The sequence below is a fragment of the Caenimonas soli genome, assembly GCF_013155545.1.
GTDB classification, from domain to species: Bacteria; Pseudomonadota; Gammaproteobacteria; order Burkholderiales; family Burkholderiaceae_C; genus Ramlibacter; species Ramlibacter soli.
This window is the reverse complement of the sequence record NZ_JABJVV010000004.1, coordinates 276,940-332,686: the sequence shown is the minus strand read 5'-3', so window position 1 is coordinate 332,686 and position 55,747 is coordinate 276,940. Positions and strand designations below refer to the sequence as shown.

Annotated in this window: 55 protein-coding genes and 1 pseudogene (2 of these 56 running past the window's edge); 26 read left to right on the top strand and 30 right to left on the bottom strand. The window is 65.3% G+C overall.

Annotated features, from left to right (window positions below; translation table 11 throughout):
• The 3 genes in view from HNE04_RS08615 to mltB are tightly spaced (each overlapping or abutting the next) and all read left to right on the top strand, a layout consistent with a single transcriptional unit that may run on beyond the window.
• Positions 1-138, top strand: the end of a protein-coding gene (locus tag HNE04_RS08615) for a DUF58 domain-containing protein (RefSeq protein WP_172218141.1). It extends 840 nt beyond the left edge of the window; 138 of the gene's 978 nt are visible here — the last part of the coding sequence; its start codon lies beyond the left edge, outside the window; its stop codon occupies positions 136-138.
• Complete coding sequence (locus HNE04_RS08610) at positions 132-2,135, top strand: transglutaminase family protein (protein ID WP_172218114.1); 2,004 nt, start codon at positions 132-134, stop codon at positions 2,133-2,135. Before HNE04_RS08615 ends, HNE04_RS08610 begins: the two co-directional genes overlap by 7 nt.
• Positions 2,132-3,235: a lytic murein transglycosylase B gene (gene mltB, locus HNE04_RS08605; protein WP_407926592.1), complete on the top strand. Its 1,104-nt coding sequence runs from the start codon at positions 2,132-2,134 to the stop codon at positions 3,233-3,235. The genes HNE04_RS08610 and mltB overlap by 4 nt, the downstream gene beginning before the upstream one ends.
• On the opposite strand, the gene HNE04_RS08600 is transcribed toward mltB, so the two are convergent.
• Both HNE04_RS08600 and HNE04_RS08595 read right to left on the bottom strand, forming a co-directional pair.
• Positions 3,232-4,581, bottom strand: coding sequence for a YncE family protein (locus HNE04_RS08600; protein ID WP_172218113.1), 1,350 nt, complete (start codon positions 4,579-4,581; stop codon positions 3,232-3,234). The genes mltB and HNE04_RS08600 overlap by 4 nt on opposite strands.
• Positions 4,582-4,603: 22 nt before the next feature.
• Entirely contained in the window at positions 4,604-4,978 is a 375-nt protein-coding gene (locus HNE04_RS08595) for a bleomycin resistance protein (protein ID WP_207717486.1), read from the bottom strand.
• Between the two features lie 127 nt (positions 4,979-5,105).
• Between HNE04_RS08595 and HNE04_RS08590 the strand changes: the two genes are divergently transcribed.
• Positions 5,106-5,507, top strand: a complete 402-nt coding sequence (locus HNE04_RS08590) for a nuclear transport factor 2 family protein (RefSeq protein WP_172218112.1) — start codon at positions 5,106-5,108, stop codon at positions 5,505-5,507.
• 11 nt (positions 5,508-5,518) lie between these two features.
• Here the strand turns inward: HNE04_RS08590 and HNE04_RS08585 are convergent, their stop codons facing one another.
• The 5 genes from HNE04_RS08585 to HNE04_RS08565 all read right to left on the bottom strand — a co-directional run bounded on the left by HNE04_RS08585 (position 5,519) and on the right by HNE04_RS08565 (position 12,936).
• Positions 5,519-6,313: an SRPBCC family protein gene (locus HNE04_RS08585; RefSeq protein ID WP_328700292.1), complete on the bottom strand. Its 795-nt coding sequence runs from the start codon at positions 6,311-6,313 to the stop codon at positions 5,519-5,521.
• Positions 6,314-6,316: 3 nt separating this feature from the next.
• Entirely contained in the window at positions 6,317-7,984 is a 1,668-nt protein-coding gene (locus HNE04_RS08580; protein WP_172218111.1) for a tetratricopeptide repeat protein, read from the bottom strand.
• An 8-nt stretch (positions 7,985-7,992) separates the two neighbouring features.
• On the bottom strand, positions 7,993-8,952 hold the full coding sequence (locus HNE04_RS08575) for an alpha-E domain-containing protein (protein ID WP_172218110.1): 960 nt from the start codon (positions 8,950-8,952) through the stop codon (positions 7,993-7,995).
• 2 nt (positions 8,953-8,954) lie between these two features.
• Positions 8,955-10,451 (bottom strand): circularly permuted type 2 ATP-grasp protein, encoded by a 1,497-nt coding sequence (locus HNE04_RS08570; protein WP_172218109.1) that lies wholly within the window; start codon positions 10,449-10,451, stop codon positions 8,955-8,957.
• Positions 10,452-10,518: 67 nt separating this feature from the next.
• Entirely contained in the window at positions 10,519-12,936 is a 2,418-nt protein-coding gene (locus HNE04_RS08565; RefSeq protein ID WP_172218108.1) for a DNA internalization-related competence protein ComEC/Rec2, read from the bottom strand.
• Positions 12,937-13,046: 110 nt separating this feature from the next.
• Between HNE04_RS08565 and HNE04_RS08560 the strand changes: the two genes are divergently transcribed.
• Positions 13,047-16,553 carry a transglutaminase family protein gene (locus HNE04_RS08560; protein WP_172218107.1) on the top strand — a complete coding sequence of 1,169 codons (3,507 nt, stop codon included), beginning with the start codon at positions 13,047-13,049 and terminating at the stop codon, positions 16,551-16,553.
• 119 nt (positions 16,554-16,672) lie between these two features.
• On the opposite strand, the gene HNE04_RS08555 is transcribed toward HNE04_RS08560, so the two are convergent.
• The 4 genes from HNE04_RS08555 to HNE04_RS08540 all read right to left on the bottom strand — a co-directional run bounded on the left by HNE04_RS08555 (position 16,673) and on the right by HNE04_RS08540 (position 18,794).
• Positions 16,673-16,951: a hypothetical protein gene (locus HNE04_RS08555; RefSeq protein ID WP_172218106.1), complete on the bottom strand. Its 279-nt coding sequence runs from the start codon at positions 16,949-16,951 to the stop codon at positions 16,673-16,675.
• 106 nt (positions 16,952-17,057) lie between these two features.
• Positions 17,058-17,606, bottom strand: coding sequence for a DUF1439 domain-containing protein (locus HNE04_RS08550; protein WP_172218105.1), 549 nt, complete (start codon positions 17,604-17,606; stop codon positions 17,058-17,060).
• 9 nt (positions 17,607-17,615) lie between these two features.
• Positions 17,616-17,900 carry a hypothetical protein gene (locus tag HNE04_RS08545; RefSeq protein ID WP_172218104.1) on the bottom strand — a complete coding sequence of 95 codons (285 nt, stop codon included), beginning with the start codon at positions 17,898-17,900 and terminating at the stop codon, positions 17,616-17,618.
• Between the two features lie 126 nt (positions 17,901-18,026).
• On the bottom strand, positions 18,027-18,794 hold the full coding sequence (locus HNE04_RS08540; RefSeq protein WP_172218103.1) for a S1 family peptidase: 768 nt from the start codon (positions 18,792-18,794) through the stop codon (positions 18,027-18,029).
• A gap of 120 nt (positions 18,795-18,914) precedes the next feature.
• Here HNE04_RS08540 and HNE04_RS08535 point away from each other — a divergent pair, with 120 nt between their 5' ends.
• Genes HNE04_RS08535 through HNE04_RS08525 form a run of 3 tightly spaced genes read left to right on the top strand, consistent with a single transcriptional unit; the run spans position 18,915 to position 22,812 of the window.
• A complete protein-coding gene (locus tag HNE04_RS08535; RefSeq protein ID WP_172218137.1) occupies positions 18,915-21,422 on the top strand; it encodes a circularly permuted type 2 ATP-grasp protein in 2,508 nt (835 codons plus the stop codon).
• 9 nt (positions 21,423-21,431) lie between these two features.
• On the top strand, positions 21,432-22,343 hold the full coding sequence (locus HNE04_RS08530) for a transglutaminase family protein (protein ID WP_172218102.1): 912 nt from the start codon (positions 21,432-21,434) through the stop codon (positions 22,341-22,343).
• A gap of 13 nt (positions 22,344-22,356) precedes the next feature.
• Positions 22,357-22,812 carry a RidA family protein gene (locus tag HNE04_RS08525; RefSeq protein ID WP_172218101.1) on the top strand — a complete coding sequence of 152 codons (456 nt, stop codon included), beginning with the start codon at positions 22,357-22,359 and terminating at the stop codon, positions 22,810-22,812.
• A gap of 3 nt (positions 22,813-22,815) precedes the next feature.
• Here the strand turns inward: HNE04_RS08525 and HNE04_RS08520 are convergent, their stop codons facing one another.
• The 7 genes from HNE04_RS08520 to HNE04_RS08490 all read right to left on the bottom strand — a co-directional run bounded on the left by HNE04_RS08520 (position 22,816) and on the right by HNE04_RS08490 (position 31,357).
• The gene (locus HNE04_RS08520; RefSeq protein ID WP_172218100.1) at positions 22,816-23,697 is read right to left on the bottom strand and encodes an EamA family transporter; all 882 of its coding nucleotides are present in this window, start codon (positions 23,695-23,697) and stop codon (positions 22,816-22,818) included.
• 110 nt (positions 23,698-23,807) lie between these two features.
• Complete coding sequence (locus tag HNE04_RS08515; protein WP_172218099.1) at positions 23,808-24,344, bottom strand: YegJ family protein; 537 nt, start codon at positions 24,342-24,344, stop codon at positions 23,808-23,810.
• A gap of 133 nt (positions 24,345-24,477) precedes the next feature.
• On the bottom strand, positions 24,478-26,811 hold the full coding sequence (gene parC, locus HNE04_RS08510; RefSeq protein WP_172218098.1) for a DNA topoisomerase IV subunit A: 2,334 nt from the start codon (positions 26,809-26,811) through the stop codon (positions 24,478-24,480).
• Positions 26,812-26,840: 29 nt separating this feature from the next.
• The gene (locus HNE04_RS08505) at positions 26,841-27,983 is read right to left on the bottom strand and encodes a diguanylate cyclase domain-containing protein (protein ID WP_172218097.1); all 1,143 of its coding nucleotides are present in this window, start codon (positions 27,981-27,983) and stop codon (positions 26,841-26,843) included.
• A 54-nt stretch (positions 27,984-28,037) separates the two neighbouring features.
• Positions 28,038-28,811 carry a lytic transglycosylase domain-containing protein gene (locus HNE04_RS08500; protein WP_172218136.1) on the bottom strand — a complete coding sequence of 258 codons (774 nt, stop codon included), beginning with the start codon at positions 28,809-28,811 and terminating at the stop codon, positions 28,038-28,040.
• A gap of 2 nt (positions 28,812-28,813) precedes the next feature.
• The gene (locus tag HNE04_RS08495; protein WP_172218096.1) at positions 28,814-29,374 is read right to left on the bottom strand and encodes a GNAT family N-acetyltransferase; all 561 of its coding nucleotides are present in this window, start codon (positions 29,372-29,374) and stop codon (positions 28,814-28,816) included.
• A gap of 15 nt (positions 29,375-29,389) precedes the next feature.
• A complete protein-coding gene (locus HNE04_RS08490; RefSeq protein WP_172218095.1) occupies positions 29,390-31,357 on the bottom strand; it encodes a DNA topoisomerase IV subunit B in 1,968 nt (655 codons plus the stop codon).
• Positions 31,358-31,515: 158 nt separating this feature from the next.
• On the opposite strand from HNE04_RS08490, the gene HNE04_RS08485 reads away from it, so the two are divergent.
• The 7 genes from HNE04_RS08485 to HNE04_RS08460 are packed head-to-tail and all read left to right on the top strand — an operon-like array spanning position 31,516 to position 37,113.
• Complete coding sequence (locus HNE04_RS08485) at positions 31,516-32,736, top strand: MFS transporter (RefSeq protein ID WP_207717485.1); 1,221 nt, start codon at positions 31,516-31,518, stop codon at positions 32,734-32,736.
• A gap of 2 nt (positions 32,737-32,738) precedes the next feature.
• On the top strand, positions 32,739-32,870 hold the full coding sequence (locus tag HNE04_RS28290) for a hypothetical protein (protein ID WP_268904879.1): 132 nt from the start codon (positions 32,739-32,741) through the stop codon (positions 32,868-32,870).
• A 3-nt stretch (positions 32,871-32,873) separates the two neighbouring features.
• Complete coding sequence (locus HNE04_RS08480; protein WP_172218094.1) at positions 32,874-33,686, top strand: SDR family oxidoreductase; 813 nt, start codon at positions 32,874-32,876, stop codon at positions 33,684-33,686.
• On the top strand, positions 33,686-34,273 hold the full coding sequence (locus HNE04_RS08475) for a class I SAM-dependent methyltransferase (RefSeq protein ID WP_172218093.1): 588 nt from the start codon (positions 33,686-33,688) through the stop codon (positions 34,271-34,273). Before HNE04_RS08480 ends, HNE04_RS08475 begins: the two co-directional genes overlap by 1 nt.
• A gap of 51 nt (positions 34,274-34,324) precedes the next feature.
• Entirely contained in the window at positions 34,325-35,212 is an 888-nt protein-coding gene (dapA, locus tag HNE04_RS08470; RefSeq protein WP_172218092.1) for a 4-hydroxy-tetrahydrodipicolinate synthase, read from the top strand.
• 34 nt (positions 35,213-35,246) lie between these two features.
• The gene (gene bamC / locus HNE04_RS08465) at positions 35,247-36,329 is read left to right on the top strand and encodes an outer membrane protein assembly factor BamC (protein ID WP_172218091.1); all 1,083 of its coding nucleotides are present in this window, start codon (positions 35,247-35,249) and stop codon (positions 36,327-36,329) included.
• A gap of 7 nt (positions 36,330-36,336) precedes the next feature.
• Positions 36,337-37,113: an MBL fold metallo-hydrolase gene (locus HNE04_RS08460; protein WP_172218090.1), complete on the top strand. Its 777-nt coding sequence runs from the start codon at positions 36,337-36,339 to the stop codon at positions 37,111-37,113.
• Positions 37,114-37,596: 483 nt separating this feature from the next.
• On the opposite strand, the gene HNE04_RS08455 is transcribed toward HNE04_RS08460, so the two are convergent.
• Positions 37,597-38,112: a hypothetical protein gene (locus HNE04_RS08455; RefSeq protein ID WP_172218089.1), complete on the bottom strand. Its 516-nt coding sequence runs from the start codon at positions 38,110-38,112 to the stop codon at positions 37,597-37,599.
• Positions 38,109-39,239, bottom strand: a complete 1,131-nt coding sequence (locus tag HNE04_RS08450; RefSeq protein ID WP_172218088.1) for a cupin domain-containing protein — start codon at positions 39,237-39,239, stop codon at positions 38,109-38,111. Before HNE04_RS08450 ends, HNE04_RS08455 begins: the two co-directional genes overlap by 4 nt.
• A gap of 18 nt (positions 39,240-39,257) precedes the next feature.
• Between HNE04_RS08450 and HNE04_RS08445 the strand changes: the two genes are divergently transcribed.
• Positions 39,258-39,776, top strand: coding sequence for an FKBP-type peptidyl-prolyl cis-trans isomerase (locus HNE04_RS08445; protein ID WP_172218087.1), 519 nt, complete (start codon positions 39,258-39,260; stop codon positions 39,774-39,776).
• A gap of 6 nt (positions 39,777-39,782) precedes the next feature.
• Here the strand turns inward: HNE04_RS08445 and HNE04_RS08440 are convergent, their stop codons facing one another.
• The 4 genes from HNE04_RS08440 to coaBC all read right to left on the bottom strand — a co-directional run bounded on the left by HNE04_RS08440 (position 39,783) and on the right by coaBC (position 42,635).
• Positions 39,783-40,310 carry an outer membrane lipoprotein gene (locus HNE04_RS08440; protein WP_172218086.1) on the bottom strand — a complete coding sequence of 176 codons (528 nt, stop codon included), beginning with the start codon at positions 40,308-40,310 and terminating at the stop codon, positions 39,783-39,785.
• A gap of 14 nt (positions 40,311-40,324) precedes the next feature.
• On the bottom strand, positions 40,325-40,819 hold the full coding sequence (locus tag HNE04_RS08435) for a glycine zipper 2TM domain-containing protein (protein ID WP_172218085.1): 495 nt from the start codon (positions 40,817-40,819) through the stop codon (positions 40,325-40,327).
• 164 nt (positions 40,820-40,983) lie between these two features.
• A complete protein-coding gene (gene dut / locus HNE04_RS08430) occupies positions 40,984-41,430 on the bottom strand; it encodes a dUTP diphosphatase (RefSeq protein ID WP_172218084.1) in 447 nt (148 codons plus the stop codon).
• Positions 41,427-42,635, bottom strand: a complete 1,209-nt coding sequence (coaBC, locus tag HNE04_RS08425; protein ID WP_172218083.1) for a bifunctional phosphopantothenoylcysteine decarboxylase/phosphopantothenate--cysteine ligase CoaBC — start codon at positions 42,633-42,635, stop codon at positions 41,427-41,429. Before coaBC ends, dut begins: the two co-directional genes overlap by 4 nt.
• Before the next feature lie 90 nt (positions 42,636-42,725).
• Here coaBC and HNE04_RS08420 point away from each other — a divergent pair, with 90 nt between their 5' ends.
• The 7 genes from HNE04_RS08420 to HNE04_RS08390 all read left to right on the top strand — a co-directional run bounded on the left by HNE04_RS08420 (position 42,726) and on the right by HNE04_RS08390 (position 48,421).
• Positions 42,726-44,396, top strand: a complete 1,671-nt coding sequence (locus HNE04_RS08420; protein WP_172218082.1) for a CTP synthase — start codon at positions 42,726-42,728, stop codon at positions 44,394-44,396.
• Positions 44,393-45,247 carry a 3-deoxy-8-phosphooctulonate synthase gene (gene kdsA / locus HNE04_RS08415; protein WP_172218081.1) on the top strand — a complete coding sequence of 285 codons (855 nt, stop codon included), beginning with the start codon at positions 44,393-44,395 and terminating at the stop codon, positions 45,245-45,247. The genes HNE04_RS08420 and kdsA overlap by 4 nt, the downstream gene beginning before the upstream one ends.
• On the top strand, positions 45,240-45,533 hold the full coding sequence (locus HNE04_RS08410; RefSeq protein ID WP_172218080.1) for a DUF1330 domain-containing protein: 294 nt from the start codon (positions 45,240-45,242) through the stop codon (positions 45,531-45,533). The genes kdsA and HNE04_RS08410 overlap by 8 nt, the downstream gene beginning before the upstream one ends.
• A gap of 95 nt (positions 45,534-45,628) precedes the next feature.
• Positions 45,629-46,912 (top strand): phosphopyruvate hydratase, encoded by a 1,284-nt coding sequence (gene eno, locus HNE04_RS08405; RefSeq protein ID WP_172218079.1) that lies wholly within the window; start codon positions 45,629-45,631, stop codon positions 46,910-46,912.
• Between the two features lie 11 nt (positions 46,913-46,923).
• On the top strand, positions 46,924-47,199 hold the full coding sequence (locus HNE04_RS08400; protein ID WP_172218078.1) for a septum formation initiator family protein: 276 nt from the start codon (positions 46,924-46,926) through the stop codon (positions 47,197-47,199).
• Positions 47,196-47,798, top strand: a complete 603-nt coding sequence (pnuC, locus tag HNE04_RS08395; RefSeq protein ID WP_172218077.1) for a nicotinamide riboside transporter PnuC — start codon at positions 47,196-47,198, stop codon at positions 47,796-47,798. Before HNE04_RS08400 ends, pnuC begins: the two co-directional genes overlap by 4 nt.
• The gene (locus HNE04_RS08390; protein ID WP_328700290.1) at positions 47,795-48,421 is read left to right on the top strand and encodes an ATP-binding protein; all 627 of its coding nucleotides are present in this window, start codon (positions 47,795-47,797) and stop codon (positions 48,419-48,421) included. Before pnuC ends, HNE04_RS08390 begins: the two co-directional genes overlap by 4 nt.
• Positions 48,422-48,790: 369 nt before the next feature.
• On the opposite strand, the pseudogene HNE04_RS08385 reads toward HNE04_RS08390, so the two are convergent.
• The 6 genes and pseudogenes from HNE04_RS08385 to HNE04_RS08360 form a co-directional block, all read right to left on the bottom strand.
• Positions 48,791-48,946 (bottom strand): annotated as a pseudogene (locus HNE04_RS08385) (IS21 family transposase); the annotation flags it as partial.
• A gap of 17 nt (positions 48,947-48,963) precedes the next feature.
• Positions 48,964-49,962, bottom strand: coding sequence for a Bug family tripartite tricarboxylate transporter substrate binding protein (locus HNE04_RS08380; RefSeq protein WP_172218075.1), 999 nt, complete (start codon positions 49,960-49,962; stop codon positions 48,964-48,966).
• A gap of 156 nt (positions 49,963-50,118) precedes the next feature.
• Positions 50,119-50,550 (bottom strand): MaoC family dehydratase, encoded by a 432-nt coding sequence (locus HNE04_RS08375; protein ID WP_172218074.1) that lies wholly within the window; start codon positions 50,548-50,550, stop codon positions 50,119-50,121.
• Positions 50,551-50,568: 18 nt separating this feature from the next.
• Complete coding sequence (locus HNE04_RS08370; RefSeq protein ID WP_172218073.1) at positions 50,569-52,104, bottom strand: acyl-CoA synthetase; 1,536 nt, start codon at positions 52,102-52,104, stop codon at positions 50,569-50,571.
• 102 nt (positions 52,105-52,206) lie between these two features.
• Positions 52,207-53,433 (bottom strand): cystathionine beta-lyase, encoded by a 1,227-nt coding sequence (gene metC, locus HNE04_RS08365; protein WP_172218072.1) that lies wholly within the window; start codon positions 53,431-53,433, stop codon positions 52,207-52,209.
• Complete coding sequence (locus HNE04_RS08360) at positions 53,430-54,059, bottom strand: VOC family protein (protein WP_172218071.1); 630 nt, start codon at positions 54,057-54,059, stop codon at positions 53,430-53,432. Before HNE04_RS08360 ends, metC begins: the two co-directional genes overlap by 4 nt.
• 79 nt (positions 54,060-54,138) lie before the next feature.
• Between HNE04_RS08360 and HNE04_RS08355 the strand changes: the two genes are divergently transcribed.
• The 3 genes from HNE04_RS08355 to HNE04_RS08345 all read left to right on the top strand — a co-directional run.
• Positions 54,139-54,921: a GntR family transcriptional regulator gene (locus tag HNE04_RS08355; RefSeq protein WP_172218070.1), complete on the top strand. Its 783-nt coding sequence runs from the start codon at positions 54,139-54,141 to the stop codon at positions 54,919-54,921.
• A gap of 158 nt (positions 54,922-55,079) precedes the next feature.
• Entirely contained in the window at positions 55,080-55,565 is a 486-nt protein-coding gene (locus HNE04_RS08350; protein WP_235964864.1) for a PaaI family thioesterase, read from the top strand.
• Between the two features lie 49 nt (positions 55,566-55,614).
• Positions 55,615-55,747, top strand: the start of a protein-coding gene (locus HNE04_RS08345; RefSeq protein WP_172218069.1) for a zinc-binding dehydrogenase. 872 nt of this gene lie beyond the right edge of the window; the window shows 133 of its 1,005 coding nt (coding positions 1-133); it begins with the start codon at positions 55,615-55,617; its stop codon lies beyond the right edge, outside the window.

Here is a 55,747-nt window from a genome sequence, read left to right as displayed (position 1 = left end):
TCGCGCCTGGCGGCGTGGGTGTTGCAAGCCGACCGGCTGGGGCTGGACTATGGGTTGCGGGTGCCCGGACAGGAGATCAGCCCTGCAAGCGGCGAGGCACATAAGCGGCGCTGCCTGGAGGCCCTGGCCTTATGCTGAACCGCCTCAACGCCCTGCCCCGCGACAGCCGCGACACGCTGTTCCTGTTGGCGGTCGTGGGCTGGATCGTCCTGCCCCAGGTGGGCAACCTGCCGCTGTGGTGCACGGCGCTTACGGCATGCGTGCTGGTGTGGCGGGGCTGGCTGGCGGTGACCTCCAGACCGCTGCCGGGTGGGTGGTGGGTCTTCGGCCTGCTGGCTCTGAGCCTGGTCGCTACCGTGGCAACCCATCGCACGGTCCTCGGGCGCGATGCGGGCGTCACGCTCATCGTCCTGCTGCTGGCGCTCAAGACGCTGGAGCTGCGTGCCCGCCGCGACATCTTCGTCATCTTCTTCCTGGGCTTCTTCACGATGCTCACGAACTTCTTTTTCTCGCAGTCTCTACTCACGGCCGCAGCCATGCTGGTGGCCCTGTTGGGCCTGCTCACCGCCCTGGTCAATGCCCACATGCCCGTTGGCAAGCCCCCCTTGCTGCAGGCGGCGCGCACCGCCGGCTGGATGGCGCTCCTGGGCGCGCCGATCATGATGGTGCTTTTCGTGCTGTTTCCGCGCTTTTCGCCGCTGTGGGGCATCCCCAGCGATGCGATGAGCGGGCGCAGCGGCCTGTCGGCCAACATGCAGGTGGGCAACATCGCCAGCCTGGTGCTGGACGAAGGCATCGCCATGCGGGTGAAGTTCGAAGGCCCCGTCCCGCCGCAGAGCGATCTCTATTTTCGAGGGCCGGTCCTATCCACTTTCGACGGCCGCGAGTGGCGCGCGCTCCGGCTCCGGTCGGGCTCACGGTCCACTGCCGTCGGCGCACAACTGCAGGTGATGGGCCAGCCGATGCGTTACGAAGTAACGCTGGAGCCCAACAACCGGCCTTGGCTGCTGGTCCTGGACGCTGCGGCGCAAGCGCCTGCAATCCCCGGCGTCGAAGCCGTGATGACCAGCGAGCTGCTCTGGGTGGCCAACCGTCCCGTGACGGACCTGCTGCGTTACAGCGCCGAGAGCTATCCCATCTTCCGCCACGGGCCGCGCAGCGCCTTGGCGGCGGTGCCGCCCGAATACCTCGAGCTGCCGCCCGGCTTCAATCCTCGCACCTTCGCGCTGGCAGCCGAGTTGCGGCGCGATCCGCGGCTGGCCGCCGGCGGGCCGCCGCTGCTGATACAGGCCGCGATGGACCGGCTGCGCACGGGCAACTACCAGTACACGCTGGAGCCCGGCGTCTATGGCCAGCACACCGCGGACGAATTCTGGTTCGATCGCAGGGAAGGCTTTTGCGAGCACATTGCGTCGGCATTCGTGATCCTGATGCGCGCCATGAACATTCCCGCCCGCATCGTCACGGGCTATCAGGGCGGCGAGCGAAATTCCGTTGATGGGTTCTGGGTGGTGCGGCAGAGCGATGCCCACGCCTGGGCCGAAGTGTGGCTGGCCGGCCAGGGCTGGGTGCGGGTGGACCCCACCTCGGCCGTGGCGCCCGGGCGCACCGGTGCTTTCCAGCGCTTGCAAGCCCCGCGCGGCGTGATCGAAACGGCCTTGTTCGGCAGTGTCTCGCCCGACATGGCCGTGCGCCTGCGCTCGGCCTGGGAAGCGCTGAACAACAGCTGGAACCAGTGGGTGCTGAACTACAGCCAGAGCAAGCAACTCGATCTGCTGCGCAGCCTCGGCTTCGAAACGCCCGGCTGGGAAGACCTGAGCTTCGTCCTTCTGATGCTGCTTGTAACAGTCGCCATGTGTGGTGCCGCCTGGACTTTGTGGGAGCAAAGCCAGCACGATCCGTGGCTGAGGTTGCTCAACCGTGTGCGCAAGCGCCTGGACGGGGCCGGAATCGAGCTGCCACCGGCGGCTCCCCCACGTCAAATCGCGACGGCTGTCACAACACGTTTCGGGGAACGCGCTTCCGGGCTGGCAGACTGGCTGCTGAAGCTGGAAACTCAGCGCTACGCCCGCAACCCGGCGGTGAGCCTGAAAACTCTGCAGCGCGAATTCAAACAACTTGCCTGGCCCCTGTGACTTCCCGACTCCTCCTCATCGCCATCCTGTTCCTCGCGGCCGGCGCCGCTTCCCTGCCCGCAGCTGCGCAAAAAACCAGGAAAGTCAGCTCAGCCGAGCGCAACGGCCAACGGGGCACCCCTTACGCCGGCAATGAGGACGCCATGCGTTGGGCCGATGAGGTCGCCCAGAAACGCGGCCTGGACCGCGATTGGGTGCGCGAGGCGGTCGGCCGGGCGCAGCTCCTGCCGACCGTGGTCCGGCTGATGCAGCCTGCACCCCCCGGAACGCCCAAGAACTGGCGCGTGTACCGCAGCCGCTTCATCGATCCCATACGCATCGGTGCCGGCCTCAAGTTCTGGCAGGACAACCAGGCCACACTGGAACGCGCCGAGAAGGAGTACGGCGTGCCGGCCGAGATGATCGTGGGCATCATCGGTGTGGAAACCATCTACGGCCAGCAGACGGGAACCTTTCGAGTCATCGATGCGCTGGCGACGCTGTCTTTCAATTTTCCTCAAGTGCATCCGCGAGCAGCCGAGCGCAGCGAATACTTTCGCGGCGAGCTGGAGAATTTCCTGGTGATGCAAAGCCAGCTGGGCGGCGATCCGCTCTCACCGCTGGGCAGCTATGCAGGGGCCATGGGCATGCCCCAATTCATGCCCAGCAGCTGGATGAAATGGGCGGTGGATTTCGACGGCGATGGCCGGGTGGACCTCACCCGCAGCCCCGCCGATGCGATCGGCTCCGTGGCCAACTACTTCAAGAGCTATGGCTGGCAGCCAGGTATGCCGACCCACTACCCCGTGAGTTTCGACAGCACCAAGCTCGACAAGGAGGGGTTGCTCGTCCCGGACATCCTGCCTACCTTCAGCGTGGAAAGCTTCACTGCCAAGGGCGCCGTGCTGGAGGGTGCGGCTTTGGAGCACAAGGGCCCGCTGGCACTCGTCGAGCTGCAGAATGGCGATGCCGAACCCCAATACCTCGCGGGCACGGAGAACTTCTACGTGATTACGCGCTACAACTGGTCCAGCTACTACGCGATGGCCGTGATCGAACTCGGCCGAGAAGTGAAGCAGGCGATGGCCGCGAGCCAATCTGCAGTTAGCGCCGGGCGCTAACGCTGCGTGGCAGGGATGAAGATCCCATGAAAGTCCCCTGCAGCCTGGTCGCCCAACTTGACCACCGTCAACAACTTGCGGCTGGCCACGTCGATGATGCCGACCCCGGGGGTTTCGCCCACGGTAGCGTGGGGCATCGTCGGAGCCGGCTTGGGCCCGCGCAGAGTGACATAGGCCCGGCGGTTATCCGGTGACAGCACGATGAGATCCGGAGTCTTTCCGACAAAACCAATCGCAGCCGGCGGCTGCTGAATCGGCTGGCGAATCGTATTGAGCGGGTGCAAGGTTACGTTGCTGCTCACGCGGTGGACAACCCACAGTGTGTTGCGGGCTGGATCGACCACGGCCCCGTGGGCGTCCTGCCCCCACTTCGTCAGGTCATGGCTGGCAAGCAACTGCGGTTCGCTTTTCACATTGAACACATAGAGCCAGGACGAGTGCATGCCACCGGCGGTGACGTACATCTCCTCGCCCGAGGGCGACAGGGCGAAGCCACACCCGTGCTCGGCGATGGCGTTCTTCCCCCAGCTCTTGCTCACGCTCCATGTCTGCAGGTCAACCACCGCCAGGCCACCATTGAAGAGCGTGGTCAGCATGTACCGGCCATCCTGCGAAAAACCGAAACAGACCGGGCGGCGGCTGGGATAGAGGGCCGAGTCGGCCAGACCCGGCACCGCTTTCAGATCGAGGAAGCGGCCAATCTCCCACTTGGGCCCGGCGCTGCGCACCAGCTCCGTGATGGTTTCACCGCGGTCAGGCCGGCCATCCTTGACCTCCTGGGGGCCAATATTGGCGACGTAGATACGCTCGGGCTGCTTCGGATTCGGCTGGGCGGCGTGCGGCGATTTCCCGATCGTGTTGATGACCGTTTTCACCGTGCCGTCCTTGCTGCCCAACACCGTGATCGAATTGGATACGGTGTTGGCGCTGTACACGTACTCGTCTTTAGGCACACCCCATAGCATGTGGGGCCGCTTGACCGCACCCAGCGTGGCCCCGTCGATGGTGCGCAGGGTCTTGCCCTCGGGGTCCAGGACATACAGGGTATCGGCGTTCTGATCGACCGCCCAGACTTCGTACGCTGGAGCTGCTCGCGCCCCCGGCCTCACGTCGCCGCTCGGAGCGCTGGTACACGCGGCCAGGGCCAACACCACTGCAAGCAAGATCACGAACCCGGTTTTCTTGGTCATCTTCGCTCTCCCACCACGGAAAGTGTCCGGATTCGTTGGAGTCCTGGCGCAAGCGAAGGTTCGTGGCGGGACGCCACAGCCGGACCACGGGGTCAGGTCGAGCACCGGAACGACGTTGTCGAGCAGGATATTGGCCTTCTTGTTCAGCGCGATCACGTCGCTCGCATTGTCCGGTCAGTTAGGCGGCAACATGGGTAGCGAACCGCAACCGGTTCCCATCAGGATCGACGATGACCATTTCCCGTGACCCCCAGGACGTATCCGCGGGTGGCGCCGTTTTCGCAAAGCCGCGAGCAGTGAAGTCGCGGTAGCAATCGTCGACATCCGGGACGATGAAATATACAGCGCCGCCCACTTGGCAGTCCCCGGTGTGTTCGGTGAGAAAGATGGTTTGACAAGCACGCGTGAGTTGCAGGAACAAGGGGGAACCTGGCTCGAACTGGTGCTGCCAATCGATCACGAAGCCCAGGCCTTGCAGGTAGAACGGCAGGCTGTCACGCGCGCTCGTGATCCTGAGCTGCGGAATAACTGTTTGGCTCAAAGTGCTGCTCACGTTTTTGACATTGAATGGTTCGGTCTCATTTACCGCGTAGGAGCAGCCCTACCGCCAAAAAAAACCTCGTCCGATGACATGTGAATCAATAGGTAGCACGATGACAACATGATCATAGGAGAGTCAAATGCCAACACCAAGCAAGACACTGATCGACCTTGAAACGAAGTTCTGGCAGTCAATGGTCGACCAGGATACCGATGCAGCCCTGGAGATGCTAAGCGAGCCCGCACTCATGGTCAGTTCGCACGGGGCAATGAAGTTCGACCACGCCGGCTACCGGAAGATGGCCGAGCAAGGTTCCATGGTTCTGAAATCTTTTGAACTCAGCGACATGGAGGTCGTCTTCCCCAACGAAACGACGGCAATCCTGACGTACCACGTCAAGCAGGGAGTCGCACCCCGGGGCAAAGGCGAGAGCACGGCGCAGGAAATGAATGACACGTCTACGTGGGTCCAGAACGGCGCGCGCTGGCAATGTGTCATGCACACCGAGACGCCTGCCGAAGCAAAGCACGCGGCGCACTGAACGCTTCCCGGCTACGTGACGTTGCGAACTTCGGCGGCGAGGCGATCGAGATTCTGCTCGTTCGCCTCCACTACGAACGCCGCAATACGCTCCCGATGAGCCGCGGTGTCGAAGACCTGCCGCCAGCCGACCAGGGTCTGGTTCCCTCGAGCTGCAAATGTGATGGTCATGACAAAGTGGTGCCCCTCGGAGAGGTGCTCGAACACGATGCGCTCCGGAGCGACTACTTCGCGAAACACGCTCTCGTTCGGGTAACTGGTTCCGTCGGGCCCATGCATCACGAAACGCCATTTTCCGTCCCGGCAAAACTCGAACACCTCGAAGGTGCTTGAGAAGCCGCTCGGTCCCCACCAGCGCGCCAGGTGAACAGGATCGGCGAACGCGCGAAAGACGCGCTCCCGAGGTGCGTCGATGAGCCGCGAATGGACGAACTCGCGGCCAGCTGTGGGACCGGAACCGGAGCCGCTGTCGCGCTCCCAGTGGAACTTGTGCAGAACCCGATGTGCAACCGGCGCGATGGCCAGACCGGCCATGACCAGGAATACCAATCCTGCGTAGAGCGCATACAGGCCGGCAAACAACTTGCCTCCATCTGTTCGTGGCGCGTCTACAGGTCCCATTCCGCCCAGGAGCATGGCGGCATTCAAGAAGGCGTCTCGCCACGGCAGGTGCTCGAAATAGATGTAGCCTGCGATTCCGAAGAGAAGCGAGGCGAGTAGCAAGGCGAATGCGACTGCGAAGTGGAGCAGCACCCGCCTGACGAACCGGGCGTGAGGGATTGGTGGATGGACTTTGGGCTCGTACACGTTTTAGCGACCCTTGCCCCATCGCGCCTGCAACGCCGCCGCCACCCGCCCGACCTGCGCGGCCCTCGCCTCCCCAAACCCCCGCCTGAACAACCGCATGCCGGGATACCAAGGGGAATCCGCGCGATCCAGCAGCCAGCGCCAGTCGGCATTCGGCGCCAGCATCACCCACACCGGCCTTCCCATGGCGCCCGCCAAATGCGCTACGGCCGTGTCGACGGTGATGACCAAGTCCAGGTTCTGCAACATCGCGGCGCTGTCGGTGAAGTCGTTCCAGTGAGCGGTCAGGTCTGCCAGTTGCTCCGGGCCGGGTTGCGCATCGGTCATGGGCCCACCGTCGCCCTTCTGCAGGCTGAAGCACTGCACGCCGGGCATATGCATCAGCGGCGCCAGCTCGCTCAAGTACACGGAGCGGTTGCCGTTGTTCACCTGCTGGCCGGACCCGGCCCAGGCAATTCCCACCTTCAGCTTGCCGTCCCATGCCGACAAACGTTCCCGCCATACGCTCGCCTTGTCTTCTTGCGCTCGCAAGTAGGGCAAATTCGCTGGAATATTCTCCAGCGTAGTGCCGTAGTGCATCGGCAAGTCGAGCAAGGCCACGTGGTAGTCAACCTCGAACCGGGTATCGGGCCTGAGGCACTGCAGTCCGGGGATGCTGTGCTCCAGCAGCGGCACCAGGTCGGGCGGAATGACGCCAAACACGCTCGCGCCGTCCGCCTGCATCAAGGGCACATAGCGGATGAACTGGATCACGTCGCCCAGGCCCTGTTCGGCGTAGACGCCGATTCGCTTGCCCTGGAGCGGCTGCACACGAGGGCCCTGCCATTCGAGCTGTGCGTCGAAAAACGAAGGCCGGCGCATGCGATCCGTGTCGCGCCAGCGGCGGGCATACATGGCCCAGCCTTCTTGCAGCCTTCCCTCGAGCAACAGCCCGAAGGCCAGATCTATCTCGGCGAGGGCAAAGCCTGGCTGCAGTTCCAGTGCGCGCCGCAACTGCTGTTTGGCCTCCTCCACCCGATTCAGATTCAGCAGGGCCATGCCGAGCACACGCACGGCGTAAGGGTGTTGCGGCCCCAGTTCGACGGCCCTCTTCGCATGGGCCAGCGCGCCGTCGAAGTCCCCCAGCCGCCACAGCACGCCCGCCAGATCGACATGGGCCTCGAGAAAATCCGCATGCTGCGCGAGCGCCTCGCGGTAGAGAACAGCGGCGTCGTGGGCTTCGCCCAGTTGCTCCAGGCAGAAGCCGCAATGCAACAGGGTCACCGGATCCTTCGGATGCAAACCGCGAAGCTGCGTATAGACCGGCAAGGCCTTTGCGTAGCGCTTGTTGCGCAGGTAAAGCTCGGCTTGCGCCTGAAGCAGTCCCGCGTGATCGGGGTGGAGTACGAGCGCGGCGCCCAGCAGCGTTTCGAGCTCCGGTTCGCGCTTCTGGATCGTCAACGCCTTGGCCAGTTCCCACCAGAGTTCGGGCCGCTGGGGCGCGACGCGGCAGGCGTCGCTCAACCAGGCCGTCGCGGTCCAACCGTCGCCTACGCCTTGGCAGGACTGCGCCAAGCCGAGGCGCGGCTCGATGGCCAGCGGCTGCTGGCGCAACCCTTGCGCAAACTGCTGCAGCGCCTCATGAAAGCGGCCCGCGCCCAACAGGGCGACGCCCTGCTCCATGAAACTCATGGACGCGGTCAAGCCTTGGCCGGCACCAGGAAGTCGCGGCTGATGCGCCCGCCCAGCTCATTGACGCGGTCCAGGAACTGGGTGAGGAAGGCATGCAACCCGGTCGCCAGTATCTCGTCGATGTCGCCGTACTGCAGGTCGGCTCGCAGCTTGCCGGCACGGCGCTGCGTTTCGGCCGATTGGTCGTTGGCCACCATCGCGAGATTGCTCACCACCTCGTTCAAGCTGGCGTGCAGCGATCGCGGCATGTCGGCGCGCAGGATCAGCAGGTCGGCCACGCGCTCGGGCTTGATCACGTCGCGGTACACCTTGCGGTAGATCTCGAAGCCGGAAACGCTGCGCAGGATGGCGCTCCAGTGATAGAAGTCGTACTCCTGGTCCTTCTCGCTGGCCGCGCCGAAGAAGTCGCTCTGCACCGCGTGGAACTTCACGTCCACCAGGCGCGCGGTATTGTCCGCGCGCTCCAGGAAGGTGCCCAGGCGCATGAAGTGCAGCGCCTCGTCCATCAGCATGGTGCCCACGGTGACCCCGCGCGAGAGGTGCGAGCGAAACTTCACCCATTCGAAGAACTGGCCCGGGTCGCGTTCGAACTCGCCCTTGCGCAGCATGCGGTTCACTTCCAGCCAGGTCTGGTTCTGCGTTTCCCAGGCCTCGGTGGTGAGCGAGCCGCGCACGGCGCGCGCGTTCTCGCGCGCTGCTTTCAGGCAGGAGACGATGGACGAGGGATTGCTCTCGTCCTTGACCATGAACTCCATCACGCTCCTGGGCGTGACGTCGCCGTGCTTGGCGGCATACGCGGGCAGCAGTTCGCTGATCGACAGCAGCCCCTGCCAGCCCACCTGGGCGACGGCGGCGGATTGCGGCAGCAGCGAAGTCTGGTAGTTGACGTCGAGCATGCGCGCGGTGTTCTCGGCCCGCTCGGTGTAGCGGGACATCCAGAACAAATGGTCTGCGGTACGCGAAAGCATGATCAGACCTCCAGGATCCAGGTGTCCTTGGTGCCACCACCCTGGGACGAATTCACCACCAACGAGCCGTCCTTCAGCGCCACACGCGTCAATCCGCCCGGCACCATCTGCACGTCCTTGCCGGACAGCACGAAGGGCCGCAGGTCGATGTGGCGTGGTGCGATGCCGCTGTCCACGAAAGTCGGACAACTCGAGAGCGACAGCGTGGGCTGGGCGATATAGCCGCTCGGGTTGGCTTCGATCGCCTTGCGGAAATCCTCGATCTCCTGTTTGGTGGCGGCGGGCCCGACCAGCATGCCGTAGCCGCCGGCGCCATGCACCTCCTTCACGACCAGGTCTTTCAGATTGGCCAGCACGTACTTCAGGTCGTCGGCTTCGCGGCACACATAGGTGGGCACGTTCTTCAGGATGGGCTTTTCGCCGAGGTAGAACTCGATCATCTTGGGCACGTACGGATAGATCGACTTGTCGTCGGCGACACCGGTGCCGATGGCATTGCAGATGCTCACATTGCCCGCGCGGTTGGCGTCGACCAGGCCCTCACAGCCCAGCGTCGAAGTGGGCCGGAACACGGAGGGGTCGAGGAAGTCGTCGTCCACGCGGCGGTAGATCACATCCACGCGCTTGGGGCCGCGGGTGGTGCGCATGTAGACGAAGCGGTCCTTCACGAACATGTCCTGCCCCTCGACCAGCTCGATGCCCATCTGCTGCGCCAGGAAGGCGTGCTCGAAGTAGGCGCTGTTGTACATGCCCGGGGTCAGCACCACCACCGTCGGATCGGCCGCTCCGGGCTGGGCGGAAGCGCGCAGGGTCTCCAGCAGCAAGTCGGGGTAGTGGGCGACCGGCGCTACCCGGTGCTGGGCGAACAGGTCCGGGAACAGCCGCATCATCATCTTGCGGTCTTCCAGCATGTAGCTCACGCCGCTGGGAACGCGCAGGTTGTCCTCGAGCACGTAGTACTCGCCCTCGCCTTGGGCATTGGGCGCGCGCACGATGTCCACGCCCGCGACGTGCGAGTAGATGTGATGCGGCACGTACACGCCCATCATTTCCTTGCGGAACTGGCTGTTGTTCAGTATCTGCTCGGCAGGGATGATGCCGGCCTTGATGATGTCCTGGTCGTGATAGACGTCGTGCAGGAACCTGTTCAGCGCGGTGACACGCTGGACCAGCCCCTTTTCCATGGTGGCCCACTCGCCGGCCGGGATGATGCGCGGAATCAGGTCGAACGGGATCAGGCGTTCGGTGCCCGCGCCCTCCTCGTCCTTGGCGCCGTACACCGCGAAAGTGATGCCCACGCGCCGGAAAATCATCTCCGCTTCTTCGCGGCGGGCGCGCATGGCTTCCTCGGGCTGGCGCGCCAGCCATTCGGCATAGGCCTTGTAGTGGTCGCGGACGCCCTGGGCCTGGAACTGGCTTTGCCCACCCTGAGACTGGCCTTGAAACTGGAACTGGCCGTTGCCGGGCAGTTGCGCATACATCTCATCGAATTTGTGCATAGGCGAATCTCCAGGCCACAGGATAGCAATTTCCGGGCCTTCCAACGCGGCGTATGGCCCGTTGGAGTCAGGGAAAGCGATGGTGCCAGTAGCGGGGAGCCAACTGGCGCTGGCAAGTGACCAGCGAGGCTTGCGTCGAGTCCCACCTCGCCGCGCCGCAATGCGGCGAATCGATCACCGGGATGGCCCTGAGGCGATAGCGCTCCAGGACCGGAGCGGCCGGATGCCCGAAGCGGTTGCGATAACCCGTCTGCACCACGGCCAGCGAGGGCCGCACGGCATCCAGGAAGGCATCGCTGGACGACGTCTTGCTGCCGTGATGGGGCACCAGCAAAAGGTCCGCTTTCAAAGCCGCCCCTTGCTGGGCCAGCCGTGCCTCCTGCGCCTGTTCGATGTCGCCGGCCAACAGGACCGTGTGCACGCCATTGGAGATGCGCAGCACGCAGCTCATGGCGTTGGATTTGTTGTTAGCCTGGTAGTCGCCGGCCGATGGATGCAGCACCTCGAAATCCACCCCATCCCATTGCCAGCGCTGCCCGGCAGCACAGCGCTGCGACGGCCGCAGGGCCTGCAACTCGTGGCCGTCCTCGATCGAACTTAGCAGCGCGGCCTGTGGCTGCATCGCCAGCACCGCCGCCGCGCCGCCCGTGTGATCGCTGTCGCGGTGGCTAAGCATCAAGGTGTCCACCCGCTCGTCCAGCGCCCGCAGCAAGGGCACCAGCACGCGGTGGCCGGCATCGCTTTCCGGGCTGTAGCGCGGGCCGCTGTCGTAGACGAGCGTATGGGCGGCCGTGCGGATGATCACGGCGTTTCCCTGCCCGATGTCGGCCGCCAATAGTTCGAATTGCGCGGCGCCCGGCCTGTCGGCCTGCCATAGCAGGACCGGCACCAGCAGCGGCAGGCCCAGTAGGCGGGCCGGCCAGGGCAGCCGCATCGCAATCAGCAAGCCGCCGAGCACACCCGCCGCTCCGGCCCATAGGGGCGGCGCGGGCATGGACACCGTCGCGAATGGGAGTGCGGCCAGCCAGTGCAGGTACATCTCCAGCGCCCGCATGGCCCAGGCCGCCAGTTCCCACAGGGGCGCGAGGACCACACCGGCCATCGCCAGCGGTGTGATCACCAGCGTCACCCAGGGAATGGCCAGGGCATTGGCCAGCAAGCCGACGACGGAAACCTGGCCAAACAGCAGCAGCGTGAGCGGCGTCAGCGCCACCGTGACGACCCACTGCTCGCGCAGCATCGCACCCACGCTTGCTGTGGCGCGCCTGACGCGGCTGGAAAGCTCAGCCGCCTTCGGCCCGACGTCGGTCGCAAACAGCACGCCCACTGCCACGAAGCTCAGCCAGAAGCCGGGTTGCAGCAGCGCCCAGGGATCGACGGCCACGACAACGGCACAGGCCAGCAGCCAGACCTGCGGCCAGGGCCATCGCCGGCCCGAAAGACGCAGCAGGCCGACCGCTGCCAGCATCCAGACGGTCCGCTGCGCCGGCACGCCCCACCCGCTGAAGAGCGCATAGCCCGTTGCCAGCAGCACACCGCCGATTAGTGCCGCATGCTGCGCGGGCCACGCCAGGCACAGGCGCTGGCTGCGCCGCCACAGCGCGCCCACCAGCAAGGCGGCGGCCCAGGCGAACATCGTCACATGCAGGCCGGAGATGCTCATCAGGTGGGCCACGCCGGTGGCCCGGAAAATGTCCCAGTCGGCGCGGTCGATGGCGTTCTGGTCACCGACAATCAGCGCCGCCAGCAGCCCGGCCGTGCGCCTGTCGGCCACCCGCTCGAACACGGCATCGCGCACGGCCTGGCGGGCCCGCTCCACCGGATGGCGCCAGGTGTCCACCAGCCGCTGGGGCGGCGGGTCGTTGGGGCCGGCGCGCACGTAGCCCGTGGCCTGCAGCCCTTGCTCCCACAGCCAAAGCTCGTAGTCGAAGCCATGCGGATTGCTGTTGCCGTGGGGTGCCTTCAGCCGCACGTTCATCTGCCAGCGTTCGCCGGCGCGCAGTTCCGGTGCCTGCCGCAACAGCTCCATCCGTCCGGCGGCATCGGGCACGGCGCCGCCGTACCAGCCCAGATAGAGTTGGGGCACCAGCCGCACCGGTGATCCGCCCACAGCTGCCGATTCGACCTTCAGCCGGAAGCGCAGGCCGGTTTCGCTACGCTGGGGCATCGCGGCGACGACACCGGTCACTGTGACATCGCGCCCTTCCAGCGCCGGGTCCAGGCCCTGGGCGGCAAAGCGCGAGGCGCGCAAGCCGGTCAGGCCGAAGCCGAGCAGCGCGAGGGCCATGAGAATGATGAGTGACCTCGCGCGCGCCTTCCGGGAGCGTGCCCATAGCAGCAAGCCGATCGCGGCCGCGGCCATCGCCGCGTACGCGACTCCCTCCCAAAGCGCCGGCTGCTGCAGCTGCAGGGCCGGCCCGAGCACGGCGCCCAGCGGGGCCGGCGTCGCCCATCCCCCCGCCCGCTGGTCGTTGTTGTTCGGCATGTTCGCCCGTTCAACGGGCCATAGGGCCCCGGTGCCGACAGGAGCGTGCGCCTTTGCGCACTACGGCGCAAAACCCGCAATCAGGCCCCAGTCTTGCTAGTATTGCCCGCATGTCTATCCATGCCGCACTGAACCACGTCACCCACTACAAATACGACAGGCCCGTGCAGCTGGGCCCCCAGGTGGTTCGATTGCGCCCCGCCCCGCATTCGCGCAGCAACATCATCTCGTATTCGCTCAGGGTCGAGCCGGCCCAGCACTTCATCAACTGGCAGCAGGACCCGTTCGCCAATTACCAGGCGCGACTGGTGTTCCCCGAGAAGACCACCGAGTTCAAGGTCACGGTGGACCTGGTTGTGCAGATGGCGGTCTACAACCCGTTCGACTTCTTCCTCGAACCCAGCGCCGAAAAATTCCCCTTCCAGTACGAGCCGCTGGTGGCGCAGGAATTGGCGCCCTATCTCGCCGTAGAACCGGCGACGCCCTTGCTCCAGACCTACCTGGAGAAAGTCGATCGCAAGCCGCAGGCGACCATCGATTTCCTGGTGGGAATCAACCAGAAGCTGCAGCACGACATCAAGTACCTGATCCGCATGGAGCCGGGCGTACAAACGCCCGAGCAGACGCTCAAGAACGCCAGCGGCTCCTGCCGCGACTCGGGCTGGCTGCTGGTGCAGATGCTGCGCCATTGCGGCCTGGCCGCGCGTTTCGTTTCCGGCTATCTGATCCAGCTCACCCCCGACGTGAAAGCCCTGGACGGGCCCAGCGGCACGACCGTCGATTTCACCGACCTGCACGCCTGGTGCGAGGTCTACCTACCCGGCGCCGGCTGGATCGGGCTGGACCCGACCTCCGGCCTGCTGGCGGGCGAGGGCCATATCCCCCTGGCCTGCACCCCGCAGCCCTCCGGCGCGGCGCCGATCGAAGGCGTGGTCGACGACGCCAAGGTGGAATTCGGCCATCACATGCAGGTGACGCGCATCCACGAGTCGCCGCGCGTCACCAAGCCCTACACCGAGGAGCAATGGGCAGAGGTGCTGGCGCTGGGTGAAGCGGTGGACCGCGAACTGCAAGCCGGCGATGTGCGGCTGACCATGGGCGGCGAGCCCACCTTCGTGGCCGTGGAAAACCGCGATGCACCGGAGTGGAACACCGACGCGATGGGCCCCACCAAGCGCCGCTTCGCGATCGACCTGGTGCACAAGCTGCGCGACGAATACGGCCAGGGCGGCTTCCTGCACTTCGGCCAGGGCAAGTGGTACCCCGGCGAACAGCTGCCGCGCTGGGCCTTGTCGATCTACTGGCGTGCCGATGGCCAGCCGGCCTGGAAGAATCCCGCGCTGTTCGCCGATGAACGCCAGCCGGCGAACTACACGAGCAAGGACGCCGAGCGTTTCATCACCACGCTGGCGGGCCGCCTCGGCCTCACTGGCCAGCACATCAAGCCGGGCTACGAAGACACCCTCTACTACCTGTGGCGCGAGCGCCGCCTGCCGGTGAACGTGGACCCGTTCGACTCGCGCCTGGACGACGAAATGGAGCGCATGCGCCTGCGCCGCGTGTTCGAGCAGAAGCTCGATGCCGTGGTCGGCTACGTGCTTCCGCTGCAGGCCCGCGACGAAGACGACGCCAGCGGGCCGGCCTGGGCCACCAATCCCTGGTTCCTGCGCGACGAGCGCATGTACCTGATCCCCGGCGATTCGCCCATGGGTCTGCGGCTGCCGCTGGATGCCTTACCGTGGGCCAGCACAGCGGACCAGGACTACCTCATCGAGAAAGATCCGATGGCGCCGCGCGGGGCCCTGCCCGCCAGCGCCGAACTGGAGGAACGCTACGCGGAGCGCGCTGCCGCCGACCAGCGGCGTACTTCCCTGCCCTATCTGGCCGGCGTCACTCGGCAAGGCGAAGCACCGCGCGTTGCGCAGGACGGCCTGGTACAGGTTGACATCGGGTACAAGCCCGCGGCCGCTGGCCAGGCCGTGCCGGGCGAGCCGGTCGCCGCGCCAGCGCCACCCGCCCGCCACAAGTCGGCCAAGGGCCTCACGCGCACGGCTCTGTGCGTGGAAGCGCGCGACCCGCGGCGGGCCAGTGGACCCAAGGCCGAGCAAACGGGCGCCAAGACCAGCCTGCTTTATGTCTTCATGCCGCCGCTGGCGCGCATGGAGGACTATCTCGACCTGCTCGCCGCGGTGGAAGCCACCGCCCAGGAACTGGGCGTGAAGATCGTGCTCGAGGGCTACGCTCCACCGCGCGACCATCGACTCAAACTATTGCAGGTCACGCCGGACCCGGGCGTGATCGAAGTCAACATCCATCCCGCCCACAGCTGGGGCGAACTGGTGCAGCACACCGAGTTCCTGTACCAGGCGGCGTTCGAGACGCGCTTGTCGGCCGAGAAGTTCATGACCGACGGGCGCCACACCGGCACGGGAGGCGGCAACCATTTCGTGATGGGTGGCGCAACGCCGGCGGATTCGCCGTTCCTGCGCAAGCCCGAGCTGCTGGCCAGCCTGCTGCTGTACTGGCACAACCATCCTTCCCTGAGCTACCTCTTCTCGGGCATGTTCATCGGGCCGACCAGCCAGGCACCGCGAGTCGACGAGGCGCGCAACGACCAGCTGTACGAACTGGAAATCGCGATGCGCGAAATCCAGGGCAACCGCGAAATCCACGGTGAGGACATGCCGCCCTGGATCGTGGACCGCACGCTGCGCAACATCCTGGTCGACGTCACGGGCAACACCCATCGCAGCGAGTTCTGCATCGACAAGCTCTACTCGCCCGACACCAGCACGGGGCGGCTGGGCCTGCTCGAACTGCGGTCCTTCGAGATGCCGCCGCACGCGCGCATGAGCATCGCGCAGCAGCTGTTGATTCGCGCGCTGGTCGCGCGCTTCTGGAAGCAGCCTTATCGCGCGCCCTTGACTCGCTGGGGTACGGAGCTGCACGACCGCTTCCTCTTGCCCACCTTCGTGCAGTTGGACCTGAACGACGTGCTGGCGGACATGCGCGAAGCCGGTTACGCGTTCGATGCCTCGTGGTTCGCTCCGCACTTCGAGTTCCGCTTCCCGCTGGTCGGGCAGGTGCAGTCCAGCGGCATCGAGCTGACGCTGCGCAACGCGCTCGAACCCTGGCACGTGATGGGCGAGGAAGGTTCGGCCGGCGGCACGGTGCGCTACGTCGACTCGTCGCTGGAACGCATCGAGGTGCGAGTGACCGGCATGAACCAGAGCCGATACGCGGTCACGGTGAATGGCAAGGCAATGCCGATGCAACCCAGCGGGACTACGGGCGAGTTCGTGTCGGGTGTGCGCTACAAGGCCTGGGCCCCGCCCTCGGCCTTGCATCCCACCATAGGCGTGCATGTGCCCCTGGTATTCGACATCGTCGATACCTGGATGGGCCGTTCGCTGGGCGGCTGCCAATACCACGTGGCGCATCCGGGCGGCCGCAACTACGACACCTTCCCGGTTAATTCGTACGAGGCCGAGAGCCGTCGCCTATCACGTTTTTTCAGGATGGGGCACACGCCGGGGTCAATTCACGTACCGCCTGCAACGATTAACGTCGCGGGCAGCCGTGAATTCCCGTTCACGCTGGATTTGCGCAAGGCCTGAGCACGCGGTGGTTATCCACCGCGGCTGTGGACAACCCTGTTGGTTAGTGGTGCAGGCCTTGGCGCGAGCTAGCGTTCATGCGCTCCGGATGGGGCATGCCCGCCAAACGGGCAATGCGCTTACTTCTTCTCCGCAGGCGTCACGGTGACGGTCGGTACTTCTATTTTTTTCTCTTCGGTCTTGACAGTGGGCACGGTCACCGTCTTTTCTGCGGTGCCGACCTTCACGTCGGGCGTGGTCACGTCGTACTTCGGCAGCGTCACGTCGCCGGATTGTTTTTTCTCGACATCGTACTTGGGCACGGTGACGTTGCCCTCTTGCGTCTTCTTCACGTCGCAACCGTAGAGGCCCGCCGCGCAGATGGAAACGATGGCCGCGGCAATAGTGGTCTTCAGCATTTGATGCTCCCTTTGATGTTCATCAGAGGTTGTAATTTTCGACGCCTGCCGCTCAGCGCAGGTGTAGGAACCCGACCCAAATCGCTGTGCGGCATGGCCGCAGCGGCTAGCGGGCTTGTTTCGTTTCGAAACCGACAACCAAGCCTTGTGACGTGACCGTGATCGTTGAAGGCTGAAGCCCCATGGTGTCGGCCAACGCCAGGTCTTTCGGACGCAGGCGATGCAAGACCACCTCGCGCAGGGATTGCTCTGCGAGCCTGGGGCCATAAGCCTCGAGCATCTCTGCGGTGCGCGGCGGCAGGCCCGACAGGCGCAACGAGTGCACCTGCAGGCGATAGGCTCGGATCGACTGGTCGGCGGGCTCGTAGCGCAATTCGAAATCGAGTTCCAATGCGCCCGTGTAGCTGCGCCGCAGAGCCGGGCCGGCGACGTCCACCAGCATTTCGCTCGCGATGCGGTTTTGTTCAGGCAACAAGCGCAGGCGCGGCTCCTGCACGTCGAAATTGAGCAAGCCCTCGACCTTGTGCCTCACCGGAAAGCGTTGGCCGATGGCCTGCTGCAGTTGTTCGGCCGAAACCTTGTACTGGGGTTGGCCGGCGGCATGCGACATGCCCAGCACCAGGCACAGACCAATCACGACGATTCGGCGTTTCATCGACGCAGTCTAGCGGCGGGAGAACACGCGAACGCAGTGTTCGCGCATGGTCTCCACCGCCTCGCGATGCTTCTCGCGCAACTCGTCCACCTCGGCAGCATCGCGTTCGGGCGGCGTAGTGTTGGCCAGCCACAGCGCTTTCATCAACTCGACGTGGCAGATCACCACCTCGACCATGTCCCCGGACAGGTCGGGCAGCGCGCCTTTGAGCATCCGGACTTCGTCGAAGACCTTGCCCACCAGGTCGTACTGCGCAGTCTGCGACCAGGGATTCACCAGGTCATCGACATGCATTTGATAATTCTCCAGTGCGGCCGAAAGCTGGAAGGCTACGGCCGTGAGAAGGGGAGCGTGGGCAACCGACATCGCGCTTCAAGAATAGCCCCACCAGGCCGCTCTGCGGCCCCCCGCGTCGATTTGTTACGGCCTTTTATCTGCGGTCAACGTAAGCAGGATGTCGGCATACCAGGCGCAGTTCAGGCCCAGCGCCTCATCAAGGGCCAGGTCGCGCGTTCCCACGTCGAGGCGGGACGAATGAACCCCCAGCAGCATCCAGGGGAGGTCGCCCAAAGCCGCCTGCCGGCTGCGCGCCCTCATGACCACGGGCGCGCCGCTGGTGCCCCGATGCGTACGCGCATCGGTGAGGAAGTAGCCCTTGCCCTGGAAGCGCAGGCCGAACGAAGAAGCGTTTACCGCATGGCGCACCACTGGCAGATGGTGCAGTGCGTCATGAAACCCCAGCGGAAAGCCCACCACCAGCATCGAGGCGGCGAGTTCCACCGGTTCGCGCGAATCATGCAGGTGCTCGGGCGTGAAAGCGCGGTACACCGCCGTCTTGGGCAATGCGTCTCGCTGGATCTCTAACACCGCCACGTCGATCTCGCCGCCGGTGTCGCTGCCCTGGCGCCATACGCTCTTGCCGTCCTGATAGAGCGGCATGGAAAATCCCGTGGACACAGCCATGTTGGTCGGGTCGATGTGCATTTCGATCTCGATGCGATCGGGGAAATGCTTGCTGGGCTCGTCGATCATCACGTGACGGCTGGTCACCAGGAACAGGCGTTCGCCGCGCTCGAAGAAAAAACCGCTGGCGTTGGTCAGCAGCCGTTGCCCCTCGAAGGTGATCACCCGCGCTGCTGCCAGCAGCAGTGGTTCAGTAGGCGGAATTGGAATTTCTTTCTCTGGCATGACCCATTGTGCGCCAGCGTCGAAGTGTGACAATACCGTCACGTGGACAAACACTCAGACACGGTTGATTCGCTTTTCGGGGCCGATGCCCAGGAAACGCCGACGGCGCTCGCGGCTGCGATGGCGCCGCCCGCTGCCGCCGGCCATTTCGACGAGCTGCGGGGCGGAAAGTCCGCAGCCCAGTCCGCGCCCGCCGGTCCCTGGGCGCAGTTCTTCGAGAATCTCGGGCACGAAGGCTTCAGCGATCTCCACCGCCGCACCGTGAACCTGCAACGGCAGGTGCGCGACAACGGCATCACCTACAACGTCTATGCCGATGCCAACGGCCCGCAGCGGCCCTGGTCGCTGGACCTGTTCCCGCTGATCATTACGCCCCAAAGCTGGCAGCAGATCGAGGCCGGCGTGCTGCAACGGGTGAAGCTGCTGGATCGCATCATGGCCGACGTGTATGGCCCGCAGCAGCTGCTGGCCAAGAATCTGCTGCCGCCCGCGCTGGTGCAAGGCCACCCCGGCTATCTGCGCCCCATGCATGGCGTCAAGCCCGCCGGCGGCAACCACCTGCACATCGCGGCTTTCGACATGGCACGCGATCCCGATGGCAACTGGTGGGTCGTGTCGCAGCGCACCCAGGCGCCTTCCGGCCTGGGTTACCTGCTCGAGAACCGGCTCATCATCTCGCGGCTGTTCCCCGAGGCCTTCCGTGACCTGAAGGTGCAGCGCCTGGCCGCCACCTACCGCGCCCTCGTCGAAGGAATGCGCGCGATGTGCCCGGCGAACGGCGAGCCGCGCATCGTCCTGCTCACGCCCGGGCCCTACAACGAAACCTATTTCGAGCACGCCTACCTGGCGCGTTACCTCGGCCTGGCGCTGGTCGAAGGCAGCGACCTCACGGTGCGCGACCAACGCCTGTACCTCAAGACCTTGCAAGGCCTGGAGCCGGTGCACGGCATCCTGAAGCGCCTGGACGACGAGTTCCTCGATCCGCTGGAACTGCGCTCGGATTCGCGGCTGGGTGTGCCGGGCCTGCTGCAGGCCATACGCGCCGGCAATGTGCTGGTCGCCAACGCGCCCGGGTCGGCATTCCTGGAATCCACCGCTCTCCTGGGCTTCCTGCCCGCGCTGTCGCGCCACCTGCTGGGCGAGGAGCTCAGGCTGCCGTCGCTCGCCACCTGGTGGTGCGGCGAGCGCGCCGCGCTGGAAGCAGTGCTGCCGCAATTGCCCACCAGCGTGATCAAGTCCACCTACGGCGGTGCGGGCGCCGGCGCCGTGCTCGGCAAATCGCTGTCGCGCCGCGAACTCGACGAATGGGCCGGCCGCATCGTGCGCGAAGCCGAGGAGCACACGGTGCAGGCCTATCTGCCGCTGTCGCAGATGCCCACCTGGAAGTCCGGGATGGAGGGCGACCGCATCATGCCGCGCTCGCTCATGTTGCGCGTGTTCGCGGTGTCCGACGGCGTGCAGTCGTGGCGGGTGCTGCCCGGTGGCCTGACACGCATTGCCGGCGCCGAACTGGAGATCGCCTCCATGCAGCGCGGCGGCAGCAGCGCCGACACCTGGGTGCTGACCGACGGCGAAGTCGATGCCACCAGCCTGCTGCACTATGACCAGCCGGCCGTGGCGATTTCCCATCGCAGCCGCAGCGCCACCAGCCGCGCGGCGGAAAACCTGTTCTGGCTGGGCCGCTACACCGAGCGCACCGAGAACACCACGCGGCTGGCCCGGCTGACCCTGGAAAGCCTCAATGGTGAGGACCAGTCCTCACAGCCGCTGCTGGCCTGGTTGAGCGAGATGGCTGCCGACAACGCCCTGGTGCTGCCGGCCGTGCCGCCCGCCACCCAGGCGCGTCGGGTGTTCGAGCGGTCGCTGATCGGCGGGCTAGCCGATACCGAGGACGCGACCAGCGTGGGCTACAACCTCGCCGCACTTCGCAGCTCCGCCTCGGCCGTGCGCGAACGCTTGTCGCAGGAGCAGTGGAACGTGATCGTGCGCGCCGAACAGGAATTCATGCGCGGCTGCCTCATCCTCACCGAGGACGGCGACTACTCATCGGTCGAGGCGTTGCGGGTGCTCGAGATCCTGTCCGGCCACACTGCCGCGATGACGGGCGCGCAGACCGATCGAATGACGCGCGACGACGGCTGGCGGCTGCTGTCCAGCGGCCGGCACCTGGAGCGGCTGGGCTTCCTGGCGTCGGCGCTGGGCTGGGCCGTTGAAACCGACGCCTGGCTGGACGAGGGCGGCTTCGAAGCCGTGGTGGCGCTCTTCGACAGCACCATCACCTTTCACGCCCAGTACCAGCAACGCCACGATATCCCCGCCCTGCTCGATCTCCTGGTCCTGGACCGCGACAACCCGCGTTCGCTGGGCTGGGTGGCGCAGACGCTGCGCGGGCGGCTGGCAAAACTTGCGGGCAGCGCGCCCGGCGAAGTGCCCGATATCGCGTTGACCGTGCCAGACCCGCAGCAGTGGTCGCTGGAAGCCATGTGCGAGCGCGATGCCGATGGCCGCTACACGACGCTGCTGGACCTGCTGCAGAAATGCACCGATGCGGCGTACAAGCTGTCGGACGACCTGGGTGCGCGCTACTTCACGCATTCGGGCGACGCGCGGCACAGCGTCGGCGCATAGTTCCCTACCATGCTGCTGCACGTCGTCCACGAAACCCGCTACGCCTATTCGCCGGTGGTGAAGACGGCGCAGCACATGGCGCATCTGAAGCCGGCCCACAATGGGCAGCAACGCTTGCTCAGCCACCAGTTGACCATCAGTCCGGCGCCCGCTCAGCAGAGCGAGGCGATCGACATCTATGGCAACACCCGGGCGTTCTTCAGCCTGGAGACCACGCACCCGAAACTCAAGGTGATGGCGCAGAGCCTGGTGTCCACCTCGGCGCCACGCGTGCCGCAAAGCGACATGCCCTGGGAGGAAGTGCGGGAGCGCCTGCGCTACCACCGCGGCGCTGCCTACGACCCTGCGGCCGAGTTCGTTTTCGCTTCGCCCTATGTACCGCGGCACCAGGATTTTTTGGCTTACGCGCGGCCCAGCTTCACGCCCGGCCGGCCCTTGCTAGCAGCCGCCAACGAGCTGATGGAGCGCATCTTCGCCGACTTCGAATACGAAACCGAAGCGACCGACGTCAGCACTCCCGCCCTGGAAGCGCTGCAGATGCGCAAGGGCGTGTGCCAGGACTTCGCCCACATCATGCTGGCCTGCCTGCGCAGCCTGGGCCTGCCGGCTCGCTACGTTAGCGGCTACCTGCTTACCGAACCGCCCCCGGGCAAGCCACGGCTGGTCGGCAGTGATGCCTCGCACGCCTGGGTGTCGCTGTATCTGCCCGGCACGGCAGCAGCTGCCGGCAGCTGGGCCGACCTGGATCCGACGAACAACCGCGCGCCGGGCGAAGACTACGTGACCCTGGCCACCGGCCGCGACTACTCCGACGTGTCGCCCGTGCGCGGGGTGCTGCATGGCGGCGCCAACCACAAGCTGCACGTGGCTGTCACCGTGACCCCGGTCGATCCGGCGTCAGCGCCTCCTACAATCGCCTGATTTAGGAGGCCTCATGAGCGTCTACGACAAGCTGAAAGAACTCGCCATCACCCTTCCGCCGGTGGCAACGCCCGCCGCCGCCTATGTGCCCTTCGTGCGCACCGGCAACCTGGTGTTCCTCTCGGGGCACATCGCCAAGAAGGACGGCAAGTCCTGGGTCGGCCAGCTCGGCAAGAACATGACGACCGACGAAGGCAAATTGGCCGCACGCGCCGTCGCCGTCGACCTGATGGGCACGTTGCATGCGGCCGTGGGCGACCTCAACAAAGTCACGCGCATTGTCAAGCTGGTCAGCCTGGTCAACTCCACCAACGAGTTCACCGAGCATCACCTGGTCACCAATGGCGCCAGCGAATTGTTCGGGCAGGTCTTCGGCGAGAAGGGCCAGCATGCCCGCGCCGCCTTCGGCGTGGCGCAGATCCCGACAGGCGCCTGCGTCGAGATCGATATGGTGGCCGAGATCGGCTGATCGTCAGGCCCGGGCCGGGCGCTGGCTCGCATAGAAGTTGAGGGCCAGCCCGGCGATCACCAGCGCCGCGGCAGCCAGCTTCCACGCCTGCAAGGGCTCACCCAGCAGCCACGCGGAAGCGCTCATGCCGAACACCGGCACCAGCAAGGCCATGGGCGCCACCGTGGCCGCCGGGTAGCGCGCCAGCAACCAGTTCCACATCGCGAAGCCGAACAGGGTATTGCCCAGCGCCTGCCACAAGGCGGACGCCCAGCCGCTGATGCTGGCATGGGCCAGCGAATCGGCCATGGCGGGCCAGCCATGAAAGTACAGGGCCAGCAACATGAGCGGCGGCAGCGAGAACGGGCTGCTCCAGACGATGAACGCCAGCGCGTTCACCTTGCCGGCGCGGCGCGCGACCAGGTTGGCTATCGCCCAGCAAGCGGCGGCGCACAGCAGCAGCACCAGGCCCAGCGGCGTGACCGAGGCTTGACCGCTGCCCAGGCTTTGCCAGCCGATCACCGAGATGCCGGCGACGGCGAGCGCCAGCGCCAGGTACTGCGGCCCTGTGACCCGTTCGCCCTGCAGGGCCATCGACAGGCCGATGGTGAAGAACACCTGCGACTGCATCACCAGCGAGGCCAGGCCCGGCGTCACGTCCGCCCGCATAGCCATGAACAACAGGCCGAACTGGCCCGCGCCCAGCAGCACTCCGAACCAGGCGAGCCGTGACCACGCCACGGCGGGACGTGGGATGAAGAAGATCCAGGGGACGATGCACAGCGCGAAGCGAAGCGCGGCGAACAGGAACGGATCGAATTCGGCCAGACCCCATTTGATGACCACGAAGTTGGTGCCCCAGATGAACACCACGGCCAGGGCCAGCATCAGATGAATGACGGGCATGGGCTTATCGTCTCATGCCCGCCGCGCCTGCTTTCATGAAAGAACGCCTACAGATTGATGCCCGCGCGGCAAGAATCACTCCACGCCATCACTTCCGTCGCACTCCTCCTTCACTCGCATGAGAGGCCATACCTTTGCTTGAAGGCCTCCGCTTGCGCAGCGGGTTCCTTCGTGAGGAGGGCGCATGCAGTGTAGTTGCCACGCATGCGACGCGAGTTCGTGTCAATGTAGATCCAGTCGACGATCTGCTCGCGGTCGAATGCGAACTGTTCGTCGAACTTGTACTTCTTAACCAGTCTTGGTTCATTCCCGAGATACCCTGTGAATCGGTTGCCGTCGGCCACAAACCGATTGACCCAGAAATACTCGGTGCCCCGTCCATCCGATACGGCAACCTTTAGTGCATAGCCCGTTGTTCCCGCGGGCGGAGAGGAAGCGCGCGCAAGAAACCAATCCAACGTGCCCCTCGCCTGCTCGAACGCTCTTCGCATTGCAGGGTCTTCGCTGGGCATGATCGAGATTTCGTCGCGCTCGGCGCGCTCGGTGATGGTTTGAGCGCCTGCAGGAGCCAGAAGTGCTAGCAGGCAGAGCAGGCAGGCGAGGCCTGCCGGTAACGCGTCCGTGTTGACTGAAATGCTGGGCCTCATCGCCTTCACCACCGGTCGCTTGAAACCTTTGCAGTGTGCCGCCAAACCCAGCGCGATGCAATCTGTAGAGCAAGCGATACCGCCATCCACATGCTCGTCAGTCCAGCCCGACCGGCAGGCATGACAACAGCGGCTACTCCACCCGCTCGATAGAAGTCGGTTTGAAGCCCAGGTCCGCCGCCTTGCCCTTACGTCCGCGCGCGGCCTTGGCATTGTTCAGCGAACGGATCTCCAGCGTCTCGTCGCGCTCCTTGCCGCCGCGTCCGATGCCGGAGATTTTCACGCTGCGCGTGTAGGCCGCGGCGCCCGCCAGCGCGTCCTTGGCCTCCAGGTCGATCAGCATCAGGCCACGCCCGCCGTTGGACATCGGCTTGAGTTCGCCGATCTCGAAGGTGAGGATGCGCCCGCCGGTGGAGGCGCAGGCGACATGCGTGGCCGGCGTCTGTGGCGGCACGTTGGCCGGTGAAGGCCGACATACGACTTCACCTTCGCCGCAGCTGATGAAGGCCTTGCCGGCCTTCAGGCGCGACATCATGTTTTCCACCGTCGCCAGGAAGCCGTAGCCGCCCGAGCTGCTCAAAAGCAGCCAGGCGCCCGGGGCGCCGGCGAAGTAGTGCAGCAGATGCGTGCCCGGTTCCAGCTCAATCAGGGTGGTCACCGGCTGGCCGTCGCCGCGAGCGCCGGGCAGCAAGGAAACCGGCACCGTGTACACCCGGCCATTGCTGCCGAAGGCCAGCAAGGTATCGACCGTGCGGCACTCGAAAGCCGCGTACAGGCCGTCGCCGGCCTTGAAGGCAAAGCTTGCCGCTTCGTGCCCCTGGCCCTGGCGCGCCCGCACCCAGCCTTTTTGCGAAACGACGACGGTGACCGGCTCGTCGATCACCTTGATCTCGGCCACGGCCTTCTTCTCGGTCTGGATCAGCGTGCGGCGCGCATCGGCGAACTGCTTGGCGTCCTGCTCGATTTCCTTGACCATCAGCTTGCGCAGCGCCGCCGGGCTGCCGAGGATCTCTTCCAGCTTCTTCTGGTCTTCGCGCAGTTCCTTCAGCTCCTGCTCGATCTTGATCGCTTCCAGCCGCGCCAGTTGGCGCAGGCGGATTTCCAGGATGTCCTCGGCCTGGCGGTCGCTCAACTTGAAACGCGCGATCAGCGCCGCCTTGGGCTCGTCGCTCTTGCGGATGATGGCGATCACTTCGTCGATGTTCAGCAGCACCAGCTGCCGCCCTTCGAGGATGTGGATGCGATCGAGGACCTTGCCCAGGCGATGGCGCGACCGCCGCTCAATCGTGGCCTGGCGGAACTCGATCCACTCCAGCAGCATCTGCCGCAGCGACTTCTGCACCGGCCGGCCATCCAGCCCGATCGAAGTGAGGTTGATCGGCGAGGAGCTTTCCAGGCTGGTCTGGGCCAGCAGCGTGGTGATGAGGTCGCGCTGCTCGATGCGGCTGGTCTTGGGCTCGAACACCAGGCGAACGGCGGCGTCCTTGCTCGATTCGTCGCGCACGGTGTCGAGGACGGACAACACCGTTTGCTTCAGCTGCACCTGGTCCTGGCTCAGCGCCTTCTTGCCGGCCTTGACCTTGGGGTTGGTGAGCTCCTCGATTTCTTCCAGCACCTTCTGCGTACTCACGCCCGGCGGCAGTTCGTTGACGACCAATTGCCATTGGCCGCGCGCGAGTTCCTCGATCTTCCAGCGCGCCCGCACCTTGAGCGATCCGCGCCCCGTGCGGTAGGCCTCGGCGATGTCCGATGCCGGGCTGATGATCTGGCCGCCGCCTGGATAGTCGGGCCCCGGGAGCAGTTCGGCCAGCTCGTCGTCGGGCAGCTTGCTGTTCTTGATCAGCGCCACGCAGGCGTCGGCCACTTCGCGCAGGTTGTGGCTGGGAATCTCGGTGGCCAGGCCCACGGCGATGCCGCTGGCGCCATTGAGCAGCGTGAACGGCAGGCGCGCGGGCAGCTGCTGCGGCTCCTGCGTGCTGCCGTCGTAGTTGGGAATGAAGGCGACCGTGCCTTCGTCGATCTCGTCGAGCAGCAGGTTGGTGATGCGCGCCAGCCGCGCTTCGGTGTATCGCATGGCCGCGGCGCCGTCGCCGTCGCGGCTGCCGAAGTTGCCATGGCCGTCGATCAGCGGATAGCGCTGCGAGAAGTCCTGCGCCATGCGCACCAGTGCGTCGTACGCCGCCTGGTCGCCATGCGGATGGAAGCGGCCCAGCACATCGCCCACGACGCGGGCGCTCTTGACGGGCCGCGCGCCGCCGGCGCCGGTGTACCCCAGGCCCATGCGCGACATGGAATACAGGATGCGGCGCTGCACGGGTTTCTGCCCGTCGCACACGTCGGGCAAAGCGCGCCCCTTGACCACGCTCAGCGCGTATTCGAGATACGCCCGCTGGGCGTACGAGGCCAGATCCAGGTCGGTGTCGTCGCCGCCGTCGCTACTGTTGAGGGAGATCAGTTCTTGGTCCATTGATTTCGAAAGGCAGGAAAGTTAACGCTTCAGGCCAGCAAATCCTCGGCCGTGAGGGTGAGGATGCGGCGGTCGGATGGGGTGAGCAATTGCTGGTCCAGCTTCATGGACAGCCGCTGCAACAGCGTCTTGGCCGGCATGTCGTTGACCGGGATCGCGGTGAGCACGATGCGAAAGTGCAGGAACTCGGTGAGCGCGGCGGGCAACGGCTCCTTGAGGCCGGCGACCAGGATGCGGCTGGCCAGGTTGGCGGAACCCTCGGCCAGCGTCATGCCCTCGGCCAGCACCGCGATGCGCGAGTGCGACAGGCGCGCGGCAACGTCGCCGTCGCGCAATGTCTGGCGGATGCGGTTGGCCGCGACCAGCAGCGCCGACTCGGCCACTTCGGGCCCGAACTCGGCCGACAAGCGATCCAGGTTCTCGATGTGCGCAAGCAGAAGCACACTGGGGTGGCCATAACGCTTGATCAAGTTGCGCACTGCGCCGACGCGGTCGTAGAAGATCAGGGGCGTGGACAGCCCCGTCAGCGGATCGATGGTGTTGCGCGCGTCCATGCGCAGACGCGTTTCGCCGAAGATCCGGTTGCGCCAGGCGGTCGCCAGGAACACAGTCGCGCTCCACACACTCAGCAGGGCCGCCAGCGGCAAGACCGGGTCGGACGCCTTGTCGATGGCGTGCCACCCCTGCCAGCCGACACCCGCGACCAGAGCCAGCTGCCCGGGCACCAACCATCCGGCCCAGGGCCGGCCCTGCGGCCAGGCACGCAGCATGATCACCATGACGACCGCGCTCCATGCGGCCAAGCCGGGCAGCAGCAGGTGCCAGCCGGCCACGTAGCCGGCCAGCGCCAGCGCCGGCAACAGGCCCAGGCTGATGGCCATCAGCCAACGGCGGGGTTGGCGCAAGGCGCCCGCATGTTTCACCAGCTCGCGCAGCTGCAGGCCGTCCACGGCCAGGACCATGAGCAGGATGGCTTCGGCAAGGAGGGAGTGGCCCCCGACCACGGTCTGCACCGCCAGCACGCCCATCATGGTGGCGGCGCCGTGCAAGAGCAGCGCCCTTTCGCGATAGACGTTCGCGATGATCACGCTGAAACAGACGACCAGCACCTGGGCCCCCGCGAAGGCGCCGAGTGCGACCAGTTCATCCGGATCGACCGGCAACATCGTCATCGCCCTGCTCCTCTCAAAGCATGGCCGGTGACTGCGCGGTGCGAACCGGCAGCGTCAATCACGCTCGGCCGGGAGGTTGCCGCGGCCCACTGCGCCGCCAACGGGCAGTTCCATCCGCACACGGCCGGGCGAGCGGCCGGATCCCATCATCGAGGGCGGCCGCAGCATGGCATAGAGCTGCATCACCGTCTTGACGTAGTTCTGCGTCTCGCGGTAATTGGGAATCTGGTTGCCGGCCCGCTGCACCGCGCCTTCGCCGGCGTTGTAGGCGGCGAGCGCCAGCTCCAGCCGGCCGGGGAAAAGGTCCAGCAGGTAGCGCAGGTAACGCGTACCGGTCTTGATGTTGGTGCGAGGGTCGGTCAGCTTTTTCTCTACCGGCGTCTTCTTGTCGGCGGTCACGCCGTAGCGCTCGGCGGTGGCCGGCATGATCTGCATCAGCCCCACGGCGCCCTTGGGCGACACGGCGCCGGCGTCGAAGCCCGACTCGGTGGCGATCAGGGCCTGCAGCAGTTCGTAGTCGATGCCATGGGCCCTGGATGCTTCGCGCAGGTGATGCTTCACCTGCTTGTAGCTGGGAGAAATCTCGAAGAAGGCGATGAGCCTGGGAGCCGCGGACGGAACCGCCACGGCCCGCGGCGTACCCAGCCCGCGGGCAGTGTCGAAGCTCTCGCCTCCGCGGAAGAACAGCTCGTAGCGCTCGTCGATCTTCTCGGCCGCGAAATGCGCGACGCCCTTGGCATCGACATAGCCCCAGACCTCGGCCTGCGCGAGAGGCAGCAGGCCCAGCAGCAGTAAGCCAGCTGCGATCACTGACCTGAGGCGCTTCATCGTCATGCGCGCATCTCCAGCCCCAGGCTGCGGCGCCCGGTGAACTCGGGCCGCAGCATCGACATGACGATCAGCGAATCGAAGCCGTCGGCCACCTTCACCGAGTCGCGCAACTGGCCCTCGACCACGAAGCCCTCGCCGTCGTAGAGCGCCTTGGCCCGGCTGTTGCGCGCCTTCACGTCCAGCCAGAAGCGGTGCGCGCCCAGGTCGTCGAAGGCGACTTTCTTGGCCACCCGCAGCGCCGCCCGGCCGAAGCCCGAACCCTTGGCCTGGACCACCATGCGCTTGAGCTCCAGCGACTGGTGCTGGCTGCGGCAACCGATCAGTATCAGGAAGCCGACGGCGTTGAGATCGGGGCCGCCTTCGATGATGAAGTGGCGGAAATCGGGAAAGCGGATCGCGGCCTCATGCTGGGTGCGCTCCCAGGGCGTGATGAAGGCCAGGTTCTCCGGATCCTGCTCCAGCGAGAGCACGAACTCCAGGTCGCTCGTCATCGTCGGTCGCAAGCGCACCCGGGCCGTGGTGCGGTCGGGTGAGCTGGCGGCGAAATTGGCGGCGGTCATGAATGCCTTGGCTCGTCAGACGTCGATTTCCACGGAGTCGCCGTGCAGTTCCATCAGCTCGCGGCGGGCCGCCGCTTCGCCCTTACCCATCAACTTGGTGATCAGGTTCTCGGTTTGCAGAAAGTCCACCTTGCCCAACTGTACCGGCAGCAGCCGGCGCGTATCCGGATTGAGTGTGGTATCCCACAGTTGTTCCGCGCTCATCTCGCCCAGGCCCTTGAAGCGGCTGATGTTCCAAGCCCCTTCGCGCACGCCTTCCTTGCGCAGCTTGTCCAAGATAGCGGTCAATTCGCCCTCGTCAAGTGCATAGGTCTTGGAAGCGGGCTTTTTGCCGCGAGCCGGCGCATCCACACGGAACAGCGGCGGCCGGGCCACATAGACATGGCCGGTTTCTATCAGCTTGGGGAAATGGCGGAAGAACAAGGTCAGCAGCAGAACCTGGATGTGCGAGCCGTCCACGTCGGCGTCCGACAGGATACAAACCTTCCCGTAGCGCAGGCCCGAAAGGTCCGGCGTGTCGTTGGGGCCGTGCGGGTCCACGCCGATCGCCACCGCGATGTCGTGGATTTCGGTGTTGGCGAACAGGCGGTCGCGCTCGACCTCCCAGGTGTTGAGCACCTTGCCGCGCAACGGCAGGATGGCCTGGCTTTCCTTGTCCCGACCCATCTTGGCGCTGCCGCCGGCCGAGTCACCCTCGACCAGGAAGACCTCGTTGTGGCTGATGTCCTTGCTTTCGCAATCCGTAAGCTTGCCCGGCAGCACGGCTACGCCGGAGCCTTTGCGCTTCTCGACCTTCTGCCCGGCCTTCTGCCGGCTTTGCGCGGCCTTGATCGCCAGCTCGGCCAGCTTGCGCCCGTATTCCACGTGCTGGTTGAGCCAGAGCTCGAGCGCCGGCCGCACGAAGCTGGACACCAGGCGCACGGCATCGCGCGAATTCAGGCGCTCCTTGATCTGGCCCTGGAACTGCGGATCGAGCACTTTGGCCGACAGCACATAGGAAGCGCGGGCGAACACGTCTTCGGGCAACAGCTTGACGCCTTTGGGCAGCAGCGAGTGCAGATCCACGAAGCTCTTGACGGCATTGAACAGGCCGTCGCGCAGGCCGCTCTCATGCGTGCCGCCGGCGCTGGTGGGAATCAGGTTGACGTAGCTCTCGCGCACCGGCTGCCCGTCCTCGGTGAAGGCCACGCACCACTGGGCGCCCTCGCCTTCGGCGAAGTTGTCGTTGTTCTGGGCGAACCCCTCGCCCTCGAACAGCGGGATGACCGGGTCGCCGGTGAGCGTCTGCATCAGGTAGTCACGCAGGCCACCCTTGTACTGCCAGCTCTGCGTTTCCTTGGTCTTTTCGTTGACCAGCGACACGGTGACGCCGGGCATGAGCACGGCCTTGCTGCGCAGCAGGTGCGCCAGTTCGGCCATCGGCAGCTGGCTGGATTCGAAATATTTGGGGTCGGGCCAGACGCGCACCGTGGTGCCCTGGCGCCGGTCGCCCTCGACGCCCTTGCGCAGCTGCAATTGCTCGGTGACGTCGCCCGCCTGGAAGACGATCCTCGCCACCTGGCCGTCGCGGTGCGTGGTGGCTTCCAGCCGCTTGGCCAACGCATTGGTGACGGAAACGCCAACGCCGTGCAAACCCCCTGAGAAGCTGTAGGCGCCGCCCTTGCCCTTGTCGAACTTGCCGCCGGCATGCAGGCGGGTGAACACCAGTTCGATCACCGGGGCTTTCTCTTCGGGGTGCAGGCCGAACGGGATGCCGCGGCCGTCGTCCTCGACGCTCACCGAGCCGTCGGTATGCAGGATGGTCTTGATCCGCTTGCCGTGCCCGGCCAGGGCCTCGTCCGCGGCGTTGTCCAGGACTTCCTGGATGACGTGCAGCGGGTTGTCGGTGCGCGTGTACATGCCGGGCCGCTGCTTGACGGGCTCCAGGCCCTTGAGCACACGGATCGAACCTTCGGAGTATTCGGGGGGAAGTTTGCTTGCCATGGGAGCGTGGATTGTAGTCGGGCTGGCTCAGGTGACTGTATGGACGTACAGACTATGCCCTATTCATGCCGGCCCGTCATCAATACCCCGCAAAACTATCAACGGGCTTGTCAGCCACTTGGCAAGCAGCGGCATGCTCCTTTGGCTAAAGTCGCCCGATGCAAACCGCAGCCCCCCAAAAGCTTTCCATGCTCCAGGTTCTTGCCTGCGGCGCCGCCATCGTCACCCTGTCGATGGGCATTCGCCACGGCTTCGGCCTGTGGCTGCAGCCCATCACCCAGGCCCAGGGCTGGACGCGCGAAACCTTTGCCTTCGCCCTGGCCATCCAGAACCTGGCCTGGGGTGTCTTCGGCATCTTCGCCGGCATGGCCGCCGATCGCTTCGGCGCCTTCAAAGTCCTGATCGTCGGCTCCCTTCTCTACGCAGCGGGCCTGGCCGGCATGGCGCTTTCGCCCAACGCCTTGGTGTTCACCCTGACCGCGGGCGTCCTGATCGGCGCGGCCCAGGCAGGTACGACCTACGCCGTGATCTACGGCGTGCTCGGGCGCCAGATCGACCCGGCCAAGCGGTCCTGGGCGATGGGCGTGGCCGCGGCCGCCGGTTCTTTCGGCCAGTTCCTGATGGTGCCGGTGGAAGGCTTTCTCATCTCCGGCTTCGGCTGGCAGGAGGCCCTGCTCGCCCTTAGCCTGTTCGTCCTGCTGATCGCGCCCCTGGCCTGGGGCCTGCGCGAGCCCGGGTTCACCGGCGGCACCGCGCCCAAGCGCGACCAGTCCATCGCGCAAGCCCTGCGCGAAGCGTTCAAGTACCCGAGCTTCCAGCTGCTGATGGCGGGCTACTTCGTCTGCGGCTTCCAGGTCGTGTTCATCGGCGTGCACATGCCCAGCTACCTCAAGGACAAGGGCTTGTCGCCCGAGGTGGCCAGCTACGCACTCGCCCTGATCGGGCTGTTCAACGTGTTCGGCACCTACATCGCCGGCAGCCTGGGGCAAAAGCTCGCCCGGCGAAAGATCCTGGCGGCGATCTACCTGGGCCGCTCCGTCGCCATCGCCGTGTTCCTGTGGGCGCCGCTGACGCCGCTGTCGGTCTATATCTTCGCCGGCGTGATGGGACTGCTGTGGCTCTCCACCGTGCCTCCGACGAATGCGACCGTGGCGCAGATCTTCGGCGTCGCGCACCTGTCCATGCTGGGCGGCTTCGTGTTCTTCAGCCACCAGATCGGCTCGTTCATGGGTGTCTGGCTGGGGGGCCTCTTGTATGACCGCACTGGCAGCTACGACATCGTCTGGTACATCTCGATCGTGCTGGGCATCTTCGCGGCGATCGTGAATCTGCCGGTGCGAGAGACGCCCATCCTGCGGGCCGCGCCACAAGGTGCTTGAGGATGACGCAGCGCACACACAAGTGGCTCGCCTACGGCACTGCCGTGGCCGTGCTGCTGGCCGTGTTTTCCCTGTACACGCGCCCCACCATCCTGGTCGCACTGGCCGACCAGCTCTGGGCCTGCTTTAATTAGCGGATGAAAATCTTCGTGATCACCGGCGCCTCCGACGGGATAGGCGCCGAAATGGCGCGCCAGCTGGCGGCAGCCCGCGGCGCTGACGCCGGCCTTGTGCTTGCCGCGCGCAACCGCGAAAAGCTCGACGCTGTGGCGGCGGAGTGCCAGGCGCGGGGCGCCCAGACCTTGGTGGTGGTCACCAACGTCTCGGAAGAGTCCGAATGCCGAGCGCTGGTGGACCAGGCCGTGCAGCAGTTCGGCCGCATCGACGCGCTGATCAACAATGCCGGGGTCTCGGCCCAGGCGCTGTTCGCGGACGTCAAGGCACAAGACCTGCACTGGTATGAAAAGCTGATGAAGGTCAACCTCTGGGGCAGCGTGTGGTGTACCCACGCGGCCCTGCCGCACCTGGTGGCCAGCAAGGGCAGCATCGTGGCGGTTTCCTCGCTGGCCGGGCTGGTCGGCGTGCCAGGCCGCACGGCCTACAGCGCCACCAAGTTCGCCATGACCGGCTTCTTCGAAGCGCTGCGGGCCGAACTCAAGAGCAGCGGCGTCAGCGTCACCACCGCGTTTCCGGGCGTGGTGGCCACCAGCATCCGCCATCGCGGCTACAACGCCCGCGGCGAGCCCGCGGGCTCCTCGGGCCTGAAGGAAGACGACGCCATGAGCGTGGAGGAATGCGCGCGGCTCATCGTCGAAGGCATGAATGCCCGCCGGCGCGAAGTGGTCATGACGGCCAAGGGCAAGCTCGGGCGCTTCGTGAAACTCGTGGCCCCCGGCATGGTGGAGAGCATGGCCCTCGCTGCGCTCAAAGACGACGTAAGACCACACTGATGCACGGAACCGAAGAAGCCTCCGCCTGGGTGCGGCGCTGGAGCCATCTGGTGCCGGCCGGCGGATCGGTGCTGGACGTGGCATGCGGATACGGGCGGCACATGCGCTGGTTTGCTGCACGAGGCCACCCGGTGACCGGCGTGGACCGGCTGGCAGAAGCGGTTTCTTCGGTGGCGGATCTTGGCGAGGCTGTTTCGGCCGACATCGAGAACGGGCCCTGGCCATTCGCGGGCCGAACCTTCGACGGTGTGGTCGTCACCAATTACCTGTGGCGACCCCTGCTTGGCGCCATCGTGCAGAGCGTGGCGCCCGGGGGCGTGCTGATCTACGAAACCTTCGCCGCCGGCAATGAAACCGTGGGCAAGCCCTCCCGGCCCGACTTCCTGCTGCAGCCCGGCGAACTGCTGGGCGCCTGCAAGGATCTGCGCGTAGTGGCGTACGAGGACGGCTTCCTGGATGAGCCGCCCAGGTTCATCCAGCGCATAGCCGCGGTCAGGCCTGGGGCCAGCCCCCCGGGGCAGCGTTACACGTTGACAAATTCCCCCACGGGCTTCGCCCTGCCCCCTGAGGGGGCGCAGCCGGTTTGAGGCGGCTCGGCACCGGCTAGTTAGAATCCCTGTTTCCAGACAAATATCGACATGACACCGATTACAGGCAGCATCGTGGCGCTGGTCACCCCGATGCATGAAGACGGCAGCGTGGACTATCCCGCCCTGCGCAGGCTGATCGACTGGCACATTGCCGAAGGCACCGATTGCATCGGCGTCGTCGGCACCACCGGCGAATCGCCGACGGTCAGCGTAGAGGAACACCACGAAATCATCCGCGTCTCGGTCGAACAGGCCAAGGGGCGCGTCCCCATCATGGCCGGCTGCGGCGCCAACTCGACGGCCGAGGCCATCGAGCTCGCGAAGTTCGCCCGGAAGATCGGCGCCGACTGCCAGCTGCAGGTGGTGCCCTACTACAACAAGCCGACGCAGGAAGGCCAGTACCAGCACTTCAAGGCTATTGCCGAGGCGGTGGGCGACCTGCCGATCATTCTGTACAACGTGCCCGGACGCACCGTCGCCGATATGCAGCACGACACGGTGCTGCGGCTGGCCGAAGTGCCCGGCATCGTCGGCATCAAGGAAGCCACCGGCAACATCGAGCGGGCCCAATGGCTGATCCGCGATGTGCCCAAGGGCTTTGCCGTGTATTCCGGCGACGACCCGACGGCCGTGGCCCTGATGCTGTGCGGCGGCCAAGGCAACGTGAGCGTGACGGCGAACGTCGCGCCGCGCCTGATGCACGAACTGTGCGTGGCCGCGGTCGCGGGCGATGCCCGGGGCGCGATGGAGATCCAGCGCAAGCTGATGCCGGTGCACAAGCAGCTCTTCGTCGAAGCCAATCCGATTCCGCTCAAATGGGCGATGGCCCGCATGGGCCTGTGTGGCGGCGCCCTGCGCCTGCCGATGACGCCGCTGTCGCCGGCCAACGAGGCCGTCGTGGAAGGCGCGCTTCGTGCCAGTGGCCTGCTGGCCTGATTCCTGAGAACCCGATCCTTAAGGGGATGAAGTGATGCAATCTGCAAAATTCGGCGTAATGGCGATCTGCGCCGCGCTTTCGCTTTCGGCCTGTACCGTGCTGGAAGGCGACAAGATCGACTACAAGAGCGCCGGCAAGGGCGTCGGCCTGGAAGTCCCTCCCGACCTCACCCAGCTGTCGCGCGACTCGCGCTACAACGTTCCCGGCGGCGCCGTCACGGCGAGCAACTTCCAGGTGGGCCAGGCCGCGCCGACCGTGCCCACGGCGGCATCGACGCTGGGCGACGTGCGCATCGAGCGCGCCGGCAATCAGCGCTGGCTGGTCGTCAACCGCTCTGCCGACCAGCTGTGGGGGCCCGTGCGGGACTTCTGGCAGGAAAACGGCTTCCTGCTGGCGATGGACCAAGCCAGCCTGGGCATCATGGAAACCGACTGGGCGGAAAACCGCGCCAAGATCCCGCAGGACTTCATCCGCAACACGCTGGGCAAGCTGATCGACTCGGTGTATTCCACTTCCGAACGTGACCGCTTCCGCACGCGCCTGGAGCGCAGCGCCAGCGGCGGCACCGAGATCTACATCAGCCACCGCGGCCTGATCGAGGTTTACAACAACACCCAGAAGGACCAGACCGTCTGGCAGCCTCGCCCCGCCGACCCGGAACTCGAGGCCGAGTTCCTGCGCCGCCTCATGGTCAAGCTCGGCGTACCGCAAGAGCAGTCCAAGGCGCTGGTCGCCTCAGGCGCCGCCAAGTCCACATCCCGCATCGCTTCCGTGGACAACACTCCGGTGGTGCAGATCGACGAAGGCTTCGACCGTGCATGGCGCCGCGTCGGCCTGGCGTTGGATCGCACAGGCTTCACCGTGGAAGACCGCGATCGCGCCCAGGGCACCTACTTCGTCCGCTACGTGGAACCGAACCCGGACAAGAAGGAAAAGGGCTTTTTCGCCAAGCTGTTCAGCGGTTCGGAAAAAGCCGTGCCGCCGCTGAAATACCGCATCAACCTCAAGAGCCAGGGCGAATCGACCACCGTGTCGGTGCTCAACGCCAGCGGTACGCCCGAAAGCTCCGCCAACGCGCAGCGCATCGTGCAGGTGATCGCGGACGACCTGAAGTAAGGATCGGATGCTGCGCTTCAAAAGCCTGGGCAGCGGCAGCTCGGGCAACGCGACGGTTGTCCAGGCGCGCAGCACCACCCAGATCACGCACCTGCTGGTGGACTGCGGGCTGGGCATCCGCCAGCTCGATGCGCGGCTGGGCCAGGCCGGCATGCTGGCCGAGCAGATCGATGCGATCTTCATCACCCACGAACACGCCGACCACATCGGCTGCGCCCGCCAGGTAGCGTTGCGCGACCGCATCCCTGTCTGGATGAGCCATGGCACCTACACGGCCATGGGGCAGCCCGATTTCGACGGCCTGCTGCGCATCGCCTGCGACAACGTCGATATCGAGATCGGCGCGCTTGCCGTGCTGCCCTTCACCGTGCCGCACGACGCGCGCGAGCCGCTGCAGCTGCGGTGCAGCGATGGCGCCTCCGCGCTGGGCGTGCTGACCGACCTGGGCCACGCCTCCAGCCATGTGCTGGAGATGCTGGCGGGCTGCAGCACCCTGCTGCTGGAATGCAACCACGATCCGGGGATGCTGGCGGCATCCACCTATCCGCCTTTTCTGAAGCGCCGCGTGGGCGGCGCTTACGGCCATCTGGCCAATGAAGCGGCTGCCGCGATTGCCCAGGCCATGCGGCCGGGCGGACTCAAGCAGGTGGTGGCCGCGCATCTGAGCGAGCAGAACAATCGCCCCGAACTTGCACGCCGGGCCCTGGCAGCGGCCATGGGCTGCAGCGAGGCCGACATCCATGTGGCCGACGGTGCCAGCGGCTGCGGCTGGCTCACCGCCTAGTCTCTGGGCACCAACAAGAAAGCCGCCCGAGGGCGGCTTTCTTGTGGAACCGGAAAACCGATTACTTGGCGCCGCTGGCGACGGGAGCCGTCGAGGGAGCGGTGGTCGAGCCAGAGGCTGCAGCGCCTGCGGCGGCAGCGGAAGCAGCGCCGGCGGAAGCGTCAGCAGCAGCGGGAGCCGGAGCAGGAGCGGCGGCGGGAGCGGGAGCCGGAGCGGCGGCGGGAGCCGGCGCAGGAGCAACAACTTCTTCCTTCTTGCTGCAAGCGCTCAGGGCTGCTGCAGCTGCAATCAGGGTCGCCAAGACGAGCGTTTTCTTCATTTTCAAGTTTCCTTTTATGGGATAGAACAATTTCCGGAAATTGTCAGCGCCGCCTGATGGCCGCTTTGACTGAGCTGCAAGGACTCGAGCTCTTGCTGCTCAACCGGAAATTATAGGCTGAAAAATCAAGTCCCGAAAACCCTTAAGGGGCGGCCCTAGGGCCGCTAGAGGCCCAACGTGACCGCCGGGAAAGACGGCGTGCTCTTCTGCAGCCACTCCTGCAGGTTCTCGCGCAGCAGCACGCGCCGCTCGGGTTCGCTGCCGCTGACGCCGTTGCACCGCTCCGGATCGAGCCGCTGCATCACCCAGCCGGGGCTCCAGATGGCGCTGGGCAGGTCCAGCGGATCGGCGGAGCTGCAGGCGCGCGCCTCGATGATGTGCGACCAGGTCTTGCGCCAGGTCACGAAGCGGGCGTGGCGCCGCACGACCTCGTCGTAGCGCCGGGCCAGCAAGGTGCAGCGACGGCCCGGGACCGACCACTCCTGCAGGGCCTGCACGAATTCGCGCTCGCCCAGCGGCCAATCCTCGAAGCTCGCGTCCGAAAGGATGATCTCGCGCCAGCCTTCGCGGGCAGCGCAGGCCAGCGCATCGCGTACGAGTTGCTGGAACGCCGCGCGGCCAGTGAATCGCCCGGAAGGCAGCGCCGGTCGCGTATTTGCATCGTGAGGGGTCGAGGTCATTGCCGCTCCTTGGTTGCGTGCGCCCAGCCTGCTTCGCACCAGGACTGCAGCAGCGAACGCGCGCCCTCGCTGGCGCGCGCGAGTTCACCGGCGCCCAGGCTTCGCCGGTCGGCCAGCGCGCGCATGAGGGCCGCGTCGCGACCCGATGCGCGATAGCTTTCGCCGTTGACGAAGACATGCCGGGCGTCGTACATCATGCGCGTGCGGCGGTCGAGCACGACCTCGCGCGCGCTCCCGCCCGCAGTGCCGCCCTCGAACCAGACGCTGGCCTTGGGCTCGGTAAGGTATTCGCCCAGCGCGCGATCCTGCGCGCTGGGATCCTTCAGGGCGGCCAGCAGCGCCTCGCGCGCGAAAACCTGCAGTTGCGCCGGTATCGCCCCAGGGGAGGCCGTAGCCTCCTGCGAGGGATCGCGGTACAGGCTTTCACCCGCGAGTTCAGCGGCGTCTTCCGAGAGACGCTGCAGCAGTTCGCGCGCCAGCTCGCCACGGCCCGGCGAGCGAAAGCCGATCGAATAGGTCTGGCACTCACCCTGTGCGACGCCGTCGTGCGCGTACAGCGGCGGCAGGTACAGCATGTCGCCGGGCTCGAGGATGTATTCCTCCTCGGGCTCGAAGTTTGCGAGCACTTTCAGCGGCAGGTCGTCGCGCAGCGTCAGGTCTTTCTGCCTGCCGATGCGCCAGCGCCTTCGCCCCTGCGCCTGCAGCAGGAACACGTCATAGCTGTCGAAGTGCGGGCCGACACCGCCGCCGTCGCTGGCATAGCTGATCATCAGGTCATCGACCCGTGCCTGCGGCACGAAGCAGAACCGGGACAAGAGCTCATGGGCGCGATCGTCGTGCAGGTCCACTCCCTGCACCAGCAAGGTCCAACCCGGCCGCGAGAGCGGCGGCAGCGCCCGCCGCTGGAACGGCCCCCGGCGAAACGACCACTTGCCCGCAGCCTGTGCGACCAGGCGCGACTCGACGTCTTCCTGCCCCGACAGGGCGAACAGCTCGCCGCGCGAAAGTAGCGGTTGCAGGCCCGGCACGGCGCCGCGCACCAGCAATGGCTTCTTCTGCCAGTGGCGTTTCATGAACTGCTGCGGCGTGAGGCCGCCCAGCAGTGGGAGTGCTTGTGTGACTTGCATCAGTGCCACAATTGTCATATGGAAATCACACAACAATGCGTGGTCGCGCTGACCTGGACGCTGAAAGATACGCTGGGCGAGGTGCTGGACGTGCTGGACGACCCGGTGGAGTTCCTGGTGGGCGGGGACGACCTGCTGGCCAAGATCGAAGAGGCCTTGCAGGGCCACGAAGCCGGCGACAAGATCGACTTGCACCTGGAGCCCGAGGAAGCCTTCGGCGACTACAACGACCAGCTGGTCTTTCTGGAGCCGCGCACGCTGTTCCCGGCCGAACTCGAGGAAGGCATGACCTTCGAGGGGCTGCCGCCCGGCGCACACGCCGACGCGCCACGCGACGTGCTCTACACCGTCACCGAAATCTATCCCGAGCACGTGGTGCTCGATGGCAACCATCCGCTCGCGGGCATCGCCATCCGCCTCAACTTGAAGGTGGAGAAGGTGCGCGACGCCACGGAAGAAGAAATCGGCCGCGGCTCGGCGGGAACCGGCTTCTTCAAGGTGCAGCGCGGGGCACCGGATGGCGCCCCGCTGCATTAGCCCTTTTTAGGCGAGATAGATCACGCCGTTTTCGATGCGCACGCGGTCGCCCGGACGCAGGTCGCCGGTAGCGCTCACGTCATAGGTACGCATATGGCCCTGGTCGGTCTGCACCGTTACGCGGTAAACCGGGCCTGAGGTGGCGTAGGTGCCTGGGGCGCCGCCGCCGGTGATGCGATTGCCGACCACGGCGCCGCCCACCGCACCCAGGATGGTGGCAGCCGCGCGACCGCTGCCGCTACCGATCTGGTTGCCCAATGCTCCGCCGACCACCGCGCCGAGCACAGTACCGGCGGGGTTGCTGCCCGTCGTTGCACCAGTGGCAGGCCTGATCAGCGAGACGTTGGTCACGCGGCCATATTCCACACCGGCGACCGGCTGGCTGGGATAGGTACCGGGGTAAGCGGCCGGCGGCGTCTGCGACACCGGGTAGTTATTGGGGCCGTACGGATCGTACGTACCGCAGGCCGCCAAGCCTGCGGCCAGCGCGACGGTCGAAGTGAGTGCCAATAGGCGTTTGGATGTTGCTTGCATGAGAGTCTCCTGGTTTATGAGCGGTAAATGACACCGTTTTCGACGCGGACGCGATCGCCTATGCGCAGTTCGCCGGTGGCGGGAACGTCGTAGGTGCGCATCGCACCCTGGTCGGTCCGGATGCTGATGCGGTAGACCGGGTTGGTGGCCGGGGTAGTGGACCGGCCGACTTGGCTGCCAATAGCAGCGCCGGCCACGCCGCCGGCCACAGTGGCCACATCGCGGCCGCTGCCGCTACCGACCTGGCGGCCCAACACGGCTCCGGCCACCGCGCCTACGAGCGCGCCCGGTACGTTGACGCCACTGGTGGTGGCGGCACCACCCTGGAAGAATTCGATGTTGGTCACCCGGCCGTATTCCAGCGAAGCCGGCGCCATGGCCGGTGCCGCGGTTGGATAGGTCGAGGGATAGCTGCTGACGGGGCCCGACAACGGAACCGAGCCGCACGCGGCCAGCAGTGCGGCCGCGGCGACGCCGGCGGCGATGGGAGCAAAACGTGAAGTACGCATGGGAAACTCCTTGCTTTTCTGTACACGGCGCAGCCGACAGGCTCGCCTCGTGTAACCATTAAAGGCCAAGGTTTCACTACGTGTGCCGCAGCCAATGCCGCGCATCCCTGTAGGAACCCGTACGCAGGGGTGTAGGAAGCTGCCGATGCGGCAGGGCTAGAGCCTCAGCCCTTGCCGGTTGAGCCGTATCCGCCCTCGCCGCGTTGCGTCGCGGGAAACTCAGCCACCACGTTGAACTGCGCCTGCACCACCGGCACAATCACCAGCTGAGCCAGCCGCTCCATGGGTTGCAGGGTGAATTCGACGTCGCTGCGGTTCCAGGCGCTGACCATCAACTGGCCCTGGTAGTCGCTGTCGATGAGGCCCACTAGGTTGCCCAGCACGATGCCGTGCTTGTGGCCCAGGCCCGATCGCGGCAGGATCATCGCGGCGTAGCCCGGGTCCTTGAGCCAGATGGAGATGCCGGTGGGCACCAGCCGCCAGGCATTGGGCGCCAGCGTCAGCGGCTCGTCGAGGCAGGCTCGCAGGTCGAGGCCGGCGCTGCCGGGAGTGGCGTAGCTGGGAAGCTGGTCCACCATGCGTGGATCGAGGATCTTGACGTCGATTTTCATAAACGGTTGGCAATTTCGGCCACCAGCAGGCGGGCCAGTTCGAGTTTGGAAGCGCGCGGCACTTCACGTGTGCCGCGTTCGTCGACCAGCAGCAGCGCGTTGTCGTCGGCGCCGAAAGTGGCCGGACCGATGTTACCCACCAGCAGCGGCACCCCCTTGCGCGCACGCTTGGCCTGGGCGTTGGCCACCAAGTCCTGGCTTTCGGCCGCAAACCCCACGCAGAACAATGCGCCCGAGCGGGCTCGCGGCGACTGCGCCACCGTGGCGAGAATATCGGGGTTTTCCGTGAAATCGAGTTGCGGCGCCTTGCCCGACCCGTCTTTCTTGATCTTGTGTTCGCAAGCGCTGGCCGGCCGCCAATCGGCCACGGCGGCGGTGGCGATGAAGATGTCGGCGAGCTGGGCGTGCGGTTGCGTGGCTTGCAGCATGTCCTGCGCCGATTTCACGTCGATCCGCGTCACCCCGCGCGGCGTGGGCAGGCTCACCGGCCCTGCGACCAGCGTGACGTTGGCGCCGGCTTCGCGCGCCGCCCTGGCGATCGCGAAGCCCATCTTGCCGCTGGACAAGTTGGTGATGCCGCGCACCGGATCGATGGCTTCGAAGGTAGGGCCGGCCGTCACCAGCACCTCTTTGCCGGCGAGCCGCTTGGGCTGGAAGAACGCGATGATGTCTTCCAGCAGCTCCGGCGGCTCCAGCATCCGGCCATCGCCGGTTTCGCCGCAGGCCTGGAAGCCGCTGCCCACGCCCAGTATGTGCGCGCCATCGGCGGCCAGCTGGACCATGTTGCGCTGGGTGGCCGGATGCGCCCACATCTCCCGATTCATGGCCGGCGCCAGCAGCAGCGGCACCTTGGTCGTAGGCCGGGCCAGGCACATCAGGCTGAGCAGCTCATCGGCGCGGCCGTGCAGCAGCTTGGCCATGAAGTCCGCGCTGCAGGGGGCGACGAGGATGGCGTCGGCCTCGCGCGACAGGTTGATGTGCGGCATGTTGTTTGGCTCGCGGCTGTCCCATTGCGAGCCATAGACCGGGCGTCCGGAAAGCGCCTGCATCGTGACGGGGGTGATGAACTGCTCCGCAGCCTCGGTCATCACCGCCTGCACGGTGGCGCCCTCCTTGATCAGGGCCCGGCACAATTCGGCCGCTTTGTAACAGGCTATGCCGCCCGAAAGCCCGAGGACTATGTGTTTGCCGGCCATGTCATTCATTGGCGGAATGTAGCAGAGGCGGGCCCACCCAAACCGCACCCCTATAATCTCGCTTTACCACCTCCCGGGAGCCGCAACTCCCGGTCTGACATGACCAAATTTGTCTTCGTCACCGGCGGTGTGGTGTCCTCCCTCGGCAAGGGAATCGCCTCAGCCTCCCTCGCTGCGATTCTGGAATCGCGGGGCCTCAAAGTCACTCTCATCAAGCTCGATCCATACATCAACGTGGATCCGGGGACGATGTCGCCCTTCCAGCACGGCGAAGTGTTCGTGACGGACGACGGCGCCGAGACCGACCTGGACCTGGGACACTACGAGCGCTTCGTGACCACCCGCATGGGGAAGGTCAACAACTTCACCACCGGCAAGATCTACCAGGCCGTACTGGAAAAAGAGCGCCGCGGCGACTACCTGGGCAAGACCGTGCAGGTTATCCCGCACATCACCAACGAGATCCAGGAATTCATCAAGCGCGGGGCACATTTCGGCCAACCGGGAGCGGCTGACGTCGCCATCGTCGAAATCGGCGGCACCGTGGGGGACATCGAGTCCCTGCCCTTCCTGGAAGCCGCGCGGCAAATGAGCCTGCGCATGGGCGCCAACAACACCGCCTTCGTGCACCTGACCTACGTGCCGTGGATCGCCGCTGCCGGCGAGCTCAAGACCAAGCCGACGCAGCACACGGCCAAGGAACTGCGGGCCATCGGTATCAGCGCCGACGCCCTGCTTTGCCGCGCCGATCGCAAGATTCCCGAAGATGAGCGCGCCAAGATCTCGCTGTTCACCAACGTGCCCGAGTGGGGCGTGATCTCCATGTGGGACGTGAACACCATCTACAAGGTGCCGCGCATGCTGCACGAGCAGGGCCTGGACGGCCTGATCTGCGACAAGCTGCGCCTGAACACGCCGCCCGCCAACCTGAAGCGCTGGGACGACCTGGTTTACGAAACCGAGCACCCCCAGGGCGAGATCAACATCGCCATGGTCGGCAAATACGTGGACCTGTCGGACAGCTACAAGTCGCTCAACGAGGCGCTGCGCCACGCCGGCATGAAGAGCCACGTGCGGGTGAAGATCGACTACGTGGACTCCGAAACCATCACGCCCGAGAGCGTGTCGCAGCTGGCCAAGTACGACGCGGTGCTGGTGCCGGGCGGCTTCGGCAAGCGCGGCATCGAAGGCAAGATCGGCGCCGCCCGCTTCGCCCGCGAGAACAAGGTGCCCTACCTTGGCATCTGCCTGGGCATGCAGGTCGCCACCATCGAGTACGCGCGCGACGTGGCGGGCCTGAAGGACGCCAACAGCACCGAGTTCGAGCCGGCCACGCCCCACCCCGTCATCGCCCTCATCACCGAGTGGAAAGATGCCGACGGCACCATCAAGACCCGCGACGAGAACTCCGACCTGGGCGGCACCATGCGCCTGGGCGCGCAAAGCTCCGACGTGGCCAAGGGCACGCTGGCCCACAAGATCTACGGCGACGTGGTCACCGAGCGGCATCGCCACCGCTACGAGGCCAACGTCAACTACCTGGACAAGCTGCGCCAGGCCGGATTGGTGATCTCGGCGCTGACCCAACGCGAGCACCTGACCGAGATCGTCGAGTTGCCGCAGGACGTGCACCCCTGGTTCATGGGCGTGCAGTTCCACCCCGAGTTCAAGTCGACTCCGTGGGACGGCCATCCGCTGTTCAACTCGTTCATCAAGGCCGCCGTGGATCACCAGGCGGTCGGCAAGACTTCGCTCAAGGCGGTCGCATGAAGCTGTGCAACTTCGAGATCGGCCTGCAGCGGCCGTTCTTCCTCATCGCAGGCCCCTGCGTGGTGGAGTCCGAGCAGCTGCAGATGGACACGGCCGGGGCGCTCAAGGAAATCACTTCCAGCCTGGGCATCCCCTTCATCTTCAAGAGCAGCTACGACAAGGCCAATCGCTCTTCGGGCACCAGTTTCCGTGGCCCCGGCATGACGCGCGGGCTTGAGATCCTGGCCAAGGTAAAAAAAGACCTGGGCCTTCCCATCCTGACCGACGTGCACAGCGAAGCCGAGATCGCCGAAGTAGCGAAGGTGGTCGATGTGCTGCAGACGCCGGCGTTCCTGTGCCGCCAGACCGACTTCATCCGCGCCGTCGCCCAGTCGGGCAAGCCGGTGAACATCAAGAAGGGCCAGTTCCTGGCGCCCGGCGACATGAAGAACGTGATCGACAAGGCACGGGCCGCGGCCAAGGAAGCCGGCCTGCCGGAAGACAGCTTCATGGCCTGCGAGCGCGGCGCGAGCTTCGGCTACAACAACCTCGTGTCCGACATGCGCTCGCTCGCGATCATGCGCGAGACCGGCGCCCCGGTGGTGTTCGATGCCACGCACTCGGTGCAGCTGCCGGGCGGCCAGGGAACGAGCTCGGGCGGCCAGCGCGAGATGGTTCCGGTGCTGGCGCGCGCGGCCGTTGCCGTCGGCGTCGCCGGCCTGTTCATGGAAACCCACCCGGACCCGGCCAAGGCGCTCAGCGACGGCCCCAACGCCGTGCCGCTCAAGCACATGAAGGCCCTGCTCGAAACCTTGCTGGCGCTGGATAGCGTCACCAAGAAAAACGGGTACCTGGAGAACAGCTTTGTCTAGCGCCTACATCATTGCGCACGTGACGGTTACGAACCCCGAACAATACGAAGAGTACAAAAAGCTCTCTACCATTGCGATGAAGACCCATGGAGCGGAAGTCTGCATCCGCGGCGGCAAGGTCGAGGTGCTGGAAGGCGACTGGGCCCCCACCCGCGTCGTGATGCTGAAGTTCCCCAGTGTGGAACAGGCCAAGGTCTTCTACAACTCCGTCGAATACGACGCAGCCAGGAAAGCGCGCGAAGGAGCTGCCGTGATGCGCATGATCGTCGTCGAAGGGGCGGGCTGAAGCCCTCCCCTTCAGGGTGTATGTGACCACCCCTCCCCAGCCCTCCCCTCACGGGGAGGGTTTTTAGAATGAGCAACTTTGAGAAGAGAACTTGAATGAGCGCAATCGTTGACATCGTCGGCCGAGAGATCCTGGACTCGCGTGGCAATCCCACCGTGGAATGCGATGTGCTGCTGGAGTCGGGCACCATGGGTCGCGCGGCCGTGCCCTCCGGCGCATCGACCGGCTCGCGCGAAGCCATCGAACTGCGCGACGGCGACAAGGGCCGCTACCTGGGCAAGGGCGTGCTCAAGGCCGTAGAGCACATCAACACCGAAATCTCCGAATCGGTGCTGGGCCTGGATGCCTCCGAGCAGGCTTTCCTGGACAAGACGCTGATCGACCTGGACGGCACCGACAACAAGGCCCGCCTGGGCGCCAACGCCACGCTGGCGGTTTCCATGGCCGTGGCCCGCGCAGCCGCGGAAGAGTCGGGCCTGCCCCTGTACCGCTACTTCGGCGGCATGGGCGGCATGCAGCTGCCGGTGCCCATGATGAACGTGGTGAACGGCGGCGCGCACGCCAACAACAACCTCGACTTGCAAGAGCTGATGATCATTCCCGTGGGGGCACCGAGCTTCCGCGAGGCCGTGCGCTATGGCGCCGAGGTGTTCCACGCGCTCAAGAAGATCATCCACGACAAGGGCATGAGCGTGGCGGTCGGCGACGAAGGCGGTTTCGCGCCCAACGTGGCCAACCATGAAGCCGCGATCCAGATGATCCTGGAAGCCATCGAGCGCGCCGGCTACCGGCCGGGCGAGCAGATCGCCCTGGGCCTGGACTGCGCGGCCAGCGAGTTCTACAAGGACGGCAAGTACCACGTCGAGGCCGAAGGCCTGACGCTCGACGCCGGCGAATGGACCGACATCCTCTCGAGCTGGGTCGACAAGTACCCCATCATCAGCATCGAAGACGGCATGGGCGAGAGCGACTGGGACGGCTGGAAGACGCTGACCGAGCGCCTGGGCAGCCGCGTGCAGCTGGTGGGAGACGACCTGTTCGTCACCAACACCAAGATCCTGAAGGAAGGCATCGACAAGAAGATCGCCAACTCCATCCTGATCAAGATCAACCAGATCGGAACGCTCACCGAAACCTTCGCCGCCATCGAGATGGCCAAGCGCGCCGGCTACACCGCGGTGATCAGCCACCGCTCGGGCGAGACCGAGGATTCGACCATCGCCGACATCGCCGTGGGCACCAACGCCGGCCAGATCAAGACCGGCTCGCTCTCGCGCTCGGACCGCATGGCCAAGTACAACCAGCTGCTGCGCATCGAGGAAGACCTGGGCGACGTCGCCAGCTACCCCGGCCGCTCGGCGTTCTACAACCTGCGCTAGCAACCTGAAAAGTGGGCAACCGACTCGTCCCGGCCATCCTGATCGCACTGCTCCTGATCGTTCATGCGCAGCTGTGGTTTGGCCGGGGCAGTGTCGGCAACGTGTCCGCCATGCAGCAGAAACTCGACGCGCAGAAGGCTGCCAATCTAGAGGCGCAGCAGGCGAATGAACGGCTGTCATCCGAGGTGCGCGACCTGAAGGAAGGCCTGGAGATGGTCGAGGAGAGGGCCCGGATGGAGTTGGGTATGGTCAAGCCCAACGAAATCTTCGTGAATGTGACGAGGTGACCGAACTCCTCTTCGCACCGGCTATCACGCTTTGGGGTTCCCCCACCACCTGGCTTGAAATCGCGGCGGTGGTCATCGCCCTGGCCATGGTGGGCTGCAACATCCGCCAGATCCATTGGGGCTGGCCGCTGGCGATCGTCAGCTCACTGATGTATTTCGCGCTCTTCTGGCGCAGCAAGCTGTACGGCGATTCGGTGCTGCAGATCTTCTTCGCGGTCGTCGCGTTCTGGGGCTGGTTCCAGTGGTTGCGCGGCCGGCGCGCCGATGGCTCTCCCCTCCAGGTAAGCCGCCTCACGCAGCGCGGGCTGGCTTTGACCGTCGCGGCCTGCGCCCTCCTCTGGCCCGCCACCGGGCTCTTCCTCAAGACCTACACCGACACCGACGTGCCTTGGTGGGACGCATTCCCCACTGCCGTCAGCCTGGTCGGCCAGTTCCTGCTGGGCCGCAAGTACATCGAGAACTGGGCCGTGTGGATCGCGGTCAACGTCGTCAGCGTGGCCCTGTTCGCGTACAAAGGGCTATGGCTGACGGTGGTGCTCTACGCGGTATTCATCGCGCTCAGCGGCGTCGGCTGGCGTGCCTGGAAGCGAGCATTGTGAAGATCGCCCTGCTCGGCGCCGAGAGCACCGGCAAGACCCAACTTGCCGGCGAGCTGGCCGCCCATCTGCGGCAGCAAGGCAAGTCGATCGCCGTGGTGCCCGAAGTGCTGCGCGAGTGGTGCCATCGCGAAGGCCGCACGCCGCGGCCTGAAGAGCAATTGCCGATCGCACAGGAGCAGGAGCGCCGGGTGGACGAGGCTGGGACCCGTGCCGAGATCGTTATCGCCGACACCACGGCGCTGATGGTCGCGATCTACAGCGCCATGTTGTTCGAAGACGGAACGCTGTACCAGTTCGCCCTGGACCGGCAACGCAGCTACGACGTCACGCTGCTGACGGGCCTGGACCTGCCCTGGATCGCCGACGGCCTGCAGCGCGATGGAGCGCATGTGCGCGAGCCGGTGGATGCATTGATCCGCGCCGCACTGGCACGAGCCAAGGTGCCTTACCGCCTGGTCTATGGCAGCGGTGAGGAAAGGCTGGCGAACGCCTTGGCGGCCATAGGATCGGCGACTCCGTCAGGGCCGCCCTCCCGCCCCTGGGCCTGGTCCTGCGACAAATGCAGCGACCCGGATTGCGAGCACCGGCTCTTCACTGGGCTTTTGGGAAAGCCGAACGTCTAGGATCAAGAGGAAACGGAGTCCACCAAACGCTAGCATCCACGCGGCTCTCCAGCTAATCTGATCATTTACCCACAAGGCCTCGACAAAACCTGAATACGTGGACTCCTTCCGTAAACAGATGGAGGTTGTTCCTGACCGGGTGGCGATCCCGATCTCGTAGTCTGTGCCTGTGGGGATGCCATTGACCGAGTGCCGTACAGCGCCCCAGCGCACACCAGTGATCGAGCCAAGCTTGTACCGCTGTCCTTTCCAGTCAATTCCAGCTGAAGAAATGGACAAGGTGTCTTTGAAGACGAGCGCGACATCAGCAGGAAAGGTTATAGATCGTGCCCACTCCGCCTCTCTCGCTGTAGCTAGAGCTTCAGCCTTTATCCAAGCCTTGAGCTGGCTGATGCCGCCCTGATAACCGCGCCCCTGAATCTCGCGCAGCAGCACCGGCACCGGAATCCAGCGCGGCCTGGCTTGCTCGATTCGCGCGAGCAGGTAGTCTTTGTAGTCGTCCAGCTTGCACGGCCGCTCGCGCTGCAATGCCATACCCAGAGTCAGGTCGCCTTCAACCCGATCTTTGCAATCACCTTCTCGAAGCGGGCGCGGTCCGAAGCGACCTGTTTCCCGAAATCGTCGCTTCCGGTCGCCTTCACCTGAAACCCGACACCTGCCATCTTCGAGACGAACTCCGGGACCTGCGTCGCCCCGATGATTGCCTTCGAGATCTGGTTAGCGGTTTCGCGCGGGATGCCAGGCGGCGCGAAGAAGCCGAGCCACACCAGCGTTTCCGCGCCTGCGAGATTCAGCTCCCTCATGCTGGGAGCAGTCGGAAAGAGGGTCGAACGCTCCGGCGCGGAGGTTGCGATGACACGCGCCTTGCTGCCCTGCACCCAGGGCAGCGCGAGCGCAACGCTGACAAAACCACCATCGAGTTGCCCCGAGTTGAGATCGGTGAGCATGTCCCCTGGACTCTTGTAGTGAATCATCTCGACCTTGCGCTTGAGTCCTTCACTCATCATCGCCGCCACGAGATGATGCGGCGTACCCGGGCCGAGGGTACCGATCATCAGGTTGGGCCTGTCCACTTTCGGGCGCAGCAGGTCCGCGAACGTGGCCGAGCCCAGTTGCGTCCCTGAAACCAGGACCAGCTCCCCGGTCACGATCTGGCAAATGGGAACCAGGCCTGCCGGGTCGAAAGGCAGCTTGTTCAGGTGGGGAGCGGCCGTGATCTCACCGGTTGACGCAAGCAGCAAGGTTGCGCCGTCCGGCGGCGCGGCCCCCACGGCAGCAATCGCCAGGGCTCCCCCGGCGCCGGGACGGTTGTCGACAACGACGCCGGCCGGCCATGCACTGCTGATCAACGGCGCCAGCGTGCGCGCGGCAACGTCCAGGGACGATCCTGCCGAATAGCCCAGAATGATCTTCAGCGGCTGCCGCGCGTTGATCGGCTCCGCGGCGTGCGCGGCACGGTCGATTCCTACCGCCAAGGCTGCGGCCATTCCCGCAACCGCAGAGCGCCGGGTGATCGATGATTTGCACGATGTAGGGTTCATTGACTGTCTCCGTTATGGGTGTGTAACAACTGAAATGGATCGCCGTTTCCGGCGAGCCCCGCGTCCTGCGAATTGCTGGTGACGGCAACCTCGCATGCTCCTACCTGCTGCTGGTGGTTTTCTTGCCGATCCACACCAGGGCGGCCTCCCAGCCGCTCAGGCCGCGACCGGCGCTCGCGGCGGCAGTCCTTCGACCTGCGACTCGATCACCGTCTCGCCACGCTGATTGACATAGCTGGCGTCCATCACGACGCGGCCCTTCGGGGCCTTCTCGACAACGGTCAGCGTCACCGTGATCGTGTCGCCGATGAAAACCGGTGCAAGGTAGCGGGCATCCTGGCGAAGGAGAATCGTTCCGGGGCCTGGCAGCCTCATGCCGACCAGGTACGCGACAAGCGAAAGCGCGATCGGGCCATGCGCGACGCGCTGGCCAAACCGGCTTGTCTTCGCATACTCGATGTCGGTGTGGATCGGGTTGAAGTCGCCGGTCATGCCCGCGAACAGCTGGATGTCGGTTTCGGTCACTGTGCGGGTGAAGCTTTCGCTGTCCCCCACGTTGAGTGCATCGTATGTACGGCCAATTTTCATGTTTGATACCCGGGCTGGTTAAGAGGATTTCGCGAACTGTTCGCGCAGGACTTTCTTCTGAATCTTTCCAAGGGGATCCTTGGGGAGCGCCTGGAGGTGGACGACACTGCGCGGCAGCTTGTAACCCGCGAGGTCCCTGCGACAGAAGTCGATGAGTTCGTCCTGGCTGACCGACATGCCAGGCTTGGCGACGACGACGGCCAGCACCTGTTCACCCCACCTGGCGTCCGGGACGCCGATGACCGAACACTCGGCAATGGCCGGATGGCGGTAGATGACGTCTTCCACTTCGCGCGGCGCGATGTTCTCTCCACCCGAGATGATCAGATCCTTCTTGCGGTCAACGACATAGATGAAGCCGTCTTCGTCGATCGTGCCGACGTCGCCGGTATGGAGCCAGCCGTTGCGCAGGCTCGCCTCGGTGGCGTCCGGACGGTTGTAGTAGCCGACCATGACGTTGGGACCCTTGCCGATGATTTCTCCGAACTCCCCAGGCTTGACGTCATTGCCGCTGTCGTCCACGACACGAACGTGGCAACTGAACATCTCCTTGCCCACGGACGCGACCCTCGGTGTGTGCCCCCCGTCCCGAGACAACTCTTCTTTGCTCAGATAGGTCAGGTACGGGGAGCTTTCGGTCAATCCGTAAACGATCATCAGGCGGTCGGGCCCGAACAGGGAGATCGCGCGGCGCAGCACTTCCACAGGCGTCGTCTGGCCGCCAAGCCCCAGTGTGCGCAGCGTGCCCGTGTCCTTTCTGCCGGCGCTTTCGTAAGCATCCATGAGCGGCAGCAGCATCGTGAACACCACGCTGGTATGGGTGATTGCCTCGCTGTCGACCAACCGCCAGAACTTCGACGCTTCGAAGGTTTCCACGATGACGCAGGTGCCGCCAATGTAGAACTGCGCGAGGGCGAACGATGCCTCGGCAGTGTGGTACAGCGGCAGGGTATGCACGCAGACATCGCTCTGCTTCATTCCGTAGGCGATGATCTCGTTCATCAGGTTCGAGACGAAATTCGCATGCGTGAGGACGACACCTTTCGGGTTGGCCGTAGTGCCACTCGTGTAGAAGATGGCGAACATGTCGTGCTCCGACAGTTCCACTTCGGGCTCGATGGCGGGCATCCGGTCGCGCGCCTGTGCGTAGCCGGACTCCAGCGACACACGCGGGACGGGAACAGCCGGGTCCCGGGCCACTTCGAAGTAATCGGACAGCAGGAACAGCTTTGCACCGGAATCGCCGAGGACAAAGTTGATTTCGACCGAAGCCAGGCGGAAGTTGACGGGGACGTAGGTGATGCCGGACTTGGCGGCCGCAAAGAGGATCTCGAGCAGTTCCGGCCGGTTGCGACTGAGCACCGCGACCTTGTCGCCTTTGCGTAGACCTTGCTGGGTGAGGAAGGCGGCGCAACGATTCACACGATCGTTGAAGTCCTGGAAGCTGATTCGTTCCTCGCCAAAAACGATGGCGGTTTTCCTCGGCGTCCTTCGCGCCCAGTTCGTCGGAAGCTGGCCGACGAGAACTCCCTCACGCCCGCTCGAAATGCTCATAGATGCACTCCAATCTCAAGGTATTTGTCAACCACCACTGATCCACTGCACTTTCGAGAGCCGGCATGAATCCGCATCACGCGTGGCCTCACCCATCTCCGGTCAGACCAGGGTGGCGGCGTGCCTGAACGCCTGTCTCATGTCTGCCACCAGGTCCTCTGCGCTTTCCAGCCCGGCATGGATCCGGATGATCTTTCCCGCATGCGGCCAGGTGCGCGCGGAACCGGGAATCGATTCTTCGGACGGCACCGCCAGGCTCTCGAAGCCGCCCCACGAAAAGCCCACACCGAACAACTGCAGGCGATCGAACAGCGCCTTGATGACGTGCGGCTCCAGTCTGTGCAGCTGCACTCCGAACAGGCCGCTCGCGCCGCGGAAGTCGCGCTTCCACAAGGCGTGGCCCGGGTGCTCGGGCAGGGCCGGATGCAGCACGCTGTGGACCAGCTTGTGTTCGCGTAGGCTCTCGGCGAGCACCGCGCCGTTTTCCCAGTGTCTGGCCAGGCGAACGTCCATGCTGCGCAGGCCGCGCAAGGCCAGGTAGATGTCGTCGGGGCCGGCGATCTCGCCGAAATCGTGGCTTCCCTTCTGCAGGCGTTCCCAGCTTTCCCTGGTGCCGGTGGCGACCCCGAGAAATGCATCGGAATGGCCGACGATGTACTTGGTTGCGGCCTGGATCGAAACGTCCACTCCATGCTCGAAGGGCTTGAAGAACAACGGCGACGCCCAGGTGTTGTCCATCACCACCGTCGCCTTCGCGCGGTGGGCTTGCTCCGCGATGGCCGGGATGTCCTGCACCTCGAAGGTCCATGAGCCTGGGGATTCGACGTACACGACGCGCGTGTTGGGCCGGATGAGCGCACCGATGCCCGAGCCGATCAAAGGATCGAAGAAACCGACTTCAATTCCGAAGCGCTTGAGCACCTGTGTCGCAAAGCTGCGCACGGGGCCGTAGACGCTGTCGGTCATGAGGATATGGTCGCCCGCCTGCAGGAAGGAAAGCAATGTGTGCGTGCACGCCGACAGCCCGGAGGGAAACACGATGCTGCGGTGTCCGCCTTCGAGCTTGGCGATCAGGTCCTGGAAGCTGTGCGTCGTTGGCGTGCCGAAACGCCCGTAACGACTGGTCCCGTTTTCCGGCGCCTTCCAGCGCTCCCATTCCTCCAGACTGGAGGCCAGGATGGTCGAGCCGCGATGGACCGGCGTATTTACCATGCCGGAAAACCGCCCGGGTTGCCGGCCACCGTGGACCAGAAGCGTCCTGTCGTCGGAGCTGGACTTGAGAACGTCTGGGTGGTGGGGCGGGGATTCTGCTGTGATGTTTGATGTCATTGGAGCGATGTAAGAACGATCTGACCGGCAGGACAAGCCACCAGCGCACGCATGCCGGGCTGCAGCGCGCGACGCACCGGAACTGCGATTCCCAGTTCCCGGTAAATGGCCCGCAGCTCGTCGGCCTTGGGGTGAATCACTTCGAATTCCAGCAGCTGCAAGCCGCCAGGCGCCGTCTCCGACGGATGGGGCGTGTCCTGCCAGTCGATGTAGTAAGGCAGGTAGTCCCCGAAGGCAGAGCCCTCGGTGAAGCCGAGACGCCAGTGCAGGAAGTCGCCGTCGGGCCGCTGTCGACTGCAAGGGTTCGGCCCGTCCCATGGCAGTCCCAGGCGCGCAGCGGCGCTCGCCACCGGCGCCATGTCGGTGCACCGCATCACGAAGGTGATCAGGCCGGGCGCTTGCCGGGCGTGGACGATGGCGCCGTAGTTGTTTTCCAGCGGCTGGGCCGGATCGGGCGCGACGATCTCGAGATAGCAGCCTTCACCAAACGATGCCAGCGCATTTTGTGTGCCGCGGCCGGGATGCCTGCCGCCGATACCCGCACGTACGCCAGTCATTTGCTCGAAGAGCGATACCCCGGACTGGAGGTCCGGGACGGTCCAGAGGATGTGGTCGAGTGGCAGCATCGGGCTAATAAACTGTTATGGCGCCTACTGTAACCTGTTATGAAATGCCATGCAACACCGCGGTGCTATAGTTGAATCCATGGCAACCGCGGGCAAGAATGCCGTTCTGCAAACAACGGGACCGCCGGCGCGCGACGCGGCGGTGAGGCCTCTGGCATCGGAGCGGCAGAGTGACCTGGCATTCCAGTCGATACGGCGTGCGATCGTGCGCTGCGAACTGGCGCCCGGGCGAACCGTGTCGGAAGCCGAGATCGAGGAGCATTTCGAGCTGAAGCGCGCCGCCACCCGCGCTGCGCTCGACCGCCTCGCGACACACGGACTGCTGCAACCGTTACACCGGCGCGGCTACCAGATCAAACCCATCACGTTGCGCGACGTGAACGACCTGTATGGCCTGCGCGAGGTCCTCGAGCTTGCGATCGTCAAGGCCGCAGCCGGACGCGTGGACGAGGTCAGCCTGCGGCGGCTCGACAAGGTTTGCGGGCTGAGCTACAAGCCGGGCAATCGCGACAGCGAGGACCGGTTCCTGCGCGCCAATTCGGAGTTCCACCTGCTGATCGCCTCTGCCACCGGCAACGAACGGCTGGTCGGCGCGCTGGCCGAAGTGCTGCACGAAATGGAGCGCTTCTTCCATTTCGGCCTGGCGATCCGGGACCGTACGGCCGAAATGCGCCATGAACATGAAGCCCTGATCGAAGCCTTGAGCCAAGGCGACGCAAAAGCCGCACAGCAGGCGATTCTGGAAGAGCTCAGATCCTCCAGGTCCATGGTGCTCAATGCCCTGATGTCCTCGGCCAGTCTTCTCGACGTCAGCATCACCGCCAAGGCCCTCGATCCCACGGGCAAGCGGCTGGCCCGCTAGCGCAACAGTCGCGCAAGCACCGGCGCCTCCTGGCGCGTCTTTCTCATGGATCAGCCGCGCCCCGCGGCGCCCAACAGCGAGCCACAGCCCCCTCTCCCAGAGCTCGGAATGCGGATTCTTCTTGCCGTTTAACATGTCATGAACTATATTCACCATTTTTGACCCCGGGCCCTGCTTCCCTGGGACCCAACAGCGAGCGCAGCAAGATGCCCGACAACCAGTACATGACGATGGAACAGCTCCAGGGGCAGCTCGACAGCTCGCCTTTCATCGATTTCCTCCAGTTGCGCTGCGAAAGCATGGACGTGGAAGCCGGGACGCTGTCCCTCAGGATGCCCATGCGCGCGCAACTCGAGCGTTTTGCCGGATCGGGCCAATACCACGGAGGTCCGGTGGCTTCGCTGGTTGATACGGCGGGCGATTTTGCCGTGGTGATGGTGACCGGGGGCCCCGTGCCGACCATCAACTTCCGCATCGACTACCTGCGTCCATCGAGCGGGGCTTTCCTGGTGGCGAAGGCCTTGATCCGCAAGGTCGGCCGGACCATGGGTGTCGTGGACGTCGACGTCTTCGACGACCAGGGGCGACTGACGGCGGTCGGACGGGGCTGCTTCGGCGTGCCGCGCCCGGAAATCAGCCCATGACGAGGGCACGCGTTCCAGCAACCTTACAAATTCCAGTACAGGAGCGGCAATGAAAGCAGTGGTAATTCATCGGCACGGCGAAATCGGGGAATTGACCTTCGAGAACGCGTGGCCCGACCCCGTCGCGCAAGAAGGGAGCGTCGTGCTCGCCGTCAAGGCGTGTGCCTTGAACTACCACGACC

Coding starts and splice junctions, on each gene's coding strand:
- HNE04_RS08610 (WP_172218114.1), top strand. CDS start 132: ATGCTGAACCGCCTCAACGCCCTGCCCCGCGACAGCCGCGACACGCTG.
- HNE04_RS08590 (WP_172218112.1), top strand. CDS start 5,106: ATGCCAACACCAAGCAAGACACTGATCGACCTTGAAACGAAGTTCTGG.
- HNE04_RS08580 (WP_172218111.1), bottom strand. CDS start 7,984: ATGAGTTTCATGGAGCAGGGCGTCGCCCTGTTGGGCGCGGGCCGCTTT.
- HNE04_RS08575 (WP_172218110.1), bottom strand. CDS start 8,952: ATGCTTTCGCGTACCGCAGACCATTTGTTCTGGATGTCCCGCTACACC.
- HNE04_RS08570 (WP_172218109.1), bottom strand. CDS start 10,451: ATGCACAAATTCGATGAGATGTATGCGCAACTGCCCGGCAACGGCCAG.
- HNE04_RS08565 (WP_172218108.1), bottom strand. CDS start 12,936: ATGCCGAACAACAACGACCAGCGGGCGGGGGGATGGGCGACGCCGGCC.
- HNE04_RS08560 (WP_172218107.1), top strand. CDS start 13,047: ATGTCTATCCATGCCGCACTGAACCACGTCACCCACTACAAATACGAC.
- HNE04_RS08555 (WP_172218106.1), bottom strand. CDS start 16,951: ATGCTGAAGACCACTATTGCCGCGGCCATCGTTTCCATCTGCGCGGCG.
- HNE04_RS08550 (WP_172218105.1), bottom strand. CDS start 17,606: ATGAAACGCCGAATCGTCGTGATTGGTCTGTGCCTGGTGCTGGGCATG.
- HNE04_RS08545 (WP_172218104.1), bottom strand. CDS start 17,900: ATGCATGTCGATGACCTGGTGAATCCCTGGTCGCAGACTGCGCAGTAC.
- HNE04_RS08540 (WP_172218103.1), bottom strand. CDS start 18,794: ATGCCAGAGAAAGAAATTCCAATTCCGCCTACTGAACCACTGCTGCTG.
- HNE04_RS08535 (WP_172218137.1), top strand. CDS start 18,915: ATGGCGCCGCCCGCTGCCGCCGGCCATTTCGACGAGCTGCGGGGCGGA.
- HNE04_RS08530 (WP_172218102.1), top strand. CDS start 21,432: ATGCTGCTGCACGTCGTCCACGAAACCCGCTACGCCTATTCGCCGGTG.
- HNE04_RS08525 (WP_172218101.1), top strand. CDS start 22,357: ATGAGCGTCTACGACAAGCTGAAAGAACTCGCCATCACCCTTCCGCCG.
- HNE04_RS08520 (WP_172218100.1), bottom strand. CDS start 23,697: ATGCCCGTCATTCATCTGATGCTGGCCCTGGCCGTGGTGTTCATCTGG.
- HNE04_RS08515 (WP_172218099.1), bottom strand. CDS start 24,344: ATGAGGCCCAGCATTTCAGTCAACACGGACGCGTTACCGGCAGGCCTC.
- parC (WP_172218098.1), bottom strand. CDS start 26,811: ATGGACCAAGAACTGATCTCCCTCAACAGTAGCGACGGCGGCGACGAC.
- HNE04_RS08505 (WP_172218097.1), bottom strand. CDS start 27,983: ATGACGATGTTGCCGGTCGATCCGGATGAACTGGTCGCACTCGGCGCC.
- HNE04_RS08500 (WP_172218136.1), bottom strand. CDS start 28,811: ATGAAGCGCCTCAGGTCAGTGATCGCAGCTGGCTTACTGCTGCTGGGC.
- HNE04_RS08495 (WP_172218096.1), bottom strand. CDS start 29,374: ATGACCGCCGCCAATTTCGCCGCCAGCTCACCCGACCGCACCACGGCC.
- HNE04_RS08490 (WP_172218095.1), bottom strand. CDS start 31,357: ATGGCAAGCAAACTTCCCCCCGAATACTCCGAAGGTTCGATCCGTGTG.
- HNE04_RS08485 (WP_207717485.1), top strand. CDS start 31,516: ATGCAAACCGCAGCCCCCCAAAAGCTTTCCATGCTCCAGGTTCTTGCC.
- HNE04_RS28290 (WP_268904879.1), top strand. CDS start 32,739: ATGACGCAGCGCACACACAAGTGGCTCGCCTACGGCACTGCCGTGGCC.
- HNE04_RS08480 (WP_172218094.1), top strand. CDS start 32,874: ATGAAAATCTTCGTGATCACCGGCGCCTCCGACGGGATAGGCGCCGAA.
- HNE04_RS08475 (WP_172218093.1), top strand. CDS start 33,686: ATGCACGGAACCGAAGAAGCCTCCGCCTGGGTGCGGCGCTGGAGCCAT.
- dapA (WP_172218092.1), top strand. CDS start 34,325: ATGACACCGATTACAGGCAGCATCGTGGCGCTGGTCACCCCGATGCAT.
- bamC (WP_172218091.1), top strand. CDS start 35,247: ATGCAATCTGCAAAATTCGGCGTAATGGCGATCTGCGCCGCGCTTTCG.
- HNE04_RS08460 (WP_172218090.1), top strand. CDS start 36,337: ATGCTGCGCTTCAAAAGCCTGGGCAGCGGCAGCTCGGGCAACGCGACG.
- HNE04_RS08455 (WP_172218089.1), bottom strand. CDS start 38,112: ATGACCTCGACCCCTCACGATGCAAATACGCGACCGGCGCTGCCTTCC.
- HNE04_RS08450 (WP_172218088.1), bottom strand. CDS start 39,239: ATGCAAGTCACACAAGCACTCCCACTGCTGGGCGGCCTCACGCCGCAG.
- HNE04_RS08445 (WP_172218087.1), top strand. CDS start 39,258: ATGGAAATCACACAACAATGCGTGGTCGCGCTGACCTGGACGCTGAAA.
- HNE04_RS08440 (WP_172218086.1), bottom strand. CDS start 40,310: ATGCAAGCAACATCCAAACGCCTATTGGCACTCACTTCGACCGTCGCG.
- HNE04_RS08435 (WP_172218085.1), bottom strand. CDS start 40,819: ATGCGTACTTCACGTTTTGCTCCCATCGCCGCCGGCGTCGCCGCGGCC.
- dut (WP_172218084.1), bottom strand. CDS start 41,430: ATGAAAATCGACGTCAAGATCCTCGATCCACGCATGGTGGACCAGCTT.
- coaBC (WP_172218083.1), bottom strand. CDS start 42,635: ATGAATGACATGGCCGGCAAACACATAGTCCTCGGGCTTTCGGGCGGC.
- HNE04_RS08420 (WP_172218082.1), top strand. CDS start 42,726: ATGACCAAATTTGTCTTCGTCACCGGCGGTGTGGTGTCCTCCCTCGGC.
- kdsA (WP_172218081.1), top strand. CDS start 44,393: ATGAAGCTGTGCAACTTCGAGATCGGCCTGCAGCGGCCGTTCTTCCTC.
- eno (WP_172218079.1), top strand. CDS start 45,629: ATGAGCGCAATCGTTGACATCGTCGGCCGAGAGATCCTGGACTCGCGT.
- HNE04_RS08380 (WP_172218075.1), bottom strand. CDS start 49,962: ATGAACCCTACATCGTGCAAATCATCGATCACCCGGCGCTCTGCGGTT.
- HNE04_RS08375 (WP_172218074.1), bottom strand. CDS start 50,550: ATGAAAATTGGCCGTACATACGATGCACTCAACGTGGGGGACAGCGAA.
- HNE04_RS08370 (WP_172218073.1), bottom strand. CDS start 52,104: ATGAGCATTTCGAGCGGGCGTGAGGGAGTTCTCGTCGGCCAGCTTCCG.
- metC (WP_172218072.1), bottom strand. CDS start 53,433: ATGACATCAAACATCACAGCAGAATCCCCGCCCCACCACCCAGACGTT.
- HNE04_RS08360 (WP_172218071.1), bottom strand. CDS start 54,059: ATGCTGCCACTCGACCACATCCTCTGGACCGTCCCGGACCTCCAGTCC.
- HNE04_RS08355 (WP_172218070.1), top strand. CDS start 54,139: ATGGCAACCGCGGGCAAGAATGCCGTTCTGCAAACAACGGGACCGCCG.